Here is a 56721-nt window from a genome sequence, read left to right as displayed (position 1 = left end):
TTCAAGACTGTCGCCAATCTGTAGATGATTGTGCAGATAGCGTGAGACCACGCCATCGCGCTTGACGCTGATGCGGTAAAAGCCGTCCGACGGCGCAACCGACAGGGTGTAGTGACGAATCAGCGGTTTGTCTGTACCGGGCAACTGCACGCGAATCGGCAGGTGTTGTCCTGCCTGATGTGGCAGCAAACCGGCACCATCATCCGGCATCAGATGAAACGAGCGAATCGATGCGCTCTCATCGACAATCTTCGTCACCTTAAATGGCCGCCAGCGCCGCGCGAGTTCGTTAGCGCGCAGGCGTTCGGCAGCCGATTGCCAGTCTTCGGTCATTTCTGATGCCGGTGAGATACCCTCCGGTTCCGTTTCCCAGCGCAAGGCGAGGGCGGCATGACGACGCACGATGCGGCGCGGGCGGAAGGTCCACAGCCGTTCGGCGCCCTGGAATGCAGCGATTTCCGGCGAGTCGAGGATCACGCTAGCATCGCCGGTCATTTGCAGCGTATCGCCGCTGCGGTAATCCATAAACAGCAGGCCGGCTTTGCCGTTTTGCTGGATGTTACCGAGGGTGGAGAAAAACAGGTTGCCGTTGAAATCGGGAATGGTCAGCAGGCCATCGTCATCGACTCTGACAAAGCCCGGCTTGCCGCCGCGATGCGAGGCATCCACCTGATGCCCGGCGTAGGTCGCGACGTAAAACGTGTCGGCGGTGGCGATCGTGGTGCGGGCTGCCTCATCAAGCCTGCTCAGCTCCTCAACCTCACCTGTAAAAGGTTCATCGGGCATGCGAGCAAAGCGGAAGTCGCGCAGCTGGATATAGCGCGGGCAGTTGCCGAAACTCTGCTCCACCTGCACCCGAAAGCCGCCACCAATCGCACTCAGCACGCCGTTCATGCGGTTGCGGCGACGGGTGTGCAACTCAATGCCGAGCAGGCCAACCGGTGCGCCGTCAATGAAGCCAGACGCGGCGGGATCGCTGGCATCCGGGCGTGCGGCAATATCCAGCGTGGTGGCGTTGGGCGAGAAGATAAAACCGGGCTGGCCTTCCAGCAGCGTGGCCCAGGCATCGCCTTGCGTATCCACGCTGCCCACCACGATAAACGGCAATTGCGCGTAGAAGTCGCGGTGCTGATCGGGCATGTAGTCGCGAATCACGCGCTGACCGACTTCCGCCATGCGTTCGGCCACGCCTGCTTGCTGCTGCAGGGCTATTTCACCTGCATGCCATACCGGAAGTTTCTCGCCCATGATGGTTATCTCACGCGATGCTGCGCAGACCGGCAGCGGTTTCAGGGAAGGGAACAAAACCCGGCAGTGTTTCGATACGGCGCAACAGCGCATTAACCGCCGGATAGCCAGAGAGATCCACGTTGCCTTCCGGCGCGCCGATCAGGTAGCTGTACTGAGCGACATCCGCAATGGTGGGACGATCGCCAACCAGCCAGTCACGTCCTGTCAGATGTTGATCCATCAGCGCCAAAATCGTATGCGCACGGGCGATCACTTCGTCAGGGTTGAACGAGCGGCCAAATACGGTAATCAAGCGTGCCGCGCAGGGGCCGTAAGCCAGTTCACCCGCCGCTACTGATAACCAGCGCTGCACCTGCGCCGCACCCAGCGCATCTTCGGGCAGCCACTCACTGCGGCCTGATTTTTTCGCCAGATAAACCAGAATGGCGTTGGAGTCGGAGATATACGCGCCTTCATCTTCCAGCACCGGCACCTGGCCGAACGGGTTGATGGCGAGAAATGCCGGGGATTTGTGTTCACCGTTGGCGAGGTCAACATCAATCACCTCGTGCGGCAGATCGAGCAGAGACAGGAACAGACGTGCACGGTGCGCATGGCCAGAAAGCGGGAAGTGGTAGAGTTTCATCATCAGTGTCCTTTAGTGGTGGCCGGGATGATCCCGAACCCTGTCTAAAGGTTGGCACAGCCTGTGGCGCGGCAGAATAGCCGGGTTTGCGAAGTCATTATTGCGGAAAATGGAAGAATGGTGGGCGGTGTTGATGCACGGCGGCCCTGCAAAAGCGTTGAAACTCTTTTGCAGGGCTGTTGTGCATAACGATTGCCGCTCAGGGGCTTGCCGGTAACTATGAAACCACGGCACTTCCTGTCACAGCCTGAGCCTGCTGCTCGCTTTGCTGCTCTTCGCGATGCTTCAAACGATCCCAGATGCGGAAGAACGGATAGTAGATCACCATCGAGATCGCCAGATTGATCACCTGTAACACGGTGCCTGAAATGTGCCCGCCCGTTGCCAGATAGCCACTGACAAATATCGGTGTGGTAAACGGCAGGGCGATGCCCGCTGGCGGGGCAACGAGTCCGGTGGTCATGGAGGCCCATGAGACAATCACCAGCACCACCGGGGTGAGAATAAATGGCAGGAACAGGTACGGGTTCATCACCAGCGGAATGCCAAACACCAACGGCTCACTGATGTTAAACAGGGCGGCGGGTCCTGCAATCTTACCCAGCTGTTTCATCTGGCGGCTGCGAGAGCGGATCAGCATAAAGATCACCAGACCCAGCAACGCGCCAGTGCCGCCGGGCGCAATCCACAAATCATAAAACTGCTGCGTGAAGATGTGCGGGATCGGCTGGTTATGCTGGAAAGCTTCCAGGTTTTCACTCATGTTGGAGAGCCAGACCGGCTGGATGAACACCAGCACAATCGCATCGCCGTGCAATCCCAGCGTCCAGAGAATGCCGATCAGTAGCACCGAGAAGATCATGCCCGGCAGCGTGCCGCCAACGTGATGCATCGGCAGCCCAATCACGGTGGCGATCAGGTTGTTGATGTCGCCAAACGGTGAGGCTTCCACCGCCAGACGGATGATCAGCACCACCGCCAGCACGCAGAATCCCGGCACCAGCGCGAGGAAGGATTTTGCTACCGCAGGCGGCACGCCTTCCGGCATCTTGATCACCAGATTACGGTTGTGGACGAAGCGATAAATCTCCGTCGACATCAGCGCAATCACAATGGCCACGAACAAGCCCTGGCTGCCAATCATCGAGATCGGCAGGACGCCAGTCACCAGCTGTGCGGGCGCATTTTCAACCGGGGCAAACAGCGTCTGCTGCGGAATGGTCATCACAAAGGCCACTAACGCCATGGCGCCGCTGGTGAGTGGATCCAGCGTGCGGTACTTCTCCGCCAGACGATAGGCGATACCGAAGCTGGAGATCAGCGCCATGATGTCGTAGGTGGCGCGCACAGGATAGAGCAGTTTGTTGCGCCAGGTATCGCCAAACAGATCCGCCATCAAATGGCCCCAGGCCGGAATCGGCAGGTAGGCGAAGATCAGGAAGAAACTGCCAATCAGCATAAACGGCATGTTGAGAATGATGCCGTCACGCACCGAGAGCACATGCTTTTGTCCGGCGACTTTCAGCGCTGCGGGCAACACATAACGTTCAATAAGAGTACGGTTGGACACAGGGCCTCCTCAGGCTCAATGGCGCAACAAAATGATTATCAGCGGATGTTTGCACACTGGGCAGCGGTGCGATCTATCGCGCAATAAACTGCACCGCAACGTGGCTGCGCAGGATGTTAAACCAGCATTAGTTGAACTGCGGCAACCACGGCTTGTTCAGCGTTAACACTTCTTCCAGCAGGGCTTCCGCTGTCGTGACATCGCCGACCAGCGGATTGCCCAGCAGCGCCAGCAACGCCTGATTACGATCGCCATGAACCGCCGCTTCGATGGTTAAGCGCTCGAAAGCTTTAATCTGCTGTGTCAGACCGTTCATCAACGGCGGCAACTCACCGAACACCAACGGGTGCGCGCCCTGGGCATCCACCAGGCAGTTCACTTCAACCACCGCGTCATCGGGCAGGCCGTGAATCGCGCCATTATTGCGGCAGTTCACCACCAAATTCTTGCCGCTGTTGTTGTGAATCGCGCTGATCAGTTCAACCGCTACTTCAGAGTAATAAGCGCCGCCGCGGAAACTCAGTTGCTCCGGTTTGTGGGCCAGATGCGGATCGGCATACAGCGCGAACAGTTCGGCTTCAACTTTCATGACTTGCTCAGCGCGGGTGCCTTCATGACCGTTTTTCGCTTTCTCCTGCTCTTCGGCCAACATCTGCGGCGTCTGCCAGTAGTAGCGATGATACGGGCAGGGAATGGCGTTGAGCGCACGCAGGAACTGTGGTGACCACGGCATATCTTTGATGTTGTTCATGGTCAGCGACTGGCCGTCGCACAGTTGTTCAATCACCTGCTTAGTGACATCTTCGCCACGACAGGTCACCTGATGTACCCACACCAGATGATTGAGCCCGGCAAAGCGCAGTTGCACATCATCCCATGGCGCATTGAGCATGCCAGCAATCATATGATGCATATTCACCGGCACGTTACACAGCCCGATGATTTTGGCATTGGTGTAGCGTGAAACGGCTTCGGTCACGATGCCCGCGGGATTGGTGAAGTTGATGATGAAGGCATCAGGCGCCAGTTCTTCCACTTTACGCGCCACGTTCAGCATCACCGGAATGGTGCGCAGGGCTTTGGCAAAACCGCCGACGCCGGTGGTCTCCTGGCCGAGGCGGCCGTATTTCAAGCCAAGACGTTCATCAGCCGCACGTGCTGCCAGCTGCCCGACTCGCAGCTGGGTTAGCACGAAGCTGGCACCACGAATCGCATCATCCAACTCAAAATGCACGCTGACTTTGACCTGTTCTAAGCCATTCTGCTGCAGCATACGGCGCGTGAGGTCGGCAATGACATTCACTTTCTCACGCCCCGATTCCACATCCACTAATGCCAGTTCAGTCACCGGCAACTGCGCATAGCGGTTGATAATTCCTTCTACCAGTTCCGGTGAGTAGCTGCTGCCACCACCAATAATTGCCATCTTAAGCATCGGTTCCTCCTGCCGCAGTGCGGCGGTAGAGTTCAATGATTTCGCCCGCCAGATCCTGCACCAGCATGGCGTTCATCAGGTGATCCTGGGCATGTACCAAAATCAGGGTGACGGGCAGTTTGCCGCTGCCTTCATCGAGACTGATCAACGCCGTTTGCTGCTGATGTGCGCCCTTGACGCTCTCTTTCGCAGCCATGAGCTGTTGCTCGGCAGCAGCAAACTGGCCTTCACGCGCCAATCGCAGGGCGCTCAGTGCTGCGCTGCGAGCGGCACCGGCCTGCACCAGCAGCAGCATGATTTGTTCTTCAAACTCGATAACCACTTCTTCGGACATGCAGAATCCCCCACAGCACAAGGCCGTGTTTATTTCGGTCAGTTTGGGTAAAACGGAGGTATTACGAGGTGTGCAACGCCAGGGCGGTATCCAGCACCTGTTCGCCACGCATCATGCCGTAATCCATCATGTCGATGACGGCGACAGCTTTGCCCTGTGGCTCAGCGATGGCCGTCAGGCGGGCGGCTTCAAATTTCACCTGCGGGCCGAGCAGCACCACGTCGGCATCCGGCAGGATGCGTTCGAATTCCGCCACCGGCACCGCTTTGATATCAATCGTCAGCCCGCGCCCCTGAGCAGCGCTCTGCATTTTGTTGACCAGCATGCTGGTGGACATCCCTGCAGCACAGCAAAGTACGATACGCATATGATTTCCTCCTGTGATTTGTCGGGGCCATTTAAGACCTGTGTTTGAAGCGGTGTAAATACCCTCCGGACAGATGATTTTCTGATGAATGAATAAATAATTATTTAAAATCAATAGTTTACATCGTGATTGTTTGTGAAAATATTTTTCACAGGTGTGATCGGTGCTGTAATTTTTCGTTAACATGACGGTATTTAAGCCACTATCGGGCTGGAATCGATGAAAAAAAACTCACACTGAAAAATATTTTCATGCATGATGGATGTTCGCAACGAGAGGATGTGGTGAGCGGATGGATATTGTCTGGCAACTGCGGCAGCAATCGGCACGCGCGGATGCGCCGGAGTCAAAACTGGCGCGTTTTATACTGGAAAACCTGCATGTCAGCACGCAGGCCACCATGGAGGGTCTGGCTAAGCAAGCGGGTGTCAACATGGATGTGTTGCACCGTTTTGCCGCTTCAGCAGGCTGTCGCGATCTGGATGATTTTCTGCATCAGGTGCGCAAAGCAGGCCAGCAGGAAGGGGCGTTTATCGATGTGATACGTCAACGTCAGCCTTCACTCAGCCAGCAGGAAAATCGTGTTGCAGTGGCGATTCTTAACGATATCGCGTTTGCCGCATCGGCTACGATCGAGCAATTAGCCGGGCGCGCTGAAGTCAGTGCGGCCACCATCACCCGTTTTGCCCGTTCTGTGGGTTGTGAAGATATTCGCGAATTGCGTATGCGGCTGGCCAGGGCCAGTTATGTGCCATCGCCTGGCGCCAAACAGGGTATTCCGCAGCTTGAGGCGATTCATCAGGCGTTAGCCCAGCAGTGGTCATTGGCTGAAACCGCGACCTGGGAGCGAGCGGCGCGAATGTTACGTAAAGCTCGTAGCGTGCTGTTAATTGGAGCGGCAGGGCAGACCACGCCGCTGGTGGCCGAAGTGCATCAACGCTTAAACGCAACAGGTCTGGCACTGGCGTGGATTCAGGACGATAACCTGCTGCGCATGACGCTGAGCCGATTACAACCGGATGATTTGCTGCTGATTCTCGCGCCGGATGCGGTGAACAGCAGCGTGTTGAGCGCGGTGCACCACGCTCATATACAGAAAACCGCAGTGATCGCGATCTGCCCAACTGCACTGGATTTAGCCAGTCAGGCGGATATTTGGTTGCCGTTGCCGGATGAACAGCAGGCGCGCAGCTATGGCATTCTCAGCGCGCTGGATCGGCTGGAAACGGCGCTTAGGTCATTTTAGCGCGTAGATTTCTGACATCAGGGTGCTGCCATCTTGCAGCACCACTTCAACCGGGATGCGCTGATAGCCTTCGCCTTCGAACTCATCAAGCATCGACCAGTGCGCGGAAAGGTTATCCGAACTGAAGACAAAGCCGTTAACCTGCGCGCCATCTGCAGTGAGTTCAATGCCGGGAAAACCCATCGCAGCGCCCCAGCCCGCTTCACGCAAGTTGCCGAGCACATAACCTTGCTGCCAGCTTCCGCCAATATTTTCCATGACATGCGCATTAGGACGGCCTGGACCGAGCGTGCCGTAAACGAAGAGACTGTGCATTTACTACCTCAGTAATAAGGGAAAGGCTTTGAATCTAGCGCGGGAAGTGAGGTAAGCCAATGGAGTGCGGCGTCTGTGAATTTTATGCTAAGTAAAGCAGACGTTACACTCCATATTTTATAAGTAGTTTAATACGAATGTTGCCGTAGCCGTGAATTGTCCATGCCCAATTCGTTTGTTAATAATGGCATTAGGTTCCCCTTGTACATAGGCCTGGAATGCCAGCACCATATCGCCAGCCTGCAATTTTTTTGCCGGTGCTGGTTTATTAATGCTTAAAGCAGATCCGTCTGTATCTTCAATACCGATTGCGATTCCGCTGGCCGCACTGCCTGGATCAAGACGCAATAATCCTGGCAAGGAGGTGTTTTCCGTACCTTGAAAGCTAACCTTAACTTCTTTGAAGACACTTATGTCGCAATCTTCTAAATGAATCTTTAAGGACCTGCTGGGCGTGCGCTTATAGCGATAAAGGTATTTATCGATGACTTCTTCGAAATCAAGCTTAATTAATTCATCACCCGGCCGTATAAAACAGGGGTTATCGACAAGCGTCCCGCGCATAATAAGGTTTTCCGCTGCGTAGGCCGACGAAGGAAGTATCATCCCGTAACCTGGTGCACATAGGATAATTAAAAATGTGATGATTCGCTTCATAGCTGACCCTATTGATAATCTGCGATGATGGTCGCTCGGGACGTAAAAGGACCTGCTGTAGGTAAGGATGCAGGGTTGGCAACGGGGACGACAGTCAGCGTAGGTGGTCTTAAGAGATTGATTGAAATAAATTGATTAATACGTAATGGCGAACCATTTTGTTCAACTCTAATGCCTAAACCGCTCTTGTTGGTGACCACCGCAGTATTGTCAAAGCTTGCTGATGTTCCCTGGACGCTTAAACGAACACTTCCGGTTTCCGAACAAGTCACTGTGTAGGGCACGGGCTGACGATACTTGTTACCATCTATACCACGAATGATGACGGTGTCGAAGTCAACCTCAATGAGTCCGCCTCTGTTAATCTCACAGGGAATAGACTCTACAAGAGTCCCCCTAAAGTTGACATTTGTTGCTTGCGCCATTGGAAAAGTCATGAATAAACAGAAAAATAACATCATCTGTTTTTTGTTAGGCCGTTTTATATTATTCATCTCTTCTTCCTATTGATAATCAACCAGCAACGTTGATGTTGCTGTGAAGTATCCACCTGTGACGGCACCACTTCTATTTTTAATCACAACCGCACTTAATGAGGGTCGTGCAGGATCGGTAAAGTTATGCCAGTTGTTTATTGCCATCTTTGAACCGTTACTTTTTAATTCAATAGCAAGATTGGCTTTGCTTGTACCCAGTACTGTCGTGTCAAAAGAAGCGCCGCCTCCACGAATTTGCATTTTCAGTGCCTTCGACGTGCCCGCTGAACAGTCGAGCACATAGGGTATCGAACGCTCATAAATACGACTGTCAATGCGCGAGAAAATAATATCGTTACCAAAATCAATCGGAATATCTCGATTTCCATTAACGATGCAGGGCGGTGCCAGTACTTTGACTTTTACTGTCGCGGTCGTTGAAAATGCCTGCACAGATCGACTTATAGAAATAACTGCGAATATTGCAGTCATCGCAAAGCCGAATAAGAGGAGTCCTGTCTTTTTTCTCGGATTTAAATTAATCATAGTTCAACCTAAAGTTCACATTGGCTGAATAGCTTCCGGCGCGAAGATTGTCCCTGGTACGTTCAGGTGCAATGTAATAGATGGCTACATTACTGGCAGGAGTGACTAACAATGGCTTGCCGCGTTGCCCCAGCGTGACATTTTTACGGAAGGCATCTTTTAATCGCAGCCCCATGCCTTCAACACCCTGTGCTTTAACCAGTTGAGGATTAACCGGGTCTTCTATCCCAGTGAAGGTGAATGAGACCGCTGGCTGGCTGGCACTCCAGACGAGATTGCCTTTTACATCCCGGTTCGCAGATGACGTGCGTAGGCAGTCATGCAAATAAAGCGCAATGGGTACTAAATTACCGATATCACCAGGCTGTTTCAGCACGCCGGTAGCAATGTTCCCCAGATCAACTGATTGGTCGGCTGAACGCATCTCCAGTCGGCAAGCGCTCTCGGTCAAAGTGCCATGGGCACGAATGACGCCGTAATTACCATCGACCAGCCCATCATTAAATCCCGCCTGCGCCATTGAAGAAAATAACAATACGCTCGCTGGAAGCGCTGAGAATCGCACGCACTTGAGTACTCTTTTCATGTGCGTCGTGATAACCGTTTTTTGCATGAGTTCATTTCCTGATTATTTTGGAGTTGCGCGCTTACTGGTATCGACACTGCAAACATTGCCGCTGCATTTAAAGGTTAAGGCTGTTTGGCCGCCGTAATCATTGACGTATACCAATACTGGCGAAGCACCTAATGCCGCTGCGCTGCCGCCCAAAACTGTCTGGTTATTGGGTGAGATCATTAGGGCATCAAACCCTTTAATCACTTCTCCGTCTTTTTTAGCGCTGGCGCCAATAAGCGTGATGTAATAGGGCGTTGGATTAATAACGGTGTACTTATCGCCACTTTTGCTTAAGGTTATTTTTTCCTGGAAAGGCAACGCATGTTGTGCCGCCGCCGCTTCTGCTAAAGAGGCCGGACGGAAAAACAGTTTGATGCGCGTTTGCAGGGCAATCTGCAACACATTAGGTTTATCGCTTTTAGGCGGAATCTCTCTCAGGTTGAAATAAAAAAGCGATTCACGATCCTGAGGCAGTGTCCTAAAGGATTCAGCTGTGGTCAGGGCCTGCACTTTTATCTGGCTTTCAGCTTTGGGTTCAATTCGCTGTACTGGCGGCACAACTGTAAGTGGGCTACCCGCAGTGAGTTTTTCACCTTGTTCGTCTTCCAGCCAACCCTGCGCTAAATAAGGCAGTTCCGTGTTTTGGTTGCTTACTGTTAAACTGACGGACTTCTCTGAACCAGGAAATATGATACGCGTTCGATCGAGTGATATTGCAGCAGTAACTGAATGTGAAATAAGGCTAAAGGTGGTTACTGTAATTATGCTAAATAAATGTTTTCTGTTCATTTTCTTCCTACAGTGTTAGTTGATTGAAAAGTGTTTTTTAAGATCGCGTTATCTCTTCGCAAGGAAGTAAAATATTGTTCATCATGTTTGATGGCAGCATCTTGGGTAATGATATCTTGCACTGTTCTTCATTATTCCAGCGCACTACCATTGTCTCACCGGAATTAATACCACTGAGATAAACATTGCCATCATCATTAACGATACCGGCTTCTTGATTCTTCATATTTAAAACGGTGGCACCAAATGGAGGAGCTGAACCATCGGCCAACCGTATGACCGCCATCGCTTTCTCACCCGAAATTACGTTGAATGCGCGATAGCCGATTGCCCCTTCCGTCAACGTTCCCTGCGCAACGGATTGCGGGGCTTCTACGTTATCTGCCAACTTATCAACGTTGATGCGCACACTGTTGCGGTAGTAACTGCTGATATCACTCACCACGGCTTTACCAAAGTGGTTGGTGTAAACGGGATTGCCATAAGCACCCACCGGCACGCCGGCCACGCCATCGGTATCAACCAACATGCGGGTACCGCCTAAAATATTGGTGCGATGCAATGCGCCGCCTTGCGCAGTCAGTGTTGCACCGCCTTGTATTGAAGCCCCCAGTGCGCTGTACTGACCTTCGCGATAGCTCGCTGAGCTGTTGATCTGGGCGAGAGTGCCGTTATGGGTGTAGTAGCCGCTGAGATCGGCACCCTGGCGTGCAACACCGGTGCTGACCTGGTAAGAGTCTGCATCACCCACACGGCTGTAATAGCTGGCACTCTGGCGGTTATCGCCTTTGGAATAAGATCCGTTGTAACTCACCGAGCCAGATTCACCCCATGGCAGCGACAGCGACATATACATACCGTCGTCATTGGTGTTATTGAATTTATTACGGTACGCCGTCAGTGAAAGGCTGAGATTTCGGAAGCGGCCCAGATCGAAATAACGTGAGAGTGACAGGTCATAACGATCGTTAGCGGCCTGATTCCAGTAGGTCTGATGGTTGTAATTCAAATACGCTGTCAGATTCAACGATTCAAATTGCTGGTTGAGCGAGATGGTGTACATCTCTTTGCTGCGGCCTGCACTGATGTCACCGTCCAGAGAATCCAGATATTCGGCCATTGAGCGATAGCCGCTATCAGAGAAACGGTAGCCAGCAAAGGTGACCTGGCTGCCCGTCTCCTCGAAGCGCTTGGCATAACTCAGGCGATAAGAACCGCCACGCTGGGCATCCTGATGATGCACTTTGGCCTGCGACATCGTGACATCCGTTGATAGCGCGCCCAGTGACAAAAGGTCACGACCTAATCCCATTGATAGCGCGTTATATTCCTCACCCCCAATGCCTCCGCCATAAAGCGACCAACCGTTACTAATACCCCAGGAGAACTCTCCGGCAGCGAACAGAGGGCCCTCTACGCGGTGCTTCCAGTCGCTGGGTTTTCCGATAGTTGTTTTGTAGCGTATCTGGCCCGGGCGGGTCAGATAAGGGATGGTTGCGGTACTCACCTGATATTGTGTGACGCTGCCATCCTGCTCTTCCACACGAACATCAAGATTGCCAGAAACGGCGCTATCAAGATCCTGAATACGATAGGGACCGGCCGCGACTTGCACTTCTTTAATGATGCGGCCTAGCTGGCTGATGATGATCTTCGCATTGCTCTTCGCCACACCGCTGACTTCCGGAGCATAGCCGCGCAGATTGGGAGGCAACATATTGTCATCGGTGACCAGACTTAGACCTGTGTAACGGAAGCTATCGAAAATTGAAGAGCTGAGATAATCCTCACCCAAACTGAGCTTCGCGCCGATTTTACTCAGGGCGCGATAGGCATAAAAACGGCTCCAGTCCCAGCTATGAGTGTTGGATTCGCGATTATTGCCGCTGCGACGGTCGTAACGCGCTTGCCAATCTGCGCGCAAACGCCATGCGTCGAAATTCGCGCCACTGGTGCCGTTACCCGACAAATTAGTGCCACTTCCTCCGCCCGCGCCGTTTTGTTGCAGGGTTTGCAGGTTGAGGTTGTAGTCAAACAGCGCTCCAGTAATGCCCTCTTCCCAGCGAGCGGGAGGATCCCAATAAGGACTGCTGTACTCTAAGTAGGCCTGTGGAATACTTACGAAGAGCGTTGACTTGCCTAAATCACCACGAGCCTCCATACCCGGGATACTCTCCAGCGCAAGACACTGCTCATCCCGCCACCATGTCAGTTTGGCTAAAGAAGATTCTTTGAGTCCAAATTGCGACAACATCTCTGGTGTTACACAGGCTACGGTTTCATTGGCATCCTGCTCTGCGGGATAGAAATGAATTTGTCTCTCAGACAGAGGGATGGCATTCAGGTTGATAGACAGAGAATAAGTCCCCGGCAGGATAAAACCTTTACGCGAAAACTGACTGAGATCGATATTGCTACGATCTTTAAGATCGAGAACATCCGTATTGAACTGCACCTCGCTGGCAGCAATTGATGATGTCAGATTGCCGATTAATAAGAATGTCCCAATGGCGGTCATACAAAAGAGTGAAGCCGCTTGACGCGGAAGGCATAACAGCATGATTGCGTGCCTCTTTAGTTATAATCTATTCTGAATCGAATAGTTAATTGATGGTCACCAGCTTGTAATATTTCCTGGTTGCCAACTAAGTTCAGTGTGTATTTAAGGTGCATGTTATCTGCCATGAGATCCCGTTCTGGCAGATGTTTTCCGGGTGAAGCCACATTGCCTACATGGTCACTGATTTTTACAGATACACCGCTGGCCATACCCGAGGTTTTAAAATGTCCTTTATCATCCTCACCATCAAACATGACTTTGAAATTTTTCCAGTCGGGTTTGGAGGGGTCCAATCGGGTGACAGTGCAACCAAATAAGCGAATAGAGAATTCTTTCTTTGGTCCCTGACCCTCTCGGATAATTTTGCTGACAGGATGGTTTCCCATAAAAGGGTTTGCTCACGATCGCCTACTTCAATTGCGCAAGGTGTCTCAACTATTGAACCAGTCATATTCACGCGACCAAATCCTTCAGTGTTTGCAAATGATGTTTTTGTTATTAGCGAAACACCTAAAAGTAAAAAACAGACGGCCGAATATCGTGAAGATAATGACTTAAATAACATTTGCGCACTCCAGAATAGAGGAGATAAAAAACCTGCGGCAGGCACGCCGCAGGTTAGTAAAAGCGTTATTGATTAGTTGTAGTTCAGTACGAAGTTCGCCGGCACCTGGAAAGTACCCGGTACGATAGTGGCTGCTGCACCACCACCTTGAACGCGTGCAGCGAAGGTCAGGGTGTTATTGCCATTGATGACGGTCTGGCCAGTGGATGCGGTGTTCAGTTTAACTTTAACGCCATCACCATCAGTCAGGACGATGGATGCACCACTGGCATCACCACCGACCAGAGCCAGGCTATCTGAGTCATGTGGAGAGGCTGCTCCGGTAAAGGTGACGCTGACTTTATCTTTCGTTCCTGGTGTAGTGATGACGCAATCTTCCAGTTCAATGTGGAAAGGTTTAGGGCTGGAAGAGCCGGTATTGCCGTTGGCTGCCAGTGCCACATTAGAGATGGCGCCCAGTGGAACTGTTTGATCCAATGAACCCGGTGCAATAGAGCAAGGTGCATCAATGATCGAACCGGTAAAAGTGACTTTACCTGTGCCACCTGCAGCGTAGACAGAGGAAGCGGTAAACAGGCTTAATACAGACAGGGCGATAATACACTTTTTCATTTAATATCTTCCATTTGGTTTAGTACCCATATTTTCTTATTTTTAAGAAATATGTTTTCACTGAGATTTCATCAGACGTTTTAGCGATGAGTTACGCCTCTAATATGAAGAAATATCAGTATTTACACACTGCTATCAGGTGCTCCTTGAATATGCAGATTAAAACTGCATGATTCATTTTTTTCTTCGCCTTTCGATTTTTTTTCGGCGTCGTTGGGAAACATTATGAGCAGCAAGTGGTTTTATGAAAATAAGATTTATTTTCTGTCGATGTAGTGGGTGAATGGGGTATTTGTCAGGGATATATTACAAAGGAAGTGATAGGAAGATAGAGGGATCAAGATGTCGATATTTTAATCTGAATGACCAATTGGTCCAATTGCCAAAAACTATAACACCGCAATATGGCGGTTAATGTGAGCCGCATCGTAAATATTACGAGAACAGTTAATGATTATTATTAATAAAACATGATGCTCCTGATGAGCTAGCCATGAATAAATTTGCCCACGCCATTATCCGCGCGGGCAGGTTTGTCGTTATCGGCTCAGCACCTGCGCACCGGCATTATTCTCCAGTCGCCAGACATCAAACAGTGACATCAGCACCAGCAAAGCCACACCCGCAAATGCGATGTGAATGTCATTCTGCTCAATGGTTGCATGTTCATGCCACAGCATCGCTCCGCGCAGGAATAGGGCGGCCAGTGCAATACCGGCGCTCATGCTGAACTGGAAGAAGATACTGAACACCACGGAGGCGTCACTCATTTTGGCCTGGGGCACATCAGCAAAACCAAAACTGTTGTAGCAGCTGAACTGGAGCGAGCGCGACAATCCACCAATAAACAGAATGGCAGCAATCGCGAAATAGCCGAGTGCAGGACTGAGCAGCAAGCAGCACAGCATCGCTGCCAGGCTGATGACGCCGTTAACCATCAATACCCGCCGGAAGCCAAAGCGTTTCATCAACCATGTGGTTGCCGGTTTCATTGCCAGATTACCCGCAAATACCCACAGCACCATGGCGCCTGCTTGCGCTGCGCTCCAGCCAAAACCAAGCTGAAATAGCAACGGCAACAGAAACGGCACGGCATTAATGGATGCGCGGAACAGTGATCCCCCGACAACGGCATTTCGGAAGGTATTGATGGTCATGGCACTGAACGGCAACAGAGGTTGTGGGTGGTTGAAGCTATGGCGATAGGCCAGTACGCTGCACAGCACCCCAATCAATAACAATGGAATACCGAGGTAAAGGTGCATCTGACCGAGCGCTTCCAAAGAGATAATTAGCGCAGTGCATGCTGTGGCGGTCAGCAAAAAACCTCGCACATCAAATACTCTTGGTTGCTCTGCTTTGAACTGAGGCACCAGATAGGCGGTAGCAATAATAGTAATGATGCCGAGTGGAATATTAAGCCAGAAAATCCACGGCCAGTGGCCATAAGTGACAATCAAGCCACCCAGTGGCGGGCCGAGGACGGGTGCAATCAAACCCGGCCAGGTGATAAAGGCGATGGTTTTCACCATGTCCTTTTTTTCGGTCACACGCAGCACCACCATGCGTCCCACCGGCACCATCATGGCGCCACCAATCCCCTGCAAAACGCGGCTCAATGCGAACATCAGAAGGGTATCGCTGAGTCCGCACAGTATCGACGCCAGAGTAAAAATCAGAATGGCACAGGCAAACACGTTGCGCGCACCGTAGCGCTCCGCCAGCCAGCCGCTCATGGGAATACCCACCGCTACTGCTAATAAATAAGCGCTGACACCCACGTTAAGCGCTACCGGGCTGGCGGCGAAATCGCGTGCCATTTGGGGAATGGCGGTGGTGATGACGGTGGAGTCGAGGTTTTCCATAAAGAAGGTGACTGCGACCAGCAGCGCGAGTAGCAAGGTTCTGTTGGCTGGGATGCCATTCTGCGTCATAACGCCATTCCTTTCTCTTCCATGTGAATCAGGACTAGGGAGAGAATAGTTTCGGGCGCAATCGTTTTCTACGCAAGTGTATCGATAAAAAACCCGGCTATTGCCGGGCGGTGAAACTTGCTGTTCGAAATCCGTCGCTATTACAGGAAGTGAATTATGGGAGATTGATCACGATGGCGCCGCTGCCGCTCTTATCTCCGGGCGTAGGGTTGGTTGCACTCAGAGTAGAGGTTACCGTATGGGTTGATATGCCGTTGGGTAGATAAATGGAGCCTAAGCCACGGCCATCAAAGGTCAATGTGGAACTGACTCCGCCGCCCATATTGATGGCGCCACCCAGGTTAGCGATATTGGCCGAGGTTGCGCGGTTGCAGTTCACGTTGATTGAGACACTGTCTTGTTTACCATTGACCTTGTCAGCCTGGAGAGTGCCGTGATCGATGGTCGGTGAGCTTGAAAAAGCACAGCTGGTGGGGACGGGTGGAACAGAGACCGTCCGGCAGGAAGTTCCGGGCTGATTTCTATATTGAGCGCCTGTATTGTTGGTCGCGCCCCCGACACAGACAGTATAGGGCCCCAATCCCAGGGGCAGCGGAGAGGTAAATGAGGCGCTGGAAGGATAGTTATTTAAGAAAACAATGTTGGCATTCGACCAGGTATCGGTTCCTGGTACTCCACCACCACCGCTATTAAGTACAATTCTTGCAGGACGAACATCTGTACCGGAACCGTTAACAATCCATATGCCGAACTGGCAGTAACGCGTTGAGCAACCAATTGAAGCGGTTGAATTGCTCCCAGAAGCGCTATAGCTAATATTGACCGAAGAGGAACCTGCTGGAAGATTCGCATTAGTAATGGAGATGACAGATCTCGCCTGAATGGGAAGAAGAGAAAAAATAATTGAGAGAAAAATATATGATATTTTCATCGTATCCCTGAAAAAAAAGCTGAGTAATTTCCAATGAAGTGGCATTGTGTTTCTTCAGACAGGATGAATAACTCACTGTCCATTAACTGGAGTGCAGTTTGAATAAAGATAAGTGCGATAAATAGCAGAGGATGATTTGAAGTCTGTACGTTGTGTCCAATTATTATGTAATGCAAACCTTACAATTTTAAAAAATATAAAGCGATGACTTAATAAGCAATTAGAATACTCGCAGCTGTAGCCAGAGTGATTTGCTGAGTGAGAGAGATAAACTTTTTGAACACGTGAAACCCCTAAGCGATGATAAGAGATCCCGAAGGATCTCTCTGCATCCCCATCCTTACGCCGTCTCAGCCACTTTCGCTTTGGCTTCAATAAACTGCACCACGGCGCGGGTTACATCAGCGGTATTAGCCGTACCACCGACATCCGGTGTCAAAATCCCTTTCTCACACACGTATTCGATCCCAGCCATGATCAACGCTGCCGCATTATGTTCGCCCAGATGTTCCAGCATCTGCACCGCTGTCCAGAAGGTCGCAATCGGGTTGGCGATACCTTTACCAGTGATATCAAACGCTGAGCCATGAATCGGTTCGAACATCGATGGGAAGCGGCGTTCCGGATCGATGTTAGCGGTCGGGGCCACGCCCAGACTGCCCGCCAGAGCACCGGCCAGATCGGAGAGGATGTCGGCATGCAGGTTGGTGGCAACGATGGTATCCAGCGTCTGCGGATGCAGCGTCATGCGATGCGTCATCGCATCGACCAGCATTTTGTCCCACTGCACATCAGGAAACTCCAGCGCCACTTCGGCGGCAATCTCATCCCACATCACCATGCCGTGACGCTGGGCGTTAGACTTGGTCACCACCGTGAGCAACTTCCGTGGACGTGACTGCGCCAGTTTATAGGCATAACGCATGATGCGCGTGACGCCGACACGGGTGAAAATCGCCACTTCAGTACCGACTTCCTCCGGCAAACCGCGATGCGCACGGCCGCCGTTGCCAGAGTATTCGCCCTCAGAGTTTTCACGCACGATAACCCAATCGAGATCGCCCGGACCGCGATTGCGCAGCGGCGAGGTCACGCCCGGCAGGATCTTCGTTGGACGCACGTTGGCGTACTGGTCAAAGCCCTGGCAAATCGGCAGACGCAGGCCCCACAGGGTGATGTGGTCTGGCACATCCGGTGCACCTACCGCGCCGAAGTAAATCGCATCGAATTTTTTCAGCGTGTTCAGGCCATCTTCAGGCATCATCACGCCATGCTGTTTGTAGTAATCCGAACCCCAGTCAAAAGTTTCAATATCAAACTTCAGTTGTTCATCGTGACGCGCCACAGCGTGCAACACTTCCACGCCTGCCGAAATCACTTCCGGACCGATACCGTCAGCGGGAATGGCTGCAATTTTGTAATTACGCATGGTTACTTCTCCAGTCAATGAGTATGAGGATGAGGAATCTCTGCCGTTTGCGGCTTATTCGCCTTGGCAGAAAGAATCAGGACCACGAGGGCGGAGAGCGCCAGTAATCCGGCGACAAAGTACAACCCCCAGGTGTAGCTACCGGTTTGCTGACGGATGACACCAATCATCATCGGGCCGACAAAACCGCCGAGGTTGCCGATGGAGTTAATGGTGGCGATACCCGCTGCCGCTGCCGGGCCGCTGAGGAACAGCGTTGGCATGCTCCATAACGGCGGTTTCGATGCGCTGATTCCTACGGTCACCAGCGTCAGTGCGACGATCACGGCAAACAGCGTGCTGACGTTACCGGCGTAAATCAGTCCTGCCGCCGCCAGCAAACAGGCACCAATCACATGCCAGCTACGCTCTTTAGTGCGGTCGGAATGACGCGCCCACAGGATCATGGCGATAACGCCAATCACCGCCGGGAAGGCATTCAGAAACCCGATTTCCATCGAAGAAGCGCCAAAGCTGCGGATGATTTGCGGTGACCAGATGCCAAGCGTATACAACCCGGCGGAGGTGCCGAAGTAGACCAGCGCCAGTGCAAGCACACGCTTATCGGCCAGCCCGCGCCATGCGCTGCTGTGACTCTGTTTAGCCGCCCGCGCTTGCTCTTCAGCCTGCATGGTGTTCTCCAGCCACGCGCGCTCTTCGTCGGTCAGCCATTTGGCTTTGGCCGGACGGTCAGTAAGGAAGAACAGCACCACCACGCCGAGCACCAGGGCGGGGATGGCTTCCAGCACAAACATCCACTGCCAGCCTGCATAGCCGAGCCAACCGTGCATCTCCAGCAAGGCGGCAGAGATGGGCGAACCCAGCGCGGTCGAGAGTGGCGCCGCGGCCATAAAGATGGCGGTGACCTGCGCCCGTTTTGCTGCCGGGAACCAGTAACTGAGATAGAGGATGATGCCGGGGAAGAAACCCGCTTCCGCCACGCCGAGCAGGAAACGCAGGGTGTAGAAGCTGGTGGTGCCTTGCACGAAAGCCATACAGCCAGAGACTAATCCCCAGGTGATCATCACGCGGGCTATCCAGATACGTGCACCGACTTTATGCAGAATTAAGTTCGACGGGACTTCAAATAAAAAATAACCGAGGAAAAAGATCCCAGCCCCCAAACCAAATACCGTGGGCGAGAATCCTAAATCCTGATTCATAGTTAACGCGGCAAAACCAATGTTGACGCGATCGAGAAAAGCGATGAAGTAGAGCAGCATGATGAAGGGCACAATGCGTAACGTCACTTTACGCATCACCCTTTTTTCGAGGTGAGAGTTCATATTAAAGTGCTCCAGATTGTGTAGGGTGGTGTTATTTTTTTGTCATCGAGTTCAGTATGCAGTTTTGACTTGGCGAATCATTAATCGTGGATTATATAAAGTATTTGAATAATCGAATGGCGAGGGAAATGTGGATATAAATCAACTGCGTTGTTTTGTGACAGTGGGCAAAGAACTCCATTTCGGCCGGGCAGCCCAAAGATTGGAAATGATGCCTGCGTCACTTTCTCGCTTCATCCGAATACTCGAAGAGGATCTGGGCGTGCGCTTGTTGAACCGATCAACGCGCAATGTTTCATTAACAGCGGAAGGGGCGATATTTTTTGATGAAGCCAGCAAACTTATCGATCAATTTGATGCGCTGTCACGTAGATTCAAATCGGGATTAAAAGATGAACGTCGTACATTGCGAATTGGCGCGATTGACAGCGCGGCGCGCGGATTAGTACCCGCCTTACTCAACTTATTTGTTCCCCTTTATCCCACCAGTGATATTCATATTATTGAAGATAAGACTATTAACCTGATTCCAAAATTAAAATCGGGCTGGCTGGATATGATTTTTATTCGTGCGCCGCAGGTCATTGATTCCTCATTGGCAATTCGCTTTATTACCCGAGAAAGCTGCGTGCTGGCAGTGCAGTTGAATCATCCACTGGCCAGCCGATCGCGCGCGACCGTCGAGGATTTTCAGCATGAAGCGATGATTATTCCCGACCGACGTACCCGACCACACAGTCACGATCTCACCATGAGTTTGTTTAAACTGGCGGGATTAACGCCTCACATCGCGCAGTTTGCTGAAGAGAAGCAGACCATTTTAAGTCTGGTCAGCGCGGGATTGGGCCTGGCGGTGGTGCCAGCATCCTATCGCACCATGAACAGCGACAGCGTCAGCTATATCCCGCTGGAGCTGCCAGAGCAAATAAAGGGCCTGCCGCTGAGTATTGCCTGGCAAAAAGGCAATGAAGATGATTATTTACGTGAGATGTTGCGCCTGTTAAATGACAACAAGCGCGAACTTACGCAAAAACTTTAATTGTGGATTAACTAAACTCCGATTCCGGCGGGCAGTTCTCGCGAATATAAATATTAAACGGCGTATAGCTCCCAGGAGATTTATCGCTTTCCAGCCGATTAAAATGCACCGCAATAATCTCCAGCGCGCGTCGCGCTTCTTCATGCGGATTCTGATCGATAATCACATCAATCACCCCTTCGCGCAGCATGCGGCGACGTTCGGTGGTCAGTTCATGAGTGATCAATACCATCTGCTGCTCCAGCCCGAGAGATTTAATCGCCTGGGTAATATTGGTGTTACCCGCTGAAACGTTATAAATGCCACGAATATTCGAATTGTTTTGCAATGCGCGGCGCACCACTTCGCCCGCTCGCGTTTGGTCCTCGCCGCTTTCCAGCGTCTCGCTAATGGCAAACTGCGGGAAGCGCTCTCGCAGTACCGAGCGGAATCCCATCTCGCGCTCCTCGTGCCCAATCATGTGCTGCATCCCCAACACCACCAGCACTTCACCGCCCTGGCTGCCGCAAAATCGGCCCATTAATTCCCCGGCGGCGCGGCCCATCTGACGGTTGTCCGGCCCTACATAGGCAATGCGTCCGCTGGTTGGGATGTCCGTAACCAGCGTCACCACCGGGGTTTTGGTGGATATCTGTCGTAGCGCTTCCGCGACATCAGGATCATTAGGGCAGACCACAATCATCGCGTCATTCACCGAGGCAATCTGGTGGATCTGTTTGATGGTGCCCTGTGGTTTAGTCAAGTCGAGGTAGTGAATAAAGCAGTTGAGGCGCATATCCGACAGGGTGGCGCCGATATCGGCGAAGGCATTGCGCAGCCCGCGATAAAACGGATTCTTCGGTGATTGCATCAATACCGCCACGCGCAGCATCGGCAAATAGCCGCGAAACAGTACGCGATCGACGTTGAGCTTGTTGGCCCACTCCAGCACTTTGGCTTCCCTGGCGGGCGAGACGCCGCCACGTCGATTCATCACCCTGTCCACGGTACTCAAACTGACGCCCGCCGCTGCAGCTATCTGATCCAACGTGGTTTTTTTGATATCGCTCACATTAACCGTCCATTTTGATGGGAACCCCTCATTGAGTGAATGTTTACCGCCAATTCAGTGTTTGATCAAGATTTCAGCATCAATTAATTTCAAAGGGTGAAGTGCGTAGAGTTTATTTAACGATTTAATCAATTTTTCATACCAATAATCAGCGTGAAGGCGTGTTTTTATTTAAATGATAAAGATAAAAACACGTGAATTATTACGCTATCGGTTTTCCTTTTATTTCAGGAGTCACACATGACGCAATTAACAGGTATTGCGCTGCTCGGTGCTGGCCGCATGGCGAAAGTCCATGCCAGCGCCATTCGCCAGGCGGGCGGACAAATTATCGCGGTGTATGACCCGGTCAGCGCAGCCGCCGACGCGATGGCGGCAGAAACCGGTGCCGCGGTGGCATCCAGTGCAGCTGCGGCTATCAACCATCCTCAGGTGGATGCGGTCGTCATCGCCACGTCATCGGATACTCACGTGGAGCTGATCATCGCGGCCTCCAATGCCGGTAAACCGGTGCTGTGTGAAAAGCCGTTAGCCAGCAGCCTGGCGGATGCGCGGCGTTGCATTGAGATCATTGGCAGTGAGGCGGCTCAGCGGGTGTTTCTCGGTTTCAATCGCCGCTTCGACCATGGGCATGCCTCGGTGCGTCATGCAGTGCAGGCTGGCGAGATTGGTCGCCTGGAACAACTGACTATCACCAGCCGCGATCCGTTTCCACCGCCGCTGGAATACATTCCACGCTCCGGCGGCCTGTTCCGCGACATGATGATCCACGATTTCGATATGGCGCGCGGAATCGTCGGCAAAGAGTTTGTCAGTGTCACTGCACACGGATCGTCGATCATCGATCCTGAAATCGGTCGCCTGGGGGATGTGGATACTGCCAGCGTGACGTTACTGGCGGAGGACGGCACACTCGTCACTATCCTCAACTCTCGTCGCTGCAGCTATGGCTTCGACCAACGCATTGAAGCCTTTGGTGCCAGCGGCATGGTGATGTCCGATAACCCGCGTCAGTCTGGCTTTACGCGCTATTCACCCAACGCGCCGGGCTGCGCCGCACCGATTCTGGAATTCTTTATGGAGCGCTACGGGCCCAGCTATGTGGAAGAGATGCGGCTGTTCCTGGAGTGTGCACAGAGCGGCGAACCGATGCCGGTCAATGCATTGGATGGACTGAAAGCTGCACTGCTGGCGGAAGCCGCCACTGAGTCACTCAGACTCGGCAAAACCCTGCACCTCACTGGATTAGATCAGGAGTTCTATCATGCATAACACCGCGGGCCGACATACGAATACCATTGCCATCGTGACCGGTGGCGCACAGGGCGTGGGTTTTGCCATCGCACGTCAACTGGTACGGGAGGGTTGCACACGATTGATCCTTGCCGGGCGTGATGCAGATAAGGGCGCGCGTGCCAGTGCCGAACTGGCTGAACTGGGCGCCACCGCGCAGTTCGTCGCGCTGGATTTACAGGATGTGGATGCGTGCCTGGCATTAACCGAGCGGGCGGTCGCAGCCTTTGGCGATGTGAACGTGCTGGTGAATGCCGCCGCACTGGGCGCTCGCGGCACGCTGGTGGATACGCCAGTTGAACTCTGGGACCAGATGTTCAATACCAACGCGCGTGCACCCTTCTTTCTGATGCAGGGCTTTGTGCGCCATCGGCTGGCTAAGGGCGGCAGTGGGGCGATCGTCAATATCCTGTCTCAGTGCGCACACTGTGGGCAGTCCTATCTGGCACCTTACTCTGCCTCCAAAGGTGCACTCGCCACGCTGACTAAAAACGTGGCCAATGCCTATCGCGGCAACCGTATTCGCTGCAATGCCATTTTGCCCGGCTGGATGGACACGCCTGGCGAGGATCTCACCCAACGAAAATATCACGGCGCGACGGATGGCTGGCTGGAACGTGCCGAGGCGTCACAGCCGATGGGACAGCTTTGTAAGCCGCAGCAGTTGGCAGGCCTTGCCAGCTATCTGCTCAGTCAGGATGCCGGTGTGATGACCGGTGCATTAATCGATTACGACCAGAATGTTGCCGGTGCCTATCCCGAGTAAGGATGCGCCGATTCTGCCCCCTACAGATCAATACAATAAGGTCAGATTATGCAATTGAAAAAACACCTTACCGCGCTGGCACTGCTGTGCGCGCTACCCGTGAGCGTGATGGCGAAAGACCTCAGCATTGGCGTTAGCATGGATCATTTCGATGATAATTTTCAGACCATCCTGCGCCAGGCGATGGCGAGCAAAATGAAACAACTCGGCGATGTAAAAGGGCAGTTTGAGGATGCAAAAGGGGATTCCGCACAGCAGTTGCAGCAGGTGGAATCCTTTATCGGTCAAGGGGTTGACGCCATCATTGTCACGCCCACCGATACCCAGGCAATGAAACCGATTATCGCACTGGCACAGCGATCTAACGTGCCGCTGGTGTTCGTTAACCGTCGGCCAGAAACACCGTTGAGTGATCGCATGGCCTATGTTGGATCGGATCCACGTCTGGCCGGAAAAATGCAGATGGAAGCACTGGCGAAGACGATGGGGGATAAAGGTAATGTGATGATCCTGATGGGCAATCTGTCGGGCGAAGATACCCGCGAACGCACCAAAGGGGTCGAAGAGGTGATCGCGCAGCATCCGGGCATGAAGGTGCTGGATAAGCAATCCGCACTGTTCTTCCGCAAAGAAGCCAATGATGTCACCACCAATTGGCTACTGACCGGTCAGGATATCAACGCCATCGTTGCTAACAATGATGAGATGGCGATTGGTGCCATTCTGGCGCTCAAGCAGGCGGGGGCGAAAAACGTGTTGGTAGCGGGTATTGATGGCACGCCAGATGCGCTGCAGTTCATTAAGAGTGGAGAGATGAGCCTGACGGTGTTTCAGGACGCCAAAGGGCAGGGCGATGGCGCGGTGCAATCGGCTGTTGCTCTGGTGAAAGGCGAGAAGGTGGCGAAGGATGAATTTATTCCTTATCAACTGATTAATAAGGAGAATTACAACGATTTTGCGCAGAATAAGGTGCGCTAAATATTAGGTTGCTGTTTCCGGTGCGCATTAATGCGCACCCTACAATGTTTGGTCGCTACCAGTGCGCATCCTACAATCACTGGGCGCTATCAATGCGTACTCTACAATGATCGGGCGCCACCAATGTGCATCCTGAAATGACGAGCGCTATTGATGTGCACCCTAAACTATAGATTCGCCATTAATGGCGACCACCACGCGGTTTTTCCCGCAGTGGCTAATTCGCGAAACTCTCTCTATGATGGATTTTTTCCCGCGTGATTGTCGGGAACGATCAATGACTTAGGGAAGTAACCACGCGATGACTCTGTTAAACGACCTCGATCTGCGTCAGCTGGAAGCCTTCTCGGCGGTAATTTCGGCGGGCAGCGTGACGGCGGCCGCCAAGGCACTGAACCGCTCGCAGCCCGCCGTCTCCCGCCTGATTCAGGAGCTGGAGCAGTCGCTGGGTTACCCGCTGTTTATCCGCAATGGTCCGCGCATTCATCCATCTGAAGAAGCGCTGCAGCTGCATCAGTACGTGCAGAAAGCGCTGCTGTCACTGCAACAGATTCGACTGCGCGCCCAAGAGATCGCGCATCAGCAGCATCGTCCACTCAGCATTGCCGCGACGCCAGCACTGGCCGCCGGGTTATTGCCGCAGGCGTTGGCCGCGCTAAACCTGCAAAACAAAGTGCAAATCATCAGTGAGTCCGCCGTACAGACAGCACATGCCGTGATCACCGCAGAAGCGGACATCGGCTTATGTAGCTTACCGCTGGAACATCATGCGGTGGAGTTGCACTGGATCGGGCAGTCTCAATGCGTGATTGCCCTGCCGGAAGAGGATGAGCTGGCAGTACACAGTGAGCTATCCCTCAGCCAGCTGGCGGGCCGCCGTTTAATCGCGCCATGGAGTCCGCAACGTCTGCGCGGCCGCTATGAAAAAGCATTGAAGAAGGTGAAAGCGCCACTGCTGGAAACCATCGAAACCAACTCGTCGGCGAATATTCTGGGCTGTGTGCGCGCCGGATTGGGCGTGGCGATCCTCGAACCGGTGACGGGCTGGGGTATGCCGCTGGCCGGAGTGGCGATTCGCCCGATTCAGGAAGACATTCCTTACTTCTTTGGCGTGATCACGCCGCAAGGCCGCCAGATTTCCAGCGCGGCGCAGGCACTGGTGGAAGCGCTGGCAGACGCCGCTGCTCAGCTGCTGCCAGGGTTTGAACGTCTGCCTGCCAGTGAACATCCGCGCATCATGCGAGTGATAAACCAGGAGTCATAGCGAGGCGATTTGTCGTGCCTCTAACCGCAGCATGACCACGCCAGTCAGCGCACCGTTACACTCAGAACCGAATCGCAAAAATCCTATCTCGCTACAGCGACAAAATTTATCGTGCATATCACAGCAGCTTCCTGACTCAAACTGCGCGATGAATCCCTTCATTTTCAACGCTTATAGCTTTTTCGGCATAAGATATAAGAAATCCATTGGTCAAATCCTGAGCGAGAATCTTGACTCACATTTAGGGCAAGAGGATTATGCGAAAACTTAGTTTTATTATGCGTATTGATGATTGTTGGCTGCCTATTATGCATTTTATAGATAATTAAAAAGGCAGGGTCATCGGCGCGTTTTAATCGTTTTCGCTCGCTCTCAACGCGATCGCTGACACCAGGGAAATCTCTCTATGACGTATGCCGCCAAAGGTCTTGCCGCATTAGAAGCTCAGCTTCAGCAGGATCTGGAATTTCTGGAACTGCCAGCCAAATCCTGGGTACCGGAGCGCACCTTTCAGAGTGCACCGGTACGCGATGTGGTGGTGATTGGTGCGGGCATGTGCGGTCTGGCGGCTCTCGCCAAATTACAGTTCACCGGCATCAGCAATGTGGTGGCTTATGACGCCGCCCACGCTGGACTGGAAGGTCCGTGGATCACCTTTGCGCGCATGGAAACTCTGCGCTCACCGAAAACGCTGCATGGCCCGGCACTGGGCCTCGCGCAGCTGACTTTCCGCGCCTGGTTCACGGCGCAGTGGGGCAAAGAGGCGTGGCAGGAGCTGGACAAAATCCCTAAAGCGCAGTGGATGGATTACCTGATTTGGTATCGCAAGGTGCTGAATCTGCCGGTGCACAACAACGTGCGCGTCACCAGCATTGCACAGGCCGGGGATTTGATTGCGCTGGATCTGGACGGTGCCGAAACCGATCGTGTTTACACGCGTCGTTTGGTGCTCGCCACCGGACGTTCAGGCCTCGGCGGTTTTGCCGTACCGGACTTCCTGCAAGGCATTGATCGTCAGTTCTGGGCACACTCCGCTGATGATATTGATTTCACAGCCTTAAAAGGCAAGCGCATCGCGGTGATTGGTGCAGGCGCCTCGTCGATGGATAACGCCGCCACCGCGCTGGAGCAGGGCGCTGCAGCGGTGGATCTGCTGATTCGCCGCAAAGAAATGCCACGCATCAACAAGATGACCGGCATTGGCAGCCAGGGCGTGGTGCACGGCATGCATCAGCTACCGGACGCGTGGAAGTGGAAGTTCGTCGATTACACCGCCGCGACCCAAACCCCGCCGCCGCGCTCTTCCACTCTGCGCGTATCACGCCATGAGAATGCGCGCTTCTTCCTCGATTGCGGCATCAACGCCGTCAAACAAGAAGAAGACGGCTTGCTGATTGAAACCACCCAGGGCGCACTGCGCTACGACTTCCTGATCGCCGCCACCGGCTTTACCAACGATTTCCACGGCCGCCCGGAGTTTGCCGCCATCGCGCCGCATATTCGCAGCTGGTCCGATGGCCGTTATCAACCTGAGATGGGCACACCGCGTCACAGCTTGCTGGAAGCGCCGGATCTTGGCCCTTCATTCGAGTTCCGCGAATTGACGCCCGATGCCTGCCCGATGCTGGCGCACATCCATTGCTTTAACGATGCTGCGATGCTGACGCACGGCAAAGTCTCCGGCGATATTCCTGCGGTGAGCGCCGGAGCCGATCGTCTGGTGCGCGGTATTACCGCCTCGCTGTTTGCCGAGGACGTCGAGCAGCACTACGCCAACTTACAAGCTTTTGACACCCCTGAACTACAGGGCGATGAATGGGTGGATTCAACCCCGTTACTAAAACAGGAGAACGCGTTGTGAGCGACGCTATTGATCAAGCAGCCGGATTAACACCAGAAGATGCGCTGTATCAGACGCGCCGCCTGCGTCCCGAATTTGTTGAGGGCGCGGAAGCGTGCCGTGTGTCAGTACTCGCGCCGGAAGACGATCAGGATTTACCTGCAGATCTGCGTCTGGCACTGGCGCAGCGTATGGCGGTGCTGAATTACGATGCGCCGCTGCAACGTGATTACCAGGCGCAACTGGCGGCGTTAAACCCGTCTGAAGCCCTGCTGGCCCTGGCATCGGGTTGTGCCGTTTCGGAAGAGCCGCTGGCGACGATTGCGCGCCATGCCGACATGGTCACGCAGCAGCCGATTCAGGCCACCGAGCAGCACATTCGCTTGCTGGAGCAGGCTGGTTTGAGCAATCCGCAAATCGTCGCGCTCTCTGAACTGATCGCCTTTGTTAACTTCCAGACGCGCGTGGCGGCTGGTTTACGTCTGATGAGGTCCGCATGATTCCGTCGGTTAATCTCAAGCCGCTGCACTGGCATCCGTATATCACGCCAGTGGATGTTGAACAGGCGACACCGGCGCAGCTCGATGCGATGAAAGTGACGCCGTCGAACAAGAAGATCTCCGAATACGTGCGCACATTGGTACACGATCCCGAGAGCTACACCGCACGTACCGGGCTGTTCAACGCCATCATGTATGTCGAAGATGGCCTCGATCGTGCGGATCGTGAGCTGGGCGCGTTGGGTGCTTCGATCGTCAACGGTTGCCGCTACTGTGCGGTGGTGCACGCGCGCCGTCATGCGCAGCTGGCAGAAAGTGACGCCGTGGTCAGTGCCATCTATTTTGATAGAGCGGATGTGTTAGGTGAACGCGATGCGGCGATCTACCGCTTTGCCCGTCGTTTATCGGTCACGCCGTCTGAAGCTACGCCGGAAGATGTCGCGGCACTGCGCGCCGTCGGCATGAACGATCAGGAGATTATCGATCTGATCCACGCCATCGCCATCTTTGGCTGGGCCAACCGTCTGATGCATGTGCTCGGCCATGCTGACCTGAACAAATAAGGGCTGCACCGGATGTTAGAACTCAACAATATTACGCTCTCATACGGCAGTAATCCGATCCTGAAAGGCGTCGATTTGTCGGTAAAACGTGGCGATGTGGTGTCGATCATCGGGCCAAGCGGCACCGGGAAAACCACACTGCTGCGCTGCATTAACTATCTGGCGAAGCCGTCAGCCGGGACCATCCAGCTTGATCAGATCCGCATGGATTACCAGTCACCGGATAAAGCAGCGATCCAGGCGATCCGTCTGCGCACCGCCATGGTGTTCCAGCAGTTTAACGTGTTCAAAAACATGACGGTGCTGGAAAACGTGATGGATCCGCTGATCGTGATCCAGCGTAAAACCAAACAGCAAGCGCGCGACATCGCCGTGCAGGAGCTGGAACGCGTGGGTCTGGGCGCCAAGCTTGATCACTATCCGTCGCAGCTGTCTGGTGGCCAGTTACAGCGTACCGGTATCGCCCGTGCTTTGGCGGTGCGTCCGGATGTGATGCTGTTTGATGAACCGACCTCATCGCTCGATCCCGAGCTGGTGGGTGAAGTGTTGAAAGTGATTAAAGATGTGGCGTCATCCGGCATTACCTCGCTGCTGGTGACGCACGAGATGCAGTTCGCGAAAAGCATCTCGAATCGCATCGTGTTTATGGATCAAGGTGTGGTAGCTGCGCAGGGGACTCCAGCAGAGATGTTTGATAACCCATCCCTGCCGCGCCTTGCCCAGTTCCTCAACTCAGAAAAAGTATTCTAATAATTAAAGGAATCAGAGACATGCCTGCAATCAAAACTACATTACGTCGCCTCGCCGCGCCTGGCATCATCGCACTGGCCCTGATCAGCGGTAACAGCTTTGCTGACGCGGTACGCACCATCAAAATTGCTACTGCTGCAGAATCCAAACCGTTGTCATGGGGCGCAATCGGTCACGAACCAGAGGGCTACGAGCCGGACGTGCTGAAAGCCATCAACGCGAAACTGCCACAGTACAAATTCGTGATGGAAGGCGCTGCGGATATCGCGCAGGAAACTGGCCTGGTGACCGGCAAATACGACATGGCGACCGGCGGTTACTACAAAGCGCCAGCGCGCAGCAAACAGTTCCTGATCCCGGATGCGCCAATCGGTGCCAGCCTGATGAAGATCTACAGCCGCAGCGATAGCAATATCAACGGCATGAAAGATCTGGTCGGCAAGAACATCGTGCCTGTCACCGCAGGTGGTGGCGTGTATAAGTTCGTCACCCAGTGGCAGCAGGATAACCCAAACGACAAAATCACCATCAAAGCGTCCAGCGCCGGTGTGCCTTACCCGGATCGTCTGAAAGAAGTGCAGAACGGTAAATATGACGCGCTGATCCTGCCTTCAAACCTCGGTGAGCAGACGGTGATCGACAACCAGAAGCTGGCGATCAAAGCCAGTGAGCCGGTGGTGATCAACAATACCTATGTACTGATCCACCGCTCGGCTGAAAACCAGGCGCTGAACGATGACATCACCAAAACCCTGCAAGAGCTGAAGGCGGACGGCACGCTGGATAAGCTGGCGCAGAAATGGTTTGGCGAAGAAGTCACCAAGTACATGAAGTAATAGATTCACTGCGCCCGGTGTTGAGCCGGGCGCATGCTGTCCTTTTTAGCAGGAGTGTTTCACCGTGAATCTATCCTCCATGATTCCAGAACTGCTGTCGGCGCTGCCTTTGACGCTCGGCATCATGTTTGTGGCGATGATTGTCGGGTTCTTTCTGGCGCTGATCGCGACGTTTTTCCGCGTGCGCCGTATTCCCGTGATCAGCCAGCTGGCCGATCTCTACGTTTCCTATGCGCGCAGCGTGCCCGTGGTGCTGCAGCTGTTTGTGGCTTTCTACGGCATGCCACTGATCACCGATAACTTTGGTTTTGGTGACTTCTTTACCGCCAACGTGGCGGCGATGATCGGCCTGAGCCTGTATCACGGCGGTTACTTATCGGAAGTGATGCGCCCGGCGTACCTTGCGGTTGAGCGTGGTCAGCACGATGCCACCGACAGTCTTGGCTACAGCTTCCGTCAGAAAATGCTGCGAGTGATTGGCCCGCAGGCGGTGCACTTTGCGCTGCCGGGTTACGGTAATGCGATTATCTATCTGATTCACAATGTGGCGCTGGTGATGTACATCGGTGCGGCAGATGTGATGGCGACCGCGCACCTGATTATGGAACGCGATTACAACCAGTATCAGTTCGGCACCTATCTGGTGTTGGCCGTGTTCTATTCACTGCTGTGCGGTGTGGCGTGGCTGGTTATCCGCTTCTTTGAACAACGTCATGCGAAGTACAGCTCGAAGTCTGCGCCGCGCGTGAAGTTCACCACCAGCGTCTGAGTGAGGGAGAAAAACCATGTTTGATGCTGAGGTTTTGCTGCCGGACTTCTGGAGCATTCTTGATGCGGTGCCAGTGACGCTGCTGATGGCCGTTACGGTATTTATTTGTTCAACGCTGTTAGGCGGGTTGTTTGCCTTTATTGAACATCGCCGCATTCCGGTGCTGCGCCAGCTGGTGATTACCTACAAAATTGCCTTCAAAGGCGTGCCGATGGTGGTGGTGATATTTCTCGCCTATTACGGTTTGCCACCGGCGCTGCACTTTGTTGCCACGCTGTTTGGCGTAGAGGTCAATGCTCACTCATTGCCAAACTGGGTGATCATCATTGTGGCGCTGAGTGCCTGCGTAGCGGCGTTCCAGGCTGAAGTGTGGAAAGGCGCGCTGAACTCGTTCGACACCGGACAATCGGATGCCGCTTTGTCACTCGGCTACAGCGGTGGACAGCTGTTCCGTCGGGTGATGTTCCCGCAAATCATCGTGGCAGCGATCCCCGATCTGGCGAATGCCTTTATGGTGATCATGAAAGCCCTGTCGCTGGCGTTTGCGATTGAAGTGGTGGATATCTTTGCTCAGGCGCAGTTGACGGCGGCACTGAACTTCTACTATCTCGAAGCCTTCCTGATTGCGGTGGTGTTCTACATGGTGATTGCGTATGTGGTCACTAAGATCGCCGACAAGATCGAGGCGGCGCTGCGCGTGCGCACCTGAAGATTGATAAGTTGTGATGAAACGGCAGCCCATGTGGCTGCCGTTTTTTTTGCATAAATACGTCAGGAATCCAGTGCGGCCTATTGCCAGGAGCGCATGAATGCGCCCCCTACGGGATGCAATGCGGTCTTTTACCTGCACCCCTACGTGAGCATAAGTATTTGTAGGGGGCGCATTTATGCGCTCCTGGATAATAAATACCATGACTATCATTTCGCAAGTTACTTGCAAAATGAAAGTCACTCTGCAACAGTACTCCGCATTAGACACTGTCCGGAATACCCACCATGAAAAACGAACCGCTCTATCAAATGGCTTGCCCGGTTGCGCGCAGCCTTGGCCGCGTCGGCGATGGCTGGAGCATGCTGATCATGCGCGATGCGCTGGCCGGCTTTACCCGTTTTGATGAGTTTCAGAAAAACAGCGGCGTGGCGCCGAACATCCTCTCGCGTCGCTTAAAAGAGCTGGTGGAAGATGGTTTGCTGGAAAAGGTGTGTTACAGCACTACGCCAGTGCGCTACGAATATCAGCTCACCCCCGCCGGGCGCGATTTGCGCGGTGTGATCGTGGCGCTGGCCGAGTGGGGCAGTACTCACTTCTCGCCGGAAGGGCGGCAAATGCAACTGGTGGAAACCGCGACGCAGCGTCCGGTGAAACCGCAACTGGTCGATAGCGAAAACGGCCAACCGCTCACCAGCGATAAATACCAAATGGTGCCCGGACCGGCAGCGGCGCCGATCATGCACTATCGCCATGATTATCTGCAGAAAAAACGTGCGGGTGACAGCACGCTGAAATTTGCCCCGCCTGCTACAGAGAAGCAGCCATGACCCGCACGCGCAAAAAATCGGCCCTGCTGCTGGCAGTGGCGATCGGCGGTATAGCGGCGGCAGGTTACGGCTACTACTGGTGGCACACCGCGCGCTTTATGCCTTCCACCGATGATGCCTATGTCGGCGCAGATATCAGCGCCATCTCCGCCAAAGTGTCCGGCTACATCCACACGCTAGCGGTGCAGGACAACGCACAGGTGAAAAAAGGCGATCTGCTGGTGCAGTTGGATAACCGTGATTATCTGGCGGCAGTGGATCAGGCGGCGGGGGAAGTGGCCGCACAGCAGGCCGCGTTAAGTGATATCGCCGCCACGCGCCAGCTGCAACTTGCCACTATTGCGGGCACGCACGCCTCTCTGCTGGCGGCACAGGCGGTGACGCTGAAAACCACCTCCGACCAGCGCCGTTACAGTGCGCTGGCCAGCAGCTCAGCGGTGTCACAACAGATCCGCGATCATGCCCAAGCCGATTACCATCAGGCAATGGCCGAAGAGAGTAAAACACGCGCCGATAAAACCGTTGCCGAGCGTCAGTTGCAGGTGCTGGATGCCCGTGAGCAGCAGGCCAAAGCAGCATTGACCCAGGCGCAAGCCGGGCTGGCGATGGCCAGGCTCAATCTTGAATACACCGAAATCCGCGCTCCTTTTGATGGCGTGGTGGGCAATCGCCGCGCGTGGTCAGGTTCGTTTGTCAGCAGCGGCACGCAACTACTGTCGCTGGTGCCTGCGCAGGGATTGTGGATCGATGCCAACTTCAAAGAGAGTCAGCTGGCTAAGATGAAGCCGGGACAGCCTGCGCGCATCGTCGCTGATGTATTACCCGGCCGCACCTTTAACGGCCACGTTGGCAGCCTGTCGCCAGCCACCGGTTCGCGCTTCAGCATTCTTCCGGCGGAAAACGCCACGGGCAACTTCACCAAAATCGTCCAGCGTGTGCCGGTGCGTATTGTGCTGGACGGCGATGCGGCGGTTCTGGGTCTATTACGCCCAGGTCTTTCCGTCACGGTGACGGTGGATGAGAGAAGCGCGCGATGAGCAGCGTTGCCGCACCCTGGTTGTCTCCGGCGGAGATGCCGGTGAACAAGAAGGTGTTCGCCTTTGCCACGATGTGCATCGGCATGTTTATCGCCTTGCTGGATATCCAGATTGTCTCCGCCTCGTTGCAGGATATCGGCGGTGGTTTATCGGCGGGTGACGACGAAACGGTATGGGTGCAAACCAGCTATCTGATCGCTGAAATCATCATTATTCCGCTCTCCGGTTGGCTGGCGAGCGTGATGTCAACGCGCTGGCTGTTTGCCGCGTCGGCGTGCGGCTTCACGCTGATGAGCTTGCTGTGCGCCTGGGCGTGGAATATCCAAAGTATGATCGCCTTCCGCGCTTTGCAGGGGCTGGCGGGCGGTTCGATGATCCCGCTGGTGTTCACCACCGCGTTTACTTTTTTTCAGGGTAAGCAGCGGGTGATTGCCGCCGCCACAGTGGGCGCGCTGGCGTCGTTAGCCCCGACATTGGGTCCAACGGTGGGCGGGTGGATCACTGAAAACTTTAGCTGGCACTGGCTGTTTTACATCAACATTATCCCCGGCATCTACATCGCGATTGCGGTCCCAATACTGGTGAAGATCGACTCGCCGAATCCCGAGTTACTGCGCGGTGCGGATTACTTCAGCATTGTTTTGCTAGCGCTATCATTGGGCTGTCTGGAGTACACCCTGGAAGAGGGGCCGCGCTGGGGCTGGTTTGACGATAGCACCATCACCACCACGGGCTGGGTCGCACTGCTGTGTGGCGTGCTGTTTATCTTCCGCACGTTGAACCACGCGAAGCCGATCATGGATCTGCGCGCGTTGAAGGATCCAAGCTTTAGCCTCGGCTGTTATTTTTCGTTTATGGCCGGGGTCGGCATCTTTGCCACCATCTATCTCACACCGCTGTTTCTCAGCCAGGTGCGCGGCTTTAGTGCGCTGGAGATTGGGTTGGCGATCTTCTCCACCGGCATCTTTCAGATCCTGTCGATCCCGTTTTATGCGTGGCTGGCGAATCGCGTCGATCTGCGCATTTTGCTGGCGTTTGGCCTGATAAGTTTTGGTGCGTCGATGTTCTTCTTCGTGCCGATCACCCACGACTGGGGCGCAAAAGAGTTGCTGTTCCCGCAGGCGTTTCGCGGTATGGCGCAGCAGTTTGCGGTAGCGCCCACTGTGACGTTAACGCTCGGCAGCTTGCCGCCCGCACGACTAAAATTAGCCTCAGGACTGTTTAATTTGATGCGGAACCTCGGTGGCGCGATCGGTATTGCGCTGTGCGGCACCGTGCTCAATGACCGCACCAATCTGCACTTTAGCCGCCTGGCTGATCACCTCAACAGCGCCAGTTTATCGCTTGGTGACTATCTGCAATCGCGCACCGCAGCCCTGATTTTCAACGGATTAAGCCCGGATGCGGCGCACACAGCGGCGCTGCAATCACTGGCCTCACTCACCCTGCGCGAGGCGCGCACGCAGGCTTTTTCGGACGTATTCTGGCTAATCATGGTCGGATTTTGTATTGCTGCGCTGCTGGTTCCTTTGATGAAAAAGCCCGCGGCTTAAGGAGTTATCGATGAAACGTATTGTGATTACAGGTATGGGGATAGTTTCCCCGCTCGGCTGCGGTACGGAAGCGGTGTGGCAATCACTGCTGGCCGGGAAATCCGGCATCAGCGCTCTACCGAAAGAGATGGTGCAGGACATCAGCTGCAAAGTCGCCGGACAGGTGCCCACGCTGGAACAAGATCCGCAGCATGGCTTCGATCCCGAACGCGTGATTGCGCCGAAAGATCGCAAGAAAATGGATCGCTTTATTGAGTTCGCGCTGGTGGCGGCGCACGAAGCGCTGACGCAAGCCAACTGGTTCCCGCAGGATGAGACCGATCGCCAGCGCACCGCGACGGTGATCGCCACTGGAATCGGTGGTTTCAACGAGATCGCCAATGCGGTGGAAACCACCGCCAATCGCGGCCCGCGTCGCTTATCGCCGTTTACTATTCCCTCCTTCCTCGCCAATCTGGCGGCGGGACATGTATCGATTGCCCATGGTTTTCGTGGCCCGATTGGCGCTCCGGTAACGGCGTGCGCGGCGGGAGCGCAGGCGATTGGCGATGCGGCACGATTGATCCGCAGCGGCGAAGCAGACATAGCGCTGTGCGGCGGCACCGAGGCGGCGATCCATCGCGTGAGTCTGGCGGGCTTTGCTGCCGCGAAAGCGATGTCAGGTGGATTTAACGATCATCCTGAGCAGGCGTCTCGTCCGTTTGATCGTGACCGCGACGGCTTTGTCATGGGCGAGGGCGCAGGCCTGCTGGTGATTGAATCGCTGGAGCATGCGCAGGCACGCGGGGCGACACCGCTGGCGGAGTTAGTCGGCTACGGCACCAGCGCCGATGCGTACCATCTCACAGCCGGTCCGGAAACCGGCGAAGGGGCGCGCCGCGCGATGGAAACCGCGCTGGCGCAGGCGGGCATCGGCCCTGCAGAGGTGCAGCATATCAACGCTCATGCCACTTCCACGCCAGTGGGTGATAAGGGCGAACTGGCAGCAATCCGCACGCTGTTTGCCGGCAGCAATGTGGCGATCACCTCGACCAAATCCGCCACCGGACATCTGTTAGGCGCAGCGGGCGGCGTGGAGGCGATCTTCTCGATCCTTGCGCTGCGCGATCAGATCGCACCGCCAACGCTCAATCTGCTGCACCCCGATGAAGCCGCAGCGGGGCTCAATCTGGTGGCGCTGAAACCCCTGCCGATGGCGATGCAGTATGTGCTGTCGAACGGTTTTGGTTTCGGCGGGGTGAATGCCAGCTTGCTGTTTAAGGGCTGGGCATAAGTTTTCATTTAACATTTTGGGATGTCGATTAAAGACTTAGGGCAATAAAAAAGGCCGCTGTTATCAGCGGCCTAAAGGGTGGGGTGAATTAGCGTTTATCCAACGCTTCCCACAGGCCCATCAGGTAAGTGGTACCCAGCGCGCGGTCATATAAACCGTAGCCCGGACGTCCGGTTTCGCCCCAGATAAAGCGGCCGTGATCGGAACGGATGTAGCCATCGAAGCCGTTGTCATGCATCGATTGCAGCACTTTGTACATATCCAGCGAGCCGTACTCCGTGGGATGCGCGCACTCGTAGAAATCTTTGTCCTGAATAATCTTGATGTTACGCACGTGCGCAAAGGGAATACGTTTGCGACGTGAGAACTCAGCCAGAATGCCGTACACATCATTCTGCGGATCTTCCGCAATCGATCCGGTACACAGCGTGATGCCGTTGGCTTCCGAATCCACCACGTTGCAGATCCAATCGAGATCCTCGCGATTCTTGACGATGCGCGGCAGGCCAAAGATCGAATACGGTGGATCGTCCGGGTGGATCGCCATCTTCACGCCGACTTCTTCACACACCGGGATCACCGCTTTCAGGAAGTAAGCGAGGTTTTCACGCAGCTTGTTGTCATCTACGTCTTTGTACTGGGCAAACAGATCCTGCACCTTCGCCAGACGCTCTGGCTCCCAGCCCGGCAGCGCGAAACCGTTCGAGTTGCCCAACACTTCCTGCACCACTTCGTCGAGGCTCTTATCGATGCCTTTCTTCTCGAACGCCATGGTGAGTGAGCCGTCTGGCAACACGTAATTCATGTCGGTCTTCATCCAGTCAAACACTGGCATGAAGTTGTAGCAGATCACTTTCACGCCGACTTCAGCGAGGTTGCGAATGCTCAGCTTGTAGTTCTCAATGTATTGATCGCGGCTCGGCAGGCCGATCTTGATGTCATCATGAATGTTGACGCTCTCGATCACTTCCACCGTCAGACCGGCGGCATGTACCTGATCAACCAGTGCTTTGATCTTATCTTTCGGCCAGGTTTCCCCGACCGGCACGTCATACAGCGCGCCCACCACGCCACGTACACCCGGTACCTGGCGAATATATTCCAGCGAAACTTTATCTTCTTTGGGACCAAACCAACGCATTGTCAGTTGCATAATCTCATCCACCGTCATCGTGTTGCTGCGATAACTGTTAAACTACCATTCTAGTAAACATGATCCCAGCATTGACCCGCGAATATCTCTTGATCCGCGTCACAGAACACAATTTCTTAGTCGAGGCAGAAGGAGTGGGGGATTTGTGAGGCCTGACTGTCACGCGGACGCTAACGCAAAGAGAACGATTAGGAGAGGTGCGTCATTTTAGCGGCGCGCTTTCGACTGCCTGACGGGATTAAAGAAAGTTTTGTTAGCTGAAATAACCTCAATGCTTCGCCGTTCACTCTGAGCTTGATGCAATTTCCCGCTGCTAATCGGCTTTTCAATTGTTTTATTTATCAGAAACTTCCAGGCAGGCAAAATAGTCATTATTTCCTCTCCGTCAGCCATCATGTCCGAAGAAGCGCTACGTCAGCAGGTCCAGAACCTGAAAAAGCATAATGCGCGCTTAAAGCGCATAGCGCATGACGCGCGTAACAAGCTGAGTGCAGCGCTGGACGGAACCGGTTTATGTTTGTGGCAGCTGGATATTCCCAGCGGCAAGCTAGTGATTTTCAATCGACGCTGGGGTTCGATGCTGGGTTTCCAGCCGAAAGAGACCAAAGCGCAGTTTGAAGTCTGGCGCGAACGCCTGCACCCCGATGACGCCGATGAAGTGCTCAAGGCGTTTTACGATCATATCGAAGGGCGCGCACCTTACTATGAAGCGTTGCATCGCATGCTGGGTAAGAACGATAAAATTACCTGGGTGCTGGATCGCGGGCGCGTCACCGAATGGGATGAAGAGGGCAATCCGCTTAAAGTCACCGGCACGCATATCGATATGACCAAGGAGAAGCAGTATGAAGCGCAGCTCTCTTCTCTGGCTCATCACGATCCGCTTACCGGCCTGACCAACCGCCACGCGCTGCATACCCAATTCACTAAAATGAAAGCGCAGGGACCGCTGTGCGTGGCCTTTATCGATCTCGATAACTTTAAGCATGTGAACGACACGCTGGGCCATCGCAGTGGCGATGAAGTGCTGATTCAACTCAGTCAGCGCATTCTTGACCAGGTGCCACCAAACGTGGTGGTGGGCCGTTTAGGTGGTGATGAGTTTGTGCTGCTGATGCCGTTCCTGATCGACTTCCCCAAAGTACGCATCATGATGCAGGCGGTGCTGGATGCTGCGCTGACGCCGTTCGATGTCGATAACGGCCATGCGCAGATTGGTGCTTCTATTGGTGTGGCGACGGTGCAACCGCACTTTAACTTCGATGAAGCGTTAACACGTGCGGATGAAGCGATGTACCACATCAAGAAGAACGGCAAACACGGGTTTGGATTAGCAGGATAGTCTTTTGTTGCTGGGGACACCGATCCGCGCCATAGGGAGAGAGTCTGTTTGCAGCAAAGCCCTCTCAGCAGGAGAGGGCTTCAAATCACAGTTCAGTCAAAACGCGAAACAAGAACAGCCCAGCGCGCCCCAGAATGCATTGTTATCCGACACTGGCACCGAAGACTGGCGCGCGACATCGTGCGAGTGGCTGTGCACACCACAGGGGCCGCTGCACTGATGCACTTTCGGCATCATCGCCGCACGACCACTGGCTTGTGGCGGGGCGCTGCGATAGTGGCCTGGCATGGTGACCACCGGCGACCACTCAGGCAGCACCGGCACCGGCGGTGGTGACAGCGGCGTGAACCCGCCCGCGGCATACACCACTTCACCATCGACCAGCGTCAACACCGATTCAATCCCTTTAATCTCCTCTTCCGGCACGCTGAAGAAATCTTTCGATAGCAGCACCAGATCCGCCAACTGACCAACTTTGATCTCACCTTTAGCATTCTGCTCGCTGGAGAACCACGCGCTGCCTTTGGTCCACAGCATCAGCGCAGTTTCACGGTCAATACGCGCATTGTCATCATACAACTGCATGCCGCCGACGGTGCGGCCAGAGACCAGCCAGTAAAGCGCAGTCCAGGGGTTATAGCTGGCGACGCGCGTGGCATCGGTGCCCAAACCAACCGGCACGCCCGCATCTAACATGCGTGCTACCGGCGGAGTCTGTTTGGCGGCTTCTTTGCCGTAGCGATCGACAAAGTATTCGCCCTGGAACGCCATACGATGCTGCACTGCCAGTCCGCCGCCCAGTGCTTTGACGCGCTCAATGTTGGCTTCGGTGATGGTTTCGGCGTGGTCAAAGAACCAGTGCAGGCCGTTGAACGGAATATCGCGGTTCACTTTCTCGAACACATCCAGCATGCGGCTGATCGATTCGTTATAGGTGGCATGCAGGCGGAACGGCCAGCGATGCTCCACCAGATGGCGCACCACGCGCTCCAGTTCATCTTCCATGCCGGGTGCCAGATCGGGGCGTGGCTCAAGAAAATCTTCGAAATCCGCCGCCGAGAACACCAGCATCTCGCCCGCACCGTTGTGACGCAGGAAATCGGTGCCCTGGCCCGGCTTCAGCATATCGGTCCATTTCTCGAAATCGCCCAGTTCGTTACCGGGATTCTGAGTAAACAGGTTGTAGGCGATGCGCACCGTCAGCTGCTTTTTGGCGTGCAGTTCGGAAATCACATCGTAATCATCGGGATAGTTCTGGAAGCCGCCGCCTGCGTCGATGGCGCTGGTCAGGCCAAGGCGGTTTAGCTCGCGCATAAACTGGCGGGTAGAGTTGACCTGCTGTTCCAGCGGCAGCTTAGGGCCTTTCGCCAGCGTGGCGTACAGCAGCATGGCGTTAGGGCGCGCAATCAGCATGCCGGTCGGGTTGCCATTGCTGTCACGCTGGATTTCGCCGCCCGGTGGGTTCGGCGTGTCTTTGGTGTAACCGACCACCCGAAGCGCGGCACGGTTAAGCAGGGCGCGGTCATACAGGTGCAGAATGAATACCGGGGTATCCGGCGCGGCGGCGTTGATCTCGTCCAGCGTCGGCATGCGGCGTTCGGCAAACTGGAATTCGCTCCAGCCGCCGACGACGCGCACCCACTGCGGTGAAGGCGTACGCAGCGCCTGTTCGCGCAGCATGCGTAGCGCATCGGCCAGCGAGGGTACGCCTTCCCAGCGCAATTCCAGATTGTAGTTGAGACCGCCGCGAATCAGGTGCAGGTGTGAGTCGTTAAGGCCGGGAATACCGGTGTGACCTTTGGCATCAATAATCTGCGTATCGCTACCCGCAAAGCGCATCACTTCCGCTTCACTGCCCACCGCGAGAAACTTGCCGTCTTTGATCGCCACTGCGGTGGCTAAAGGGTTGGCGCGATCCACCGTATGGAATTTGCCGTTGGTAAAAATCAGTGAGGCCGTTGTCATCATCTTTTCTCCAGTCAGATTACGCGTTGCGGCCAATAAGCCACTGTTTCAACACTCGGGTAACGATCGGCATCCACAAGAACACCACCAGTGCCACCACGCTGGCATCATTCAGCAAGTGGCCCCACAGCGTGCCGTGCGCGGCGGGCAACACCAGATTCCAGAACCACGGCACCAGGTTGGTGGAAGGAAAAATCACGCCCAGCGTCAGTAAGTATTGTTTCCATTTCGCCGGTTTGACCTGGCCTTTTTGCGTCGGGGTGAACCAGAACGCGGCACCGGGGCGTACTTCGATATGTTCCGGCTGCGCCAGCATTGCGGGCAAGTCTTTGATCAACGCTTTGCGCTGATCTGATTTTAGCCAGGCGTACAGCTCATCCAGTCCGGTAAAACGAATCAGCACGGTGTACGCATTGTCGCCGTGCACCGGGCGCAGTACGTTGACGCCGAGGTGGCCAGGAAAGCTCGCGGCCTGCGGCATGATGGTGTCGAGCCACTGCTCATAACTGGCCTGCTGTTCCTGCAGGATGCTGTGGGTAATCACCAGCGTGACGTGGTTGGCTTGTTGTGAGTAATTCATCGTAAGTTCCTGAGTTTCCGCTGGTGAAAGTGCTTGCGTCGTTGAGTAAAAAAATACGAAATGAGAGCGTTTATTGATAACGGATAGATTTTGGGTTGTTGTTCAACAATTTTTGGGGAGGCATGGGGAATGCGTTTAAACCTTGAGGCGCTGCTGATTTTGGATGCGTTGGATCGCCACGGCACCTTTGCCGCTGCGGCTGCGCGTTTGTTTAAAACTGCGTCGGCGTTGAGCTATACCGTGCAAAAAATGGAGAGCGATCTCAAGATCACGCTACTCGATCGCTCCGGCCATCGCGCTACCTTCACCCCGACCGGTCGCTTGATGCTGGAGAAAGGCCGCACTCTGCTGCGCGCGGTGAATGAATTAGAGCAACAGGCACGCTACGTCGAAAGCGGCTGGGAGAGCCAGCTGGTGATCAGCGTCGATGCCTCGCTGCCGTTTCGCATTCTGACCCCGCTTATCGATCAGTTTTATCAGGAGCATCCGCATACTCAGCTGCAATTCCGCCAGGATGTGCTTTCTGGCTGCTGGGAAGCGCTCAACTATGGCGAAGCGGACATTGTCTTTGGCGCGGTGCAGGAACCCGCCACGCGCAAAGAGATTGTCTGCCAGCCGCTCGGATGGCTGGATTATGTGTTTGCCGTCGCGCCGGAGCATCCTCTCGCTTCAGCACCCGAGCCGCTGCTGCGCGAACAGATTCGCCAGTACCGCGCGGTGACAGTGCATGACTCGTCTCGCCATGGCGCAGGTATCGATTTACGCGTGCTGGATGAGCAGAAGACCCTGAGCGTGCACGACTTCCCAGCGAAATTGCAGGCGCAGCTGGATGGTTTGGGCTGTGGTTATCTGCCGTTGTATCTGGCAAGACCGCATCTGGAAAATGGGGCGCTGGTGGCACGTCAGCTGGATAGCGAATGCCGACGTGATATGGCGTATCTGGCGTGGAATGAGACCGCGACCGGCAATGCGGCCACCTGGTGGCGTGAGCACCTGCTCACGCTGCCAGGGTTGCAGGAAATTTATACGCCCGCGTAAAGCGTCGTTATATCGCAATGTGGTGACTGACCTGAGGGGCTTCTTCACCCTGATGATATTGCAGAACGGCCTGCTGAAGTTCGGCATCGGCGTGCGACACACGCTGGTGTTGACGCATATGCTCCTGCCAGGACTCCACCATAAACCACTCCAGCAGCGCTGTCGGATCATCGGTTTGCTCCATCAATCCCCATGAATAGGCGCCATCGCGACGACGTGACTGCGCCAGCTTGTGAATCGCTTTTTTGAACGCGGCGCGATCTTCCTGCGGCACGCGGTAGCGAATTTGAATCAACACCGGCCCATGACGCACATCGACATCGTCGTGCACAACCGGCATGGCCCAATGCTCAGCGGGTTGCAGATCGGCTTCACCCGCAGGCAGCGACAGACGTTTCAGCAGCAGGGCAGTAATCACCAGACCAGCCCCGGCAATCAGCAGTGTGCTGGCCATACCGAGCTGCTGCGCGATCAAACCCCACGCCAGACTGCCACCGGCCAATGTGCCGTTGAACACCATCAGATACACCGCCAAACCGCGACCGCGCACCCAATCAGGCAGCACCGCCTGTGCCACGCCATTCAAAGTGGTCAGCGCAATAATCCAGCCGACACCCAGCACCAGCATCAACACTAGCGCCAGCCACTGCGGCGGGCTCATCGCCAGGGCCAGCATCACCAGCGCGCTTAGCACCGCTGAGAGCAGCATCAAACCATCGTTACTCAGCTTGCTACGCAGACGCGGCAACAGCAGCGCACCGGCAATCGCGCCGCCGCCTACCGCACCCAGCAGCAAACCATAAAAACCGGCGGTACCTTGCAGCATGGTGCGCGCTACCAGCGGCAGCAGCGCCCAGATGGCACTGGCAAAGGCGAAGTACATCGCAGCGCGGAACAACACACGGTGCAGTTCACGACTGGCTTTGACATAGCGCAGGCCCGCGCGGAAGGCACCAAAGAAGTGTTCATTGAGTTCGGTTTTGGCTTTCGCCGGACGTTTCCAATACAGCAGGGCAGCAATAACGAAAAAATAACTCGCCACATCGGCACCGTATGCCGCCATGGCGCCTAAACTTGCCAGCAGTAAACCGCCGGTAGCGGGGCCGATGGCGCGGGCAATATTGATCCCCAGCGAGTTGAGCGCCACGGCGTTTTTCAGCTCATGGCGCGGCACAAGTTCGGGGACAATCGCCTGCCAGGCCGGGCCAAACAGCGCGGCACCAATGCCACCGACAAAGGTCAGGCCGATCAGCCATTCCACGGTGAGCCAGTGATTGTGCGACAGCACCAGCAGAGTGCCGCTGACGCTGGCCATCAGAATCTGCACCACGATCAGCAGACGGCGGCGATCGACGATATCGGAGAGTACGCCAGCGGGCAGCGCCAACAGGAACACTGGCAAGGTGGCGGCGGTTTGCATCAAAGCCACGGCGGTCGGGTTATCGGATAATCCGGTCACCAACCAGGCGCTGGCAACGTCGCGGATAAAGCTGCCGGTGTTGCCGAGTACCGAGGCAGTCCAGATCAGGGCGAACAGCCCGTAAGCGAAGGGAGAAAAAGCGCCGCCGCGCGGTGTCGTTGGGTTTTGCTGGCTCATCATCGTGTTCCTGTAAATGTGCGATGTATGCACCTTACGAATCCCGCGAGGCGCTTGATAGCGGAAAAAATCGGCCAACTTGTTCAGGCTTTTTTGACAGCCTTTTAGGGCAAAAATCTTTGAACGAGTTGTCAAAATCTCTGCTTTAGGTTTTTGCAGCAACCGAATGTAGTTTGATTAGCAGACACAACATCACTCACTTAACGGAGCAAAAAACATGAGCACATTCAAAGCGAAAGACGGAGTTAACCTCTACTACAAAGATTGGGGCAAAGGTCAGCCAGTGCTGTTCAGCCATGGCTGGCCGCTGGATGCGGATATGTGGGATAGTCAGTTGAATTTCCTTGCCGAGCGCGGCTATCGTGCCATCGCGTTTGACCGTCGTGGCTTTGGTCGCTCCGAGCAGCCGTGGGAAGGTTACGATTACGATACCTTCGCCGATGATATCCATGCGCTGATTGAGCATCTGCAACTGGACGACATCACGCTGGTGGGCTTCTCAATGGGCGGCGGTGATGTCTCACGTTATATCGGTCGCTACGGCACGGCGAAAGTGAAAGGGCTGGTGCTGCTGGGCGCGGTGACGCCCATCTTCGGTAAGACGGATGATCATCCGGAAGGGGTTGAGGCGGCGGTGTTCGATGGCATTAAAGCGGGTTTGCTGAAAGATCGTGCGCAGTTTATCAAAGACTTTGCGACACCGTTTTATGGCGCCAACGCGGGCCAGACTATTTCAGATGGCGTGATGATGCAGACGCTGAACATTGCGCTGCTGGCCTCACTGAAAGGCACGATCGATTGTGTGACAGCCTTCGCCGAGACGGATTTCCGCGCCGATATCGCCAAAGTGGATGTGCCGACGCTGGTGATCCACGGCAGCAACGATCAGATTGTACCCTTCGAAGCCACCGGTAAGCTGGTGCACGAGATGATTGAAGGGTCAGAGCTGAAAGTGTACGAAAACGGGCCGCACGGTTTTGCGGTGACTCACCAGGATCAGCTGAACGACGATCTGCTGGCGTTCCTGCAGGGAAATAAATAAGCGGATGTTGTGTAGCGGCGCGATTGATTGTGTTAACTGGCAGCAATATTGCTGCCATCAGATGCGCGGCTTCGATAACGTTCGGTGATAAAAAAGGGCGCCGAGGCGCCCTTTCTGTTTTTTTAATCCGCCAGCAGATGCCCGTACATGGTCATCAATCGACGCGTTACGCCGTTGGTCCAGCCAAAGCCATCCTGCAGCGGATATTCACCACCGCCACCCGGACGGGCGCGATCGCCGCTGATGTCATACTTCTCTACCAGCTTGTGATGCAGCGAATAGAAGTTCTTCACCGTGTTCAGCCAGTTAACGGCAATCTCTGTCGCCAGCGTCTCTTCACCGTAATGATTCAGGCCAACTATCGCCATCCACTGCAGCGGCGCCCAGGCGTTCGGTTTGTCCCACTGTTCACCGCTTTCTACCATCGATGTCAGCAGGCCGCCCTGAGTCAGCAGCAATTGACGCAGCGCAATAGCTTGCAGATGCGCCTGCTCTGGCGAAGCCAGGCCGAGGAACAGCGGCACCACCGCTGCGGCGGTAAAGGCACCAAAACGCTCATCGCGCCAGTTGTAATCGCGGTAAACGCCTGCGGTGTCATCCCACAGGTAACGATGGATCGCCTGCTTACGCGTATCGGCTTTTTTCTGCCACGCCAGCGCCGTCAGCTCTTCACCTTTGGCGTGTGACAGCGTGGAGATCATCAGCTCCAGCTTGTAGAGAAACGCATTCAAGTCCACCGGTATAAACTGGGTGGTGCGGATGCTGGCCAGACGCTGCGGATCGCGCAACCAGCGGGATGAGTAATCCCAGCCCGATGCCGCACCCGCACGCAAATCGCGATACACCTCATTCGCCGGTCGGCTCGATTTACTGGCGGTTTCCACATCTTCCATCCACGACTCATCACGCGGCGTGTCGCGGTCATCCCAGTAACGGTTAAGCAGTGAACCATCCGGCATACGCACCACATGGCGGTAGGCCTGATGCGGCATCAGCTCGCCGGCCCCATCCATCCAGAACTGATACTCTTTCATCAGTTGATCGAGATAGCGTTTGGCACCGCGAATACCGTCCTCTTCAAACAGCTCCACCATTAAAGCGAAAACAGGCGGCTGTGAGCGACTGAGATAATAAGTCCGGTTGCCGTTGGGCACGTGACCGTAGTTATCGATCAGCCACGCGAAGTTATCTGCCATGTCGCGCAGCAGATCGTCACGCCCGGCATCCGCGAGGCCGAGCATGCTGAAATAGGAGTCCCAATAATAGGTCTCACCAAAACGCCCGCCAGGCACCACATAAGGTTTTGGCAGCGGCAGCAGCGACGAGTGCGATAAATGCTGTTGCGGCATCTTGGTTAACACGGGCCACAGCTCGTCGATATGTTCCGTCAGCGATTTATCCGGATTGGAAACATAAAAACTTTCATTCACCTGCGGCAAATAAAAATGGTCGTGCACGAATTTTTCGAGATCGAATTCGGCCGAGCGACGCGTGCGGCGATAGCGGATTAATATATCCAGCGGATCAAATTTTGGCGCACAGTCCGGGAAGGTTTTACCATCCGCGAATATGCGTGACATTTGCACGTGCTCGAACAGTTCAAGATAGCGATCGGCAGGGGTAAGCGCATCTGGCGCGGGCAGACCCTGGATCAGCTCCGGTTCCGGCTCGGAATCCTCCATGCCTTCGCGGATAAATTCGTGAGGATCGTATTGATACCCCAGATCAGCATGGGCTTCGTGTTCCCCGAAAGCTTGACGTTGCTGGTTAGTATTAATAGCGGCCTCCTGAAATTGCCTGGTTGCTCAAAGGACAAATTATAGAGCTTTGAATAGCCGAGACAACAATGCGAAATATCTATGAACGTAATAAATCTTGTCGATTGATCCGGCTTTTTAGTGAATTTACAGCGATTACAACAAGCTATATTTCAGGAAATGAAAGCAGTGTTTTAAATGGTGGTTCAAATCAGCGCACAGAATTATCTGTAAATAAGAAAATCGCCATTATTTGGCTTAAATATCGCGCTTTGCTTTGATCATTTGGTGGCATACGAGACGGGAATCAGGCCAGCTTACGCTGGCCTGAACAAGCATTACTTCGCCAGCGTGGCTTTAATCACCTCAGCATACGGCGTGGTGGGGCGACCAATCAGTTTGCTCAGCGCACGGCTGTCATCGAACAAGCCACCTTGCGCGGCGCCGGCATCGGAATCTGCCAGCAACTCTGCCAGCGCATCCGGCAAACCGGCACCTTTCAGCGCGGCTTCGAACTCCGCAGGCGGCAGGTTGATGTAATCCACTTGCTCACCAGACTGTTTAGCAATCTCAGCGCTGAATTCGGCCAGCGTGTAGCTCTCATCGCCAGCCAGTTCATACACTTTACCCGCCTGATCGTCACGGCTGATGACTTCAGCCGCTGCGGCGGCATAATCCTCACGTGAGGCTGAAGCGATGCGACCTTCACCGACCGCGCCAATAAAGGCGTGATGCGCCAGCGCCGGGGCAATGCTGGCGGCGTAGTTTTCGGTGTACCAGCCGTTACGCAGCAGGGCATACGGCACGCCGGAGGCTTGCAGCATCGCTTCCGTGGCGCGGTGCTCTACGCCCAAACCTAACGATGAGGTATCCGCATGCAGCAGGCTGGTGTAAGCGATAAATTTCACGCCCGCTGCTTTTGCCGCATCAATCACCGCCTGGTGCTGCGCTTCACGCTGGCCGACTTCGCTGGAAGAGATCAGCAGCAGTTTGTCGACGCCGCTAAACGCGCTTTTCAACGTTTCCGGCTTGCTGTAATCCGCCGCGCGCAACGTCACGCCCAGCGCTTTCAAATCGTCTGCTTTCTCAGGTGAACGCACTGCCGCAATCACTTCGCTGGCAGGCACTTTTTTCAATAACTCGTTAATCACTAAACGGCCCAGTTGGCCTGTAGCACCGGTAATCGCAATCATGATGTTCTCCTTCAGTTTGAGCTGGAATGAAATCAACCTAAGGGATAAACTAACTTTTAGTAAGTACTTACAGATTTGTTAGTTTGGAAGAGGCAGCATAAATGTCTGAAAAATTGAGTAATAAATTTATCCGTGGTGAGCTGCTCAATGTGAATTGCCCTTCACGCGACGTGCTCAAACGCATCACCAGCCGCTGGAGCGTATTGGTATTATTAGCGCTGCGCGAAGAAACGCTGCGTTTTAGTGAGCTGCGCCGCAAGATTGGTGGCGTCAGCGAACGCATGCTGGCGCAAACGCTGCGCTACATGGAAGAAGATGGATTCATCGAGCGCATCGCCTATGAAGTGGTGCCGCCGCATGTGGAGTACCGCCTGACGCCGCTCGGGCGTGAAGTCGAAGGCCATGTGATTGGCCTGGCCGACTGGCTGGAAAGCAATGTGCATCGCATTGTGAAGGATAACGCGGAGGCGTAGCGGGGCACATTTTCCCGCTACGCCTAAATGGAACGGTTATCCGTGCAGATACTTCTCAAACCACCCCAACGTCCGGCTCCAGGCCAGCTCGGCTGCTGCCTTGTCATAACGCGGGGTCGAATCATTGTGGAAACCATGATTCACGCCGGGATAGATATAGGCTTCATAGGTTTTATGGTTGGCTTTCAGCGCCTCTTCATACGCTGGCCAGCCTTCGTTGATGCCTTTGTCTAATGCGGCATAGTGCAGCAGCAGCGGGGCGTTGATGCGCGGCACGTCTTCCGCTTTGGGCTGGCGACCATAAAACGGCACTGCACAAGCCAGTTCCGGGAAGGCCACTGCAGCCGCATTGGCCACGCCGCCGCCATAACAGAAGCCGGTGATGCCGACTTTGCCGGTGCCTTCTTCGTGATGCATCAGGAAATCCACAGCGGCAAAAAAGTCGTTCATCAACTTGGTGGGATCGACTTTGGCCTGCATCGCGCGGCCTTCCTCATCATTGCCGGGATAACCGCCCATCGAGCTCAGGCCATCCGGTGCTAGCGCGATATATCCGGCTTTCGCCACGCGGCGTGCGACATCTTCAATGTACGGATTCAGTCCGCGATTTTCGTGTACCACCACTACCGCGCCCACTTTGCCGGTTGCTTTGGCTGGACGCACCAGATAGCCGCGCACCTCGCCATGACCCTGCGGGGAAGGGTAGTGGATGTATTCGGGTTTGATCTCGGGATCGGTGAATTCTACCTGCTGCGCCAGCGCATAGTTGGGGCTCATGGCGGTGAGCAAGGTGGCTCCGGTCATGCCGGCGATGGTGAATTTGGCGGCAAGGGTGATGAACTCACGTTTGCTGATCCTGCCGTGTGCGTAATAGTCGTATAACTCAAGCAGTTCCTGGGGAAAATCCTGTGCGGTAAGACGGGTCATAACCTCTCCTTCGCTGATTAACCGATGGCTTTGCTGCTATAAAAAAGCACAGCGGGTTAACGCTTGCAAACGCTATGCCGCAAAGCGTTAAGAGAGAGAGGAGCGCAATGTGCCCGGCCCAGGTCTGGAAAATATATCCTTTGGTTTTAAAAGAGGGCTATTTTAATTAACAATTGAAATAACGTCATGTTGCCTGGAATTATTGACACGCTATCTTGCGAGAAATTTAATTAACCTTCCTGTCGTCCGCATTAAAAAATAATTAAATGAGCGAGTTAACTGATAACGCTGAAGTCTTAGCGGAAAATTAATAACAACGTCGTTACAATAAGCGAGGGCTGTTAACCTTAGATCAGTCATATCAATCAATTAGTCTCTGACCGAGACAATGATCGCCATCAAAAAATACTGTTATAGTTTTATAGACTTCCTCTGTTTATTTTCGTTCTGACTGCTTCCCTTTACATTAGTGCGACCTTTCTTCCGATATGACGAAATAGTTTCCCGCACGCTGTTGTTAATTATAAGTAAAAATTCCAGTGCACTTTGTGGCAATGAGGTAAGCAATGTTTGGATTAGATGCCTTTCACCTGGCAAGGATACAGTTCGCCTTTACTGTCTCCTTCCATATTATCTTTCCGGCCATCACCATCGGTCTCGCCAGTTTCCTGGCGGTACTCGAAGGGATGTGGCTGAAAACCCGTAACGAGACCTATCGCGATCTCTACCATTTTTGGTCCAAGGCCTTTGCCGTGAATTTCGGTATGGGCGTGGTCTCCGGGCTGGTGATGGCCTACCAGTTTGGGACGAACTGGAGTGGTTTCTCGCAGTTTGCTGGCAGTATCACCGGTCCACTGCTCACCTATGAAGTGTTAACTGCCTTCTTCCTTGAAGCCGGTTTCCTTGGGGTGATGCTGTTTGGCTGGAACCGCGTTGGTCCGGGTCTGCACTTCTTCGCCACCTGCATGGTGGCGTTGGGCACCATTTTCTCGACGTTCTGGATTCTGGCCTCTAACAGCTGGATGCACACCCCACAGGGTTACATCATTGAGGGTGGCGTCGTGGTGCCGCAGGACTGGTTGAAAATCATCTTTAACCCGTCATTCCCGTTCCGTTTGCTGCACATGTCCACCGCTGCCTTCCTGGCGAGCGCCTTCTTTGTCGGCGCTTCTGCGGCCTGGCATCTGCTGCGCGGCAATGACAATCCAGCCGTGCGCAAGATGTTCTCGATGGCGCTGTGGATGGCGTTGATTGTCTCACCGATTCAGGCGTTTCTCGGCGATGCGCACGGGCTTAACACACTGGAGTATCAGCCAGCAAAAATCGCGGCGATAGAAGGGCATTGGGAAAACAAGCCGGGTGAAGCCACGCCACTGATTCTGTTCGGTGTGCCGGATATGGAGCAGGAGCGCACCAAATATGCGCTGGAGATTCCCTATCTCGGTAGCCTGATCCTGACGCACAGCCTCAAGAAGCAGATCCCGGCACTGAAAACCTTCCCGAAAGAGGATCGCCCAAACTCCACCGTGATTTTCTGGTCGTTCCGCGTGATGGTGGCGCTCGGCTTGTTAATGATCGGTATGGGAGTGATCAGCCTTTGGCTGCGGGTGAAGAAGCGCCTGTATCAGTCGCGGCCGTTTTTGTGGTTCTGCTTGCTGATGGGGCCATCGGGACTGATCGCCATTCTGGCGGGATGGATCACCACCGAAATGGGTCGCCAGCCGTGGGTGGTGTATGGCGTGCAGCGCACCATTGATGCGGTCTCCGCACATGGCAATCTGCACATGAGCATCAGCCTGATGGCATTCATCGTGGTCTACTGCTCGGTGTTTGGTGTCGGCTATCACTACATGATGCGCCTGATTAAACAAGGTCCGGTGACCGGTGAAGGTAGAGAAGTGGCGCACGGTGGTCCTGGCGAGCAACACACTCCGGCTCGTCCGCTGTCTGCGGCCAATACCCATAAGAACGGGGAACGCTAATCATGATCGACTTTTCAATAATCTGGTTCGCCATCATCGTGTTTGGCACCCTGATGTATATCGTGATGGATGGCTTCGATTTGGGTATTGGTCTGCTGCTGCCGTTCAACAAAGATCCGATCGAGCGTGACATGATGGTCAACACTGTGGCGCCAGTGTGGGACGGTAACGAAACCTGGCTGGTACTGGGTGGCGCGGCGCTGTTCGGCGCTTTTCCGCTGGCCTATTCGGTGCTGCTGGATGCACTATCGATCCCGTTAACGGCGATGCTTATCGGTTTGATTTTTCGCGGCGTGGCGTTTGAGTTCCGCTTTAAAGCTACTGAAGAGCATCGTCCGTTCTGGGATAAATCGTTCATCGCCGGATCGCTGCTGGCGACTTTTAGTCAGGGCGTGGCAGTGGGCGCCATCCTCAATGGTTTCCCGGTGTCTGGCCGTGAATATGTCGGTTCAGCGATGAGCTGGCTGGCGCCGTTCCCGCTGTTCTGCGGTATTGGCTTAGTGATCGCTTATGCGCTGCTGGGTTGTACCTGGCTGATTATGAAAACTGAGCTCGACCTGCATCGCAAAATGTCAGCGCTGGCCACGCCGCTCACCGTGACGCTGCTGTTGGTGGTCGGCATTATCAGTGTCTGGACGCCGCTCACCCACGCGGATATCGCGCAGCGCTGGTTCTCACGTCCTAACCTGTTCTGGTTCCTGCCGGTTCCGCTGCTGGTGGTGCTGTGCTCGTGGGGGATTGTGCGAGCCATCAAACGTGAGGCGCATTACTCACCGTTTCTATTGACGCTGGCGCTGATTTTCCTCGGCTTTTCCGGCCTGGGCATCAGTATCTGGCCGAACATCGTGCCCCCGTCGATCACCATCTGGCAGGCCGCGTCTCCGGCCAGCAGCCAGGCGTTTATGTTGGTGGGCGCTTTACTGATTATTCCGGTGATTCTGGGCTACACCTTCTGGAGTTACTACGTGTTCCGCGGAAAAATCAAAGCCGATGAGGGGTATCATTGATATGCCAATCGAAGTCAGCAAAATGAAAGACAGGGTAACGCCGTCGCCATGGTGGAAGCGGGTGTTGTGGCTGGTCATTATTTATGGCGCCAGCGTACTGGCACTCGCTGTAGTGGCATCACTGTTTCGTATGATGATGAACGCGGCAGGCATGCATACGCACTGAGTTTACGAATTAACAAGTTTCGCAACAGTGTGCACCCCGTTACAAAAATCGCGTGAAGGTCGCTGGTAATGGCGACCTTATTCACATTATCGCAGCGTGAAAATTGACCTTAAAACGTTAGTCACCTAAGCAATTAATGCTTTTCCCGTCTCGTTAGCTTTACTCTTCCTTACGTTAGTAATACGTTTTTGTTATATTTATGTGACTAATCGCGCAAATTCATTACCTTCACACTTATCACTCGATCAAAAAAATCATGCTCAGCCTGAATCTTAAAAAACAGTACATCAACGATCTGGTGGACTGGATAGAGGCGAATCTGACCGACGAGCTTAATATCGATCTGATTACCCTGAAATCTGGTTACTCCAAGTGGCACATGCAGCGCATGTTCAAAGAGATGACCGGCCAAACGTTGGCCTCTTACACGCGCAAACGTCGACTGACCATGTCAGCGATGGCGCTGAAACTGACCAGCATGCCGCTCATCGATATCGCCGTGCGCTTTGGTTTTGATAACCAGCAGAATTTCACGCGGGTGTTCAAAAGCCACTTCTCCATGACGCCGGGTGCCTATCGCCGCATTCCGGAAATGCTGATGAAGGATTTCCACAGCCGCATCTCCACGCAGCGCTCCTGGGTCAATGCGCGTCTGGCGGAGAAGCCGGAGTTGCAGTTGTGTGGCGAAGTGATTGAGTGGGAGTGCCGCTTTGGCGAGTACATCGACCATCACAATCAAGTGGTGGCACAACATACCCGCGATTTTGTGAACTTTGCGGGTAAGCATGTCAGCCGTGGCTGGTTGGGGTTCCAGTTCAGTCCAGGCGTGAATTCGGCCGATCAGCAGCACATCAGCATGTTCCAGGCGCTGGAGAGCCAGTACGCCGATGTTCTGCCGCGTAACGTGCAGAACTGGACCGGCGAAAGCGGTTTGTATGCGGAAATTGACTGGCACGGTGCGCCGGAGGAGATCAACGCGTTCACCGCCGAGATTTACTATAACCATCTGCCAGCACTGGGCGTGGCACGCCGGGCAGGTAAAGATTTGCTGAAGCTGGATCTGAAATACAGCACGCCAGATTTGCTGCAGGGCACTTTCTACATTCCGGTCTCGACCTGCTAATGCATAAATCGTGCGGTTAACTGTGATTAACCGCACGATTTTATAAAATATTCGCCATAACTGGCGTAAAATCCTCCCTTGAAACCTGATTGGCCGCGTAAAACACCAGCCGCCACACATCAGGCTGGATAATCACCTGCATTCCTGGTCCGCTCTGGACCGTCAAAGTGAAAAAGAAAAAATTATGCGACTTTTACCGTTGTTCCTCATGACAGCGCTTGTGGCGTTTTCCTCGCTGGCAAGTGCTCAGATGGCTGAGCCTTTCTCTCCGCCGGGCGGCCTGCATCCCCATCAGACTCACTGCCAGCAGCATGAAATTGTGGGTGATAATCCGCTGCCGCAGCACAGCCAGGATGACAATAGCTTCGTCAACTGCGGCAACCATCAGGCCTGATTTCCCTCTCGTTTTACCGCGTTCTAACCACTTTATCGATGACACGCCGCACGTTTGATGCGGCGCGATCGTTGCTTGCCGTTGCCCACTAATCGAACTCAACGCTTCTGCAGAGGCATTCGCAGCGGTTCTCTCTGAAACCCCGTCGGCGTTAATACCTGCCCAGGCCACACCGAAAAATCTGCAACTTTTCCCAATAGCATTTTTCGGCATTGCATCGAAGATATATCATAGATATTCTTCCCGGCGTCAGATGAGAATGATTTTCGATAACGTTTGACGTAAACGACTCTCAAGTTGCGGTATTGTCAGCTGAAGGGTCAGCAATCCTGCCACCCTGGATGGGTACAGCAGGTTCGCATTCAGTAACGCCTTTGTCTGGAGAGATCTCTTGCAAAAAGACACCAACGATCGCGCCCCGAAGCGCGTACGTAACGAATTACGCTTTCGCCACATCACCGTGGCGAGCAAGACCTTAATCGCCGGGGAGTTCTGGCGCATCGAGTTTACCGGCAGCGATCTGGCGGGCTTTAATTCGCCATCGTTTGACGATCACATCAAAGTGTTCTTCCCGGACAGCGCAGGCAGTACTTTGGCCTTGCCGCAGATGACCGAGGAAGGGATCGTCTGGCCAGGCGGCGTGCGCCCGGCTGCGCGTGACTACACGCCGCTGACTTTTAACGGTACGGATTCATTGACGATCGACTTTTATATTCACGATGGTGGCGTGGCCAGCAGCTGGGCTAATGATGCGAAGCCGGGCGAACAAATCGCCATGGGCGGCCCGCGTGGATCCTGTGTGGTGCCGGTGGATTATGCCTGCCAGATTTACGTGTGCGATGAGACGGGTTTGCCAGCCTTTAAGCGCCGTTACGCTGAGATGCAGGCGCAGCAGATTCATCTGCTGGCCTACGCCGATGAAACCACCGGGCGTGATTACCTCGGCGACCTGCCGAATGTGCAGGTGACGTGGCTGGGCAGTGGCACTATGCAGGTGGATAACCTCGGCCCGCTGATCGCGCAGCTTGATCAAATCTCACTGCCAACTGAAGAGTACTTCATCTGGCTGACGGGAGAAGGCGAGGCGGTGAAATTGCTGAGCGACTACTTTACGCAACGCCGTGGTGCACACACTGATTTCGTACGCGCTGTGGCCTACTGGCATCAGAAATAACCGACTTCACCGCGCCAACCGCCGCCTGTGTTGAATTTTGCCAGGCGGCAGACTACTATCAACCTCCCTTAATTGACCTCAGGGAAGGCAATGAAACATCAGCGGGATTTTCCATGGCAGTCCGATAATGCACAGCGTGCAATCTGTGCAGGTGCGCGTAAAAAGCGCCGTGAAAGGATGCTGGATGCCAGTGATATCCGTCTGTTGATGCTGCACTTCCTGGCAAATGGATCGGCACATGGCTATGAGCTGATCAAGTCGGTTGAAGAACTCTCGAAAGGGGAGTACTCCCCCAGCCCCGGCATTATCTATCCCAACCTCACTCTGCTTGAAGAGATGGATGCAATCCGTGTGGTGGATGCACACGCGTCGCGTAAGGCGTATGCACTGAACGAGGGCGGCAAAGCGTTACTGGCAGAGAACGGCGACAATATTGCCACCATTATTGAGCGCCTGACGTCATTAGCGGTTCTGGTGAATAACCGCAGTATTCCAGAAGTTGAACAGGCGATTCATCATATTCGGCATACGCTGAACCATCGTTTGTCGCAGGAAGATATTTCTCCTGAGGCGCTGGAAATTGTGATTAACGCTTTGAATGAAGCAACAGAAAAAATCGCCAGCAGTTAACCCTCGCAGGCATTAACGTTGTGATTTTCTGTCAAGGGCGCAATCTGGCGCCCTTATTGAAACCCTCTTTAGGGCTTTTTCTTATCCACGTGCCCCAACTCGCGATCCGGCCAGCAGAAATCACGCACGCGCTGTTTCAGCGCTGCCGCATCCGGGAATCCGCCTTCCTGTTTACGCTCCCAAATCACCGTGCCATCAATCGAGATTTCAAACACGCCACCCGTGCCAGGTTTCAGCGTCACCGCGCTCAAATCTTCGGCAAAAGTGTGCAGCAGTTCCTGCGCCATCCACGCGGAACGCAGCAGCCAGTTGCACTGAGTGCAGTAGTAAATCGTCACAGCCGGTTTTTGCGACATCGGGTGCCTCTTCTTAATTATTGATAATAAACAAGTTAACAAATTGTGCGGTCTAAGATACATCTTAGTGTAAAGTTTATTGATAATGATTACCAATTGCATTACATTCCTGACGAAATTATTTATTACATAAAATAAGTCCACACTTTTTACGGTTTATTAACGCATTTCGCGTTTTTTTGGCGGCA

58 protein-coding genes (1 of these 58 only partly in view) are annotated in these 56721 nt (G+C 54.2%); 29 read left to right on the top strand and 29 right to left on the bottom strand.

Features of this window, described 5'->3' with window-relative positions:
* The 6 genes from ACXI0A_RS18240 to ACXI0A_RS18215 form a co-directional block, all read right to left on the bottom strand.
* Positions 1–1248, bottom strand: the 5' portion of a protein-coding gene (locus tag ACXI0A_RS18240; protein WP_476147358.1) for a 2Fe-2S iron-sulfur cluster-binding protein. 795 nt of this gene lie to the left of the window's left edge; 1248 of the gene's 2043 nt are visible here — the first part of the coding sequence; its start codon is at positions 1246–1248; its stop codon lies off the left edge, out of view.
* Positions 1249–1258: 10 nt separating this feature from the next.
* On the bottom strand, positions 1259–1879 hold the full coding sequence (locus tag ACXI0A_RS18235; protein ID WP_476147359.1) for a glutathione S-transferase N-terminal domain-containing protein: 621 nt from the start codon (positions 1877–1879) through the stop codon (positions 1259–1261).
* 214 nt (positions 1880–2093) lie between these two features.
* Positions 2094–3446 (bottom strand): PTS cellobiose transporter subunit IIC, encoded by a 1353-nt coding sequence (gene celB, locus ACXI0A_RS18230; RefSeq protein WP_476147360.1) that lies wholly within the window; start codon positions 3444–3446, stop codon positions 2094–2096.
* Positions 3447–3573: 127 nt separating this feature from the next.
* The gene (locus ACXI0A_RS18225; RefSeq protein ID WP_476147361.1) at positions 3574–4881 is read right to left on the bottom strand and encodes a family 4 glycosyl hydrolase; all 1308 of its coding nucleotides are present in this window, start codon (positions 4879–4881) and stop codon (positions 3574–3576) included.
* Complete coding sequence (locus ACXI0A_RS18220) at positions 4874–5215, bottom strand: PTS lactose/cellobiose transporter subunit IIA (protein ID WP_224933570.1); 342 nt, start codon at positions 5213–5215, stop codon at positions 4874–4876. The genes ACXI0A_RS18225 and ACXI0A_RS18220 overlap by 8 nt, the downstream gene beginning before the upstream one ends.
* A 61-nt stretch (positions 5216–5276) precedes the next feature.
* Positions 5277–5582: a PTS sugar transporter subunit IIB gene (locus tag ACXI0A_RS18215; RefSeq protein ID WP_160832993.1), complete on the bottom strand. Its 306-nt coding sequence runs from the start codon at positions 5580–5582 to the stop codon at positions 5277–5279.
* 292 nt (positions 5583–5874) lie between these two features.
* Here ACXI0A_RS18215 and ACXI0A_RS18210 point away from each other — a divergent pair, with 292 nt between their 5' ends.
* The gene (locus tag ACXI0A_RS18210) at positions 5875–6828 is read left to right on the top strand and encodes an SIS domain-containing protein (RefSeq protein ID WP_476147362.1); all 954 of its coding nucleotides are present in this window, start codon (positions 5875–5877) and stop codon (positions 6826–6828) included.
* On the opposite strand, the gene ACXI0A_RS18205 is transcribed toward ACXI0A_RS18210, so the two are convergent.
* The 13 genes from ACXI0A_RS18205 to ACXI0A_RS18145 form a co-directional block, all read right to left on the bottom strand.
* Positions 6820–7143, bottom strand: a complete 324-nt coding sequence (locus ACXI0A_RS18205) for a gamma-glutamylcyclotransferase (protein ID WP_476147363.1) — start codon at positions 7141–7143, stop codon at positions 6820–6822. The two genes, ACXI0A_RS18210 and ACXI0A_RS18205, sit on opposite strands and share 9 nt — an antisense overlap.
* A gap of 117 nt (positions 7144–7260) precedes the next feature.
* The gene (locus ACXI0A_RS18200) at positions 7261–7800 is read right to left on the bottom strand and encodes a fimbrial protein (RefSeq protein WP_476147364.1); all 540 of its coding nucleotides are present in this window, start codon (positions 7798–7800) and stop codon (positions 7261–7263) included.
* An 8-nt stretch (positions 7801–7808) separates the two neighbouring features.
* Complete coding sequence (locus tag ACXI0A_RS18195; RefSeq protein WP_476147365.1) at positions 7809–8294, bottom strand: fimbrial protein; 486 nt, start codon at positions 8292–8294, stop codon at positions 7809–7811.
* A gap of 9 nt (positions 8295–8303) precedes the next feature.
* Entirely contained in the window at positions 8304–8822 is a 519-nt protein-coding gene (locus tag ACXI0A_RS18190) for a fimbrial protein (protein WP_476147366.1), read from the bottom strand.
* The gene (locus ACXI0A_RS18185) at positions 8815–9435 is read right to left on the bottom strand and encodes a fimbrial protein (RefSeq protein ID WP_476147367.1); all 621 of its coding nucleotides are present in this window, start codon (positions 9433–9435) and stop codon (positions 8815–8817) included. The genes ACXI0A_RS18190 and ACXI0A_RS18185 overlap by 8 nt, the downstream gene beginning before the upstream one ends.
* A 15-nt stretch (positions 9436–9450) precedes the next feature.
* A complete protein-coding gene (locus ACXI0A_RS18180) occupies positions 9451–10227 on the bottom strand; it encodes a fimbria/pilus periplasmic chaperone (RefSeq protein ID WP_476147368.1) in 777 nt (258 codons plus the stop codon).
* Between the two features lie 37 nt (positions 10228–10264).
* Positions 10265–12745, bottom strand: a complete 2481-nt coding sequence (locus tag ACXI0A_RS18175; RefSeq protein WP_476147369.1) for an outer membrane usher protein — start codon at positions 12743–12745, stop codon at positions 10265–10267.
* 56 nt (positions 12746–12801) lie between these two features.
* The gene (locus ACXI0A_RS18170) at positions 12802–13173 is read right to left on the bottom strand and encodes a fimbrial protein (RefSeq protein WP_476147370.1); all 372 of its coding nucleotides are present in this window, start codon (positions 13171–13173) and stop codon (positions 12802–12804) included.
* 251 nt (positions 13174–13424) lie between these two features.
* Positions 13425–13964 carry a fimbrial protein gene (locus ACXI0A_RS18165; protein ID WP_476147371.1) on the bottom strand — a complete coding sequence of 180 codons (540 nt, stop codon included), beginning with the start codon at positions 13962–13964 and terminating at the stop codon, positions 13425–13427.
* A gap of 539 nt (positions 13965–14503) precedes the next feature.
* The gene (locus tag ACXI0A_RS18160; protein ID WP_476147372.1) at positions 14504–15898 is read right to left on the bottom strand and encodes an MFS transporter; all 1395 of its coding nucleotides are present in this window, start codon (positions 15896–15898) and stop codon (positions 14504–14506) included.
* Between the two features lie 154 nt (positions 15899–16052).
* Entirely contained in the window at positions 16053–16874 is an 822-nt protein-coding gene (locus ACXI0A_RS18155) for a hypothetical protein (RefSeq protein ID WP_476147373.1), read from the bottom strand.
* Between the two features lie 295 nt (positions 16875–17169).
* The gene (locus tag ACXI0A_RS18150; RefSeq protein WP_476147374.1) at positions 17170–18258 is read right to left on the bottom strand and encodes a tartrate dehydrogenase; all 1089 of its coding nucleotides are present in this window, start codon (positions 18256–18258) and stop codon (positions 17170–17172) included.
* Positions 18259–18272: 14 nt separating this feature from the next.
* Entirely contained in the window at positions 18273–19583 is a 1311-nt protein-coding gene (locus ACXI0A_RS18145; protein ID WP_476147375.1) for an MFS transporter, read from the bottom strand.
* Between the two features lie 130 nt (positions 19584–19713).
* On the opposite strand from ACXI0A_RS18145, the gene ACXI0A_RS18140 reads away from it, so the two are divergent.
* Positions 19714–20622 (top strand): LysR substrate-binding domain-containing protein, encoded by a 909-nt coding sequence (locus ACXI0A_RS18140; RefSeq protein WP_476147376.1) that lies wholly within the window; start codon positions 19714–19716, stop codon positions 20620–20622.
* Between the two features lie 7 nt (positions 20623–20629).
* Here ACXI0A_RS18140 and ACXI0A_RS18135 read toward each other — a convergent pair whose 3' ends face one another.
* A complete protein-coding gene (locus ACXI0A_RS18135) occupies positions 20630–21673 on the bottom strand; it encodes a substrate-binding domain-containing protein (protein WP_476147377.1) in 1044 nt (347 codons plus the stop codon).
* 240 nt (positions 21674–21913) lie between these two features.
* Here ACXI0A_RS18135 and iolG point away from each other — a divergent pair, with 240 nt between their 5' ends.
* From iolG to fabF, 15 genes are all read left to right on the top strand, one after another.
* On the top strand, positions 21914–22945 hold the full coding sequence (gene iolG, locus ACXI0A_RS18130; RefSeq protein ID WP_476147378.1) for an inositol 2-dehydrogenase: 1032 nt from the start codon (positions 21914–21916) through the stop codon (positions 22943–22945).
* Positions 22938–23732, top strand: a complete 795-nt coding sequence (locus ACXI0A_RS18125; RefSeq protein ID WP_476147379.1) for an oxidoreductase — start codon at positions 22938–22940, stop codon at positions 23730–23732. The genes iolG and ACXI0A_RS18125 overlap by 8 nt, the downstream gene beginning before the upstream one ends.
* A 48-nt stretch (positions 23733–23780) precedes the next feature.
* Positions 23781–24710: a substrate-binding domain-containing protein gene (locus ACXI0A_RS18120; RefSeq protein ID WP_476147380.1), complete on the top strand. Its 930-nt coding sequence runs from the start codon at positions 23781–23783 to the stop codon at positions 24708–24710.
* Between the two features lie 301 nt (positions 24711–25011).
* On the top strand, positions 25012–25974 hold the full coding sequence (locus tag ACXI0A_RS18115) for a LysR substrate-binding domain-containing protein (protein WP_476147381.1): 963 nt from the start codon (positions 25012–25014) through the stop codon (positions 25972–25974).
* Between the two features lie 406 nt (positions 25975–26380).
* Entirely contained in the window at positions 26381–27835 is a 1455-nt protein-coding gene (locus ACXI0A_RS18110) for an NAD(P)-binding domain-containing protein (protein WP_476147382.1), read from the top strand.
* Positions 27832–28314, top strand: coding sequence for a CMD domain-containing protein (locus tag ACXI0A_RS18105; RefSeq protein ID WP_476147383.1), 483 nt, complete (start codon positions 27832–27834; stop codon positions 28312–28314). Before ACXI0A_RS18110 ends, ACXI0A_RS18105 begins: the two co-directional genes overlap by 4 nt.
* Positions 28311–28877, top strand: a complete 567-nt coding sequence (locus ACXI0A_RS18100; RefSeq protein ID WP_476147384.1) for a peroxidase-related enzyme — start codon at positions 28311–28313, stop codon at positions 28875–28877. The genes ACXI0A_RS18105 and ACXI0A_RS18100 overlap by 4 nt, the downstream gene beginning before the upstream one ends.
* A gap of 12 nt (positions 28878–28889) precedes the next feature.
* The gene (locus ACXI0A_RS18095; RefSeq protein ID WP_476147385.1) at positions 28890–29627 is read left to right on the top strand and encodes an ATP-binding cassette domain-containing protein; all 738 of its coding nucleotides are present in this window, start codon (positions 28890–28892) and stop codon (positions 29625–29627) included.
* Between the two features lie 20 nt (positions 29628–29647).
* Positions 29648–30463 (top strand): transporter substrate-binding domain-containing protein, encoded by an 816-nt coding sequence (locus ACXI0A_RS18090; protein WP_224933553.1) that lies wholly within the window; start codon positions 29648–29650, stop codon positions 30461–30463.
* 79 nt (positions 30464–30542) lie between these two features.
* A complete protein-coding gene (locus ACXI0A_RS18085; protein WP_476151000.1) occupies positions 30543–31232 on the top strand; it encodes an ABC transporter permease subunit in 690 nt (229 codons plus the stop codon).
* 16 nt (positions 31233–31248) lie between these two features.
* Positions 31249–31941 carry an amino acid ABC transporter permease gene (locus ACXI0A_RS18080; protein WP_224933552.1) on the top strand — a complete coding sequence of 231 codons (693 nt, stop codon included), beginning with the start codon at positions 31249–31251 and terminating at the stop codon, positions 31939–31941.
* A gap of 287 nt (positions 31942–32228) precedes the next feature.
* On the top strand, positions 32229–32771 hold the full coding sequence (locus tag ACXI0A_RS18075) for a winged helix-turn-helix transcriptional regulator (protein WP_224933551.1): 543 nt from the start codon (positions 32229–32231) through the stop codon (positions 32769–32771).
* On the top strand, positions 32768–33808 hold the full coding sequence (locus ACXI0A_RS18070) for an HlyD family secretion protein (RefSeq protein ID WP_476147386.1): 1041 nt from the start codon (positions 32768–32770) through the stop codon (positions 33806–33808). Before ACXI0A_RS18075 ends, ACXI0A_RS18070 begins: the two co-directional genes overlap by 4 nt.
* Positions 33805–35361, top strand: coding sequence for a DHA2 family efflux MFS transporter permease subunit (locus ACXI0A_RS18065; RefSeq protein ID WP_476147387.1), 1557 nt, complete (start codon positions 33805–33807; stop codon positions 35359–35361). The genes ACXI0A_RS18070 and ACXI0A_RS18065 overlap by 4 nt, the downstream gene beginning before the upstream one ends.
* A gap of 10 nt (positions 35362–35371) precedes the next feature.
* The gene (gene fabF, locus ACXI0A_RS18060) at positions 35372–36634 is read left to right on the top strand and encodes a beta-ketoacyl-ACP synthase II (protein WP_476147388.1); all 1263 of its coding nucleotides are present in this window, start codon (positions 35372–35374) and stop codon (positions 36632–36634) included.
* 88 nt (positions 36635–36722) lie between these two features.
* Here fabF and uxuA read toward each other — a convergent pair whose 3' ends face one another.
* Positions 36723–37787, bottom strand: coding sequence for a mannonate dehydratase (uxuA, locus tag ACXI0A_RS18055; RefSeq protein ID WP_476147389.1), 1065 nt, complete (start codon positions 37785–37787; stop codon positions 36723–36725).
* Between the two features lie 207 nt (positions 37788–37994).
* Entirely contained in the window at positions 37995–38159 is a 165-nt protein-coding gene (locus ACXI0A_RS18050) for a hypothetical protein (protein ID WP_476147390.1), read from the bottom strand.
* Positions 38160–38181: 22 nt separating this feature from the next.
* On the opposite strand from ACXI0A_RS18050, the gene ACXI0A_RS18045 reads away from it, so the two are divergent.
* Positions 38182–39129 carry a diguanylate cyclase domain-containing protein gene (locus tag ACXI0A_RS18045; RefSeq protein WP_476147391.1) on the top strand — a complete coding sequence of 316 codons (948 nt, stop codon included), beginning with the start codon at positions 38182–38184 and terminating at the stop codon, positions 39127–39129.
* A gap of 96 nt (positions 39130–39225) precedes the next feature.
* On the opposite strand, the gene ACXI0A_RS18040 is transcribed toward ACXI0A_RS18045, so the two are convergent.
* Entirely contained in the window at positions 39226–41094 is a 1869-nt protein-coding gene (locus tag ACXI0A_RS18040; protein WP_476151002.1) for an amidohydrolase family protein, read from the bottom strand.
* 19 nt (positions 41095–41113) lie between these two features.
* Entirely contained in the window at positions 41114–41674 is a 561-nt protein-coding gene (locus ACXI0A_RS18035; protein WP_476147392.1) for an antibiotic biosynthesis monooxygenase, read from the bottom strand.
* A 129-nt stretch (positions 41675–41803) separates the two neighbouring features.
* Between ACXI0A_RS18035 and ACXI0A_RS18030 the strand changes: the two genes are divergently transcribed.
* Positions 41804–42712, top strand: a complete 909-nt coding sequence (locus ACXI0A_RS18030) for a LysR substrate-binding domain-containing protein (RefSeq protein ID WP_476147393.1) — start codon at positions 41804–41806, stop codon at positions 42710–42712.
* A gap of 7 nt (positions 42713–42719) precedes the next feature.
* On the opposite strand, the gene ACXI0A_RS18025 is transcribed toward ACXI0A_RS18030, so the two are convergent.
* Positions 42720–44309 (bottom strand): MFS transporter, encoded by a 1590-nt coding sequence (locus ACXI0A_RS18025; protein WP_476151004.1) that lies wholly within the window; start codon positions 44307–44309, stop codon positions 42720–42722.
* A 217-nt stretch (positions 44310–44526) separates the two neighbouring features.
* Between ACXI0A_RS18025 and ACXI0A_RS18020 the strand changes: the two genes are divergently transcribed.
* On the top strand, positions 44527–45351 hold the full coding sequence (locus ACXI0A_RS18020) for an alpha/beta fold hydrolase (RefSeq protein WP_476147394.1): 825 nt from the start codon (positions 44527–44529) through the stop codon (positions 45349–45351).
* Positions 45352–45473: 122 nt separating this feature from the next.
* Here the strand turns inward: ACXI0A_RS18020 and treF are convergent, their stop codons facing one another.
* The gene (treF, locus tag ACXI0A_RS18015; RefSeq protein ID WP_476151005.1) at positions 45474–47129 is read right to left on the bottom strand and encodes an alpha,alpha-trehalase TreF; all 1656 of its coding nucleotides are present in this window, start codon (positions 47127–47129) and stop codon (positions 45474–45476) included.
* A gap of 68 nt (positions 47130–47197) precedes the next feature.
* Here treF and ACXI0A_RS18010 point away from each other — a divergent pair, with 68 nt between their 5' ends.
* Entirely contained in the window at positions 47198–47389 is a 192-nt protein-coding gene (locus tag ACXI0A_RS18010; protein WP_224933533.1) for a hypothetical protein, read from the top strand.
* Positions 47390–47446: 57 nt separating this feature from the next.
* On the opposite strand, the gene ACXI0A_RS18005 is transcribed toward ACXI0A_RS18010, so the two are convergent.
* Positions 47447–48301 carry an SDR family oxidoreductase gene (locus ACXI0A_RS18005; RefSeq protein ID WP_224933532.1) on the bottom strand — a complete coding sequence of 285 codons (855 nt, stop codon included), beginning with the start codon at positions 48299–48301 and terminating at the stop codon, positions 47447–47449.
* A gap of 101 nt (positions 48302–48402) precedes the next feature.
* Between ACXI0A_RS18005 and ACXI0A_RS18000 the strand changes: the two genes are divergently transcribed.
* Positions 48403–48774, top strand: coding sequence for a winged helix-turn-helix transcriptional regulator (locus ACXI0A_RS18000; protein WP_182057477.1), 372 nt, complete (start codon positions 48403–48405; stop codon positions 48772–48774).
* 36 nt (positions 48775–48810) lie between these two features.
* Here ACXI0A_RS18000 and yghX read toward each other — a convergent pair whose 3' ends face one another.
* Positions 48811–49701 (bottom strand): YghX family hydrolase, encoded by an 891-nt coding sequence (yghX, locus tag ACXI0A_RS17995; RefSeq protein WP_034823298.1) that lies wholly within the window; start codon positions 49699–49701, stop codon positions 48811–48813.
* A 566-nt stretch (positions 49702–50267) separates the two neighbouring features.
* Between yghX and ACXI0A_RS17990 the strand changes: the two genes are divergently transcribed.
* The 7 genes from ACXI0A_RS17990 (at position 50268) to ACXI0A_RS17960 (ending at position 56177) form a co-directional block, all read left to right on the top strand.
* Entirely contained in the window at positions 50268–51683 is a 1416-nt protein-coding gene (locus ACXI0A_RS17990; protein ID WP_476147395.1) for a cytochrome ubiquinol oxidase subunit I, read from the top strand.
* A gap of 2 nt (positions 51684–51685) precedes the next feature.
* Entirely contained in the window at positions 51686–52690 is a 1005-nt protein-coding gene (gene cydB / locus ACXI0A_RS17985) for a cytochrome d ubiquinol oxidase subunit II (protein WP_476147396.1), read from the top strand.
* 1 nt (position 52691) lies between these two features.
* A complete protein-coding gene (locus ACXI0A_RS17980; protein WP_476147397.1) occupies positions 52692–52856 on the top strand; it encodes a DUF2474 family protein in 165 nt (54 codons plus the stop codon).
* A gap of 256 nt (positions 52857–53112) precedes the next feature.
* Positions 53113–53979: a helix-turn-helix domain-containing protein gene (locus ACXI0A_RS17975; protein ID WP_224933528.1), complete on the top strand. Its 867-nt coding sequence runs from the start codon at positions 53113–53115 to the stop codon at positions 53977–53979.
* A gap of 184 nt (positions 53980–54163) precedes the next feature.
* A complete protein-coding gene (locus ACXI0A_RS17970; protein WP_224933527.1) occupies positions 54164–54373 on the top strand; it encodes a hypothetical protein in 210 nt (69 codons plus the stop codon).
* 391 nt (positions 54374–54764) lie between these two features.
* Positions 54765–55547: a siderophore-interacting protein gene (locus ACXI0A_RS17965; protein ID WP_476147398.1), complete on the top strand. Its 783-nt coding sequence runs from the start codon at positions 54765–54767 to the stop codon at positions 55545–55547.
* A gap of 90 nt (positions 55548–55637) precedes the next feature.
* On the top strand, positions 55638–56177 hold the full coding sequence (locus ACXI0A_RS17960; protein ID WP_224933525.1) for a PadR family transcriptional regulator: 540 nt from the start codon (positions 55638–55640) through the stop codon (positions 56175–56177).
* Between the two features lie 68 nt (positions 56178–56245).
* Here the strand turns inward: ACXI0A_RS17960 and ACXI0A_RS17955 are convergent, their stop codons facing one another.
* Positions 56246–56533, bottom strand: a complete 288-nt coding sequence (locus tag ACXI0A_RS17955; protein ID WP_097118073.1) for an Rdx family protein — start codon at positions 56531–56533, stop codon at positions 56246–56248.
* Positions 56534–56721 lie beyond the last annotated feature (188 nt).

Source organism: Pantoea sp. C1E2 (genome assembly GCF_056491465.1).
The sequence above is the reverse complement of the archived record's forward strand: the minus strand, read 5'-3'. Positions and strand labels throughout refer to the sequence as shown.

What these genes read in the sequence shown, in the direction of transcription:
- ACXI0A_RS18235 (WP_476147359.1), bottom strand. Translation starts at nt 1,879, where the DNA reads ATGATGAAACTCTACCACTTCCCGCTTTCTGGCCATGCGCACCGTGCA.
- ACXI0A_RS18225 (WP_476147361.1), bottom strand. Translation starts at nt 4,881, where the DNA reads ATGCTTAAGATGGCAATTATTGGTGGTGGCAGCAGCTACTCACCGGAA.
- ACXI0A_RS18220 (WP_224933570.1), bottom strand. Translation starts at nt 5,215, where the DNA reads ATGTCCGAAGAAGTGGTTATCGAGTTTGAAGAACAAATCATGCTGCTG.
- ACXI0A_RS18215 (WP_160832993.1), bottom strand. Translation starts at nt 5,582, where the DNA reads ATGCGTATCGTACTTTGCTGTGCTGCAGGGATGTCCACCAGCATGCTG.
- ACXI0A_RS18210 (WP_476147362.1), top strand. Translation starts at nt 5,875, where the DNA reads ATGGATATTGTCTGGCAACTGCGGCAGCAATCGGCACGCGCGGATGCG.
- ACXI0A_RS18205 (WP_476147363.1), bottom strand. Translation starts at nt 7,143, where the DNA reads ATGCACAGTCTCTTCGTTTACGGCACGCTCGGTCCAGGCCGTCCTAAT.
- ACXI0A_RS18200 (WP_476147364.1), bottom strand. Translation starts at nt 7,800, where the DNA reads ATGAAGCGAATCATCACATTTTTAATTATCCTATGTGCACCAGGTTAC.
- ACXI0A_RS18195 (WP_476147365.1), bottom strand. Translation starts at nt 8,294, where the DNA reads ATGAATAATATAAAACGGCCTAACAAAAAACAGATGATGTTATTTTTC.
- ACXI0A_RS18190 (WP_476147366.1), bottom strand. Translation starts at nt 8,822, where the DNA reads ATGATTAATTTAAATCCGAGAAAAAAGACAGGACTCCTCTTATTCGGC.
- ACXI0A_RS18185 (WP_476147367.1), bottom strand. Translation starts at nt 9,435, where the DNA reads ATGCAAAAAACGGTTATCACGACGCACATGAAAAGAGTACTCAAGTGC.
- ACXI0A_RS18180 (WP_476147368.1), bottom strand. Translation starts at nt 10,227, where the DNA reads ATGAACAGAAAACATTTATTTAGCATAATTACAGTAACCACCTTTAGC.
- ACXI0A_RS18175 (WP_476147369.1), bottom strand. Translation starts at nt 12,745, where the DNA reads ATGACCGCCATTGGGACATTCTTATTAATCGGCAATCTGACATCATCA.
- ACXI0A_RS18170 (WP_476147370.1), bottom strand. Translation starts at nt 13,173, where the DNA reads ATGGGAAACCATCCTGTCAGCAAAATTATCCGAGAGGGTCAGGGACCA.
- ACXI0A_RS18165 (WP_476147371.1), bottom strand. Translation starts at nt 13,964, where the DNA reads ATGAAAAAGTGTATTATCGCCCTGTCTGTATTAAGCCTGTTTACCGCT.
- ACXI0A_RS18160 (WP_476147372.1), bottom strand. Translation starts at nt 15,898, where the DNA reads ATGACGCAGAATGGCATCCCAGCCAACAGAACCTTGCTACTCGCGCTG.
- ACXI0A_RS18155 (WP_476147373.1), bottom strand. Translation starts at nt 16,874, where the DNA reads ATGCCACTTCATTGGAAATTACTCAGCTTTTTTTTCAGGGATACGATG.
- ACXI0A_RS18150 (WP_476147374.1), bottom strand. Translation starts at nt 18,258, where the DNA reads ATGCGTAATTACAAAATTGCAGCCATTCCCGCTGACGGTATCGGTCCG.
- ACXI0A_RS18145 (WP_476147375.1), bottom strand. Translation starts at nt 19,583, where the DNA reads ATGAACTCTCACCTCGAAAAAAGGGTGATGCGTAAAGTGACGTTACGC.
- iolG (WP_476147378.1), top strand. Translation starts at nt 21,914, where the DNA reads ATGACGCAATTAACAGGTATTGCGCTGCTCGGTGCTGGCCGCATGGCG.
- ACXI0A_RS18125 (WP_476147379.1), top strand. Translation starts at nt 22,938, where the DNA reads ATGCATAACACCGCGGGCCGACATACGAATACCATTGCCATCGTGACC.
- ACXI0A_RS18120 (WP_476147380.1), top strand. Translation starts at nt 23,781, where the DNA reads ATGCAATTGAAAAAACACCTTACCGCGCTGGCACTGCTGTGCGCGCTA.
- ACXI0A_RS18115 (WP_476147381.1), top strand. Translation starts at nt 25,012, where the DNA reads ATGACTCTGTTAAACGACCTCGATCTGCGTCAGCTGGAAGCCTTCTCG.
- ACXI0A_RS18110 (WP_476147382.1), top strand. Translation starts at nt 26,381, where the DNA reads ATGACGTATGCCGCCAAAGGTCTTGCCGCATTAGAAGCTCAGCTTCAG.
- ACXI0A_RS18100 (WP_476147384.1), top strand. Translation starts at nt 28,311, where the DNA reads ATGATTCCGTCGGTTAATCTCAAGCCGCTGCACTGGCATCCGTATATC.
- ACXI0A_RS18095 (WP_476147385.1), top strand. Translation starts at nt 28,890, where the DNA reads ATGTTAGAACTCAACAATATTACGCTCTCATACGGCAGTAATCCGATC.
- ACXI0A_RS18090 (WP_224933553.1), top strand. Translation starts at nt 29,648, where the DNA reads ATGCCTGCAATCAAAACTACATTACGTCGCCTCGCCGCGCCTGGCATC.
- ACXI0A_RS18085 (WP_476151000.1), top strand. Translation starts at nt 30,543, where the DNA reads ATGATTCCAGAACTGCTGTCGGCGCTGCCTTTGACGCTCGGCATCATG.
- ACXI0A_RS18080 (WP_224933552.1), top strand. Translation starts at nt 31,249, where the DNA reads ATGTTTGATGCTGAGGTTTTGCTGCCGGACTTCTGGAGCATTCTTGAT.
- ACXI0A_RS18075 (WP_224933551.1), top strand. Translation starts at nt 32,229, where the DNA reads ATGAAAAACGAACCGCTCTATCAAATGGCTTGCCCGGTTGCGCGCAGC.
- ACXI0A_RS18070 (WP_476147386.1), top strand. Translation starts at nt 32,768, where the DNA reads ATGACCCGCACGCGCAAAAAATCGGCCCTGCTGCTGGCAGTGGCGATC.
- ACXI0A_RS18065 (WP_476147387.1), top strand. Translation starts at nt 33,805, where the DNA reads ATGAGCAGCGTTGCCGCACCCTGGTTGTCTCCGGCGGAGATGCCGGTG.
- fabF (WP_476147388.1), top strand. Translation starts at nt 35,372, where the DNA reads ATGAAACGTATTGTGATTACAGGTATGGGGATAGTTTCCCCGCTCGGC.
- uxuA (WP_476147389.1), bottom strand. Translation starts at nt 37,787, where the DNA reads ATGCAACTGACAATGCGTTGGTTTGGTCCCAAAGAAGATAAAGTTTCG.
- ACXI0A_RS18050 (WP_476147390.1), bottom strand. Translation starts at nt 38,159, where the DNA reads ATGACTATTTTGCCTGCCTGGAAGTTTCTGATAAATAAAACAATTGAA.
- ACXI0A_RS18045 (WP_476147391.1), top strand. Translation starts at nt 38,182, where the DNA reads ATGTCCGAAGAAGCGCTACGTCAGCAGGTCCAGAACCTGAAAAAGCAT.
- ACXI0A_RS18040 (WP_476151002.1), bottom strand. Translation starts at nt 41,094, where the DNA reads ATGACAACGGCCTCACTGATTTTTACCAACGGCAAATTCCATACGGTG.
- ACXI0A_RS18035 (WP_476147392.1), bottom strand. Translation starts at nt 41,674, where the DNA reads ATGAATTACTCACAACAAGCCAACCACGTCACGCTGGTGATTACCCAC.
- ACXI0A_RS18030 (WP_476147393.1), top strand. Translation starts at nt 41,804, where the DNA reads ATGCGTTTAAACCTTGAGGCGCTGCTGATTTTGGATGCGTTGGATCGC.
- ACXI0A_RS18025 (WP_476151004.1), bottom strand. Translation starts at nt 44,309, where the DNA reads ATGAGCCAGCAAAACCCAACGACACCGCGCGGCGGCGCTTTTTCTCCC.
- ACXI0A_RS18020 (WP_476147394.1), top strand. Translation starts at nt 44,527, where the DNA reads ATGAGCACATTCAAAGCGAAAGACGGAGTTAACCTCTACTACAAAGAT.
- ACXI0A_RS18010 (WP_224933533.1), top strand. Translation starts at nt 47,198, where the DNA reads ATGCGAAATATCTATGAACGTAATAAATCTTGTCGATTGATCCGGCTT.
- ACXI0A_RS18005 (WP_224933532.1), bottom strand. Translation starts at nt 48,301, where the DNA reads ATGATTGCGATTACCGGTGCTACAGGCCAACTGGGCCGTTTAGTGATT.
- ACXI0A_RS18000 (WP_182057477.1), top strand. Translation starts at nt 48,403, where the DNA reads ATGTCTGAAAAATTGAGTAATAAATTTATCCGTGGTGAGCTGCTCAAT.
- yghX (WP_034823298.1), bottom strand. Translation starts at nt 49,701, where the DNA reads ATGACCCGTCTTACCGCACAGGATTTTCCCCAGGAACTGCTTGAGTTA.
- ACXI0A_RS17990 (WP_476147395.1), top strand. Translation starts at nt 50,268, where the DNA reads ATGTTTGGATTAGATGCCTTTCACCTGGCAAGGATACAGTTCGCCTTT.
- cydB (WP_476147396.1), top strand. Translation starts at nt 51,686, where the DNA reads ATGATCGACTTTTCAATAATCTGGTTCGCCATCATCGTGTTTGGCACC.
- ACXI0A_RS17980 (WP_476147397.1), top strand. Translation starts at nt 52,692, where the DNA reads ATGCCAATCGAAGTCAGCAAAATGAAAGACAGGGTAACGCCGTCGCCA.
- ACXI0A_RS17975 (WP_224933528.1), top strand. Translation starts at nt 53,113, where the DNA reads ATGCTCAGCCTGAATCTTAAAAAACAGTACATCAACGATCTGGTGGAC.
- ACXI0A_RS17970 (WP_224933527.1), top strand. Translation starts at nt 54,164, where the DNA reads ATGCGACTTTTACCGTTGTTCCTCATGACAGCGCTTGTGGCGTTTTCC.
- ACXI0A_RS17960 (WP_224933525.1), top strand. Translation starts at nt 55,638, where the DNA reads ATGAAACATCAGCGGGATTTTCCATGGCAGTCCGATAATGCACAGCGT.
- ACXI0A_RS17955 (WP_097118073.1), bottom strand. Translation starts at nt 56,533, where the DNA reads ATGTCGCAAAAACCGGCTGTGACGATTTACTACTGCACTCAGTGCAAC.